This is a genomic window from Gordonia spumicola (genome assembly GCF_009932475.1).
In the GTDB taxonomy this organism is placed as follows: Bacteria; Actinomycetota; Actinomycetes; order Mycobacteriales; family Mycobacteriaceae; genus Gordonia; species Gordonia spumicola.
In genome coordinates, this window is the sequence record NZ_BJOV01000001.1 from 1 (window position 1) to 57,073 (window position 57,073).

General features: G+C 68.1%; 51 protein-coding genes and 3 pseudogenes (1 of these 54 cut by a window edge). 33 read left to right on the forward strand and 21 right to left on the reverse strand.

Annotation, left to right across the window (positions count from 1 at the left end):
• The first annotated feature begins 162 nt into the window (after positions 1-162).
• Together GYB83_RS00005 and GYB83_RS00010 are read left to right on the forward strand one after the other, a co-directional pair.
• Entirely contained in the window at positions 163-876 is a 714-nt protein-coding gene (locus GYB83_RS00005; protein WP_228461098.1) for a WD40 repeat domain-containing protein, read from the forward strand.
• Entirely contained in the window at positions 873-1,280 is a 408-nt protein-coding gene (locus GYB83_RS00010) for a MepB family protein (protein ID WP_161893540.1), read from the forward strand. Before GYB83_RS00005 ends, GYB83_RS00010 begins: the two co-directional genes overlap by 4 nt.
• Positions 1,281-1,754: 474 nt before the next feature.
• On the opposite strand, the pseudogene GYB83_RS24030 reads toward GYB83_RS00010, so the two are convergent.
• Positions 1,755-1,901: pseudogene (locus GYB83_RS24030) on the reverse strand (TetR family transcriptional regulator); the annotation flags it as partial.
• Positions 1,902-1,919: 18 nt separating this feature from the next.
• The gene (locus GYB83_RS00020) at positions 1,920-2,882 is read right to left on the reverse strand and encodes an alpha/beta hydrolase (protein WP_161893541.1); all 963 of its coding nucleotides are present in this window, start codon (positions 2,880-2,882) and stop codon (positions 1,920-1,922) included.
• Between the two features lie 114 nt (positions 2,883-2,996).
• Between GYB83_RS00020 and GYB83_RS00025 the strand changes: the two genes are divergently transcribed.
• From GYB83_RS00025 to GYB83_RS00075, 11 genes and pseudogenes are all read left to right on the forward strand, one after another.
• The gene (locus tag GYB83_RS00025) at positions 2,997-3,605 is read left to right on the forward strand and encodes a hypothetical protein (protein WP_161893542.1); all 609 of its coding nucleotides are present in this window, start codon (positions 2,997-2,999) and stop codon (positions 3,603-3,605) included.
• Positions 3,595-4,965, forward strand: coding sequence for a glutamine synthetase family protein (locus tag GYB83_RS00030; protein WP_228461099.1), 1,371 nt, complete (start codon positions 3,595-3,597; stop codon positions 4,963-4,965). The genes GYB83_RS00025 and GYB83_RS00030 overlap by 11 nt, the downstream gene beginning before the upstream one ends.
• 44 nt (positions 4,966-5,009) lie before the next feature.
• Positions 5,010-5,885: a phytanoyl-CoA dioxygenase family protein gene (locus GYB83_RS00035; protein WP_161893543.1), complete on the forward strand. Its 876-nt coding sequence runs from the start codon at positions 5,010-5,012 to the stop codon at positions 5,883-5,885.
• 56 nt (positions 5,886-5,941) lie between these two features.
• Positions 5,942-7,339: pseudogene (locus GYB83_RS00040) on the forward strand (aldehyde dehydrogenase family protein); the annotation flags it as partial.
• A 37-nt stretch (positions 7,340-7,376) separates the two neighbouring features.
• A complete protein-coding gene (locus tag GYB83_RS23455) occupies positions 7,377-8,480 on the forward strand; it encodes a zinc-binding dehydrogenase (protein ID WP_443093426.1) in 1,104 nt (367 codons plus the stop codon).
• Between the two features lie 86 nt (positions 8,481-8,566).
• Positions 8,567-9,228, forward strand: a pseudogene (locus GYB83_RS00050) (gamma-glutamyl-gamma-aminobutyrate hydrolase family protein).
• On the forward strand, positions 9,225-10,682 hold the full coding sequence (locus GYB83_RS00055; protein ID WP_161893545.1) for a class I adenylate-forming enzyme family protein: 1,458 nt from the start codon (positions 9,225-9,227) through the stop codon (positions 10,680-10,682). Before GYB83_RS00050 ends, GYB83_RS00055 begins: the two are co-directional and overlap by 4 nt.
• Positions 10,679-12,127: a flavin-containing monooxygenase gene (locus GYB83_RS00060; RefSeq protein WP_161893546.1), complete on the forward strand. Its 1,449-nt coding sequence runs from the start codon at positions 10,679-10,681 to the stop codon at positions 12,125-12,127. Before GYB83_RS00055 ends, GYB83_RS00060 begins: the two co-directional genes overlap by 4 nt.
• A 17-nt stretch (positions 12,128-12,144) precedes the next feature.
• Positions 12,145-13,299 carry a saccharopine dehydrogenase family protein gene (locus tag GYB83_RS00065; protein ID WP_161893547.1) on the forward strand — a complete coding sequence of 385 codons (1,155 nt, stop codon included), beginning with the start codon at positions 12,145-12,147 and terminating at the stop codon, positions 13,297-13,299.
• A 2-nt stretch (positions 13,300-13,301) separates the two neighbouring features.
• The gene (locus GYB83_RS00070; RefSeq protein ID WP_161893548.1) at positions 13,302-14,159 is read left to right on the forward strand and encodes an NAD(P)-binding domain-containing protein; all 858 of its coding nucleotides are present in this window, start codon (positions 13,302-13,304) and stop codon (positions 14,157-14,159) included.
• Positions 14,156-15,940, forward strand: coding sequence for an FAD-dependent oxidoreductase (locus GYB83_RS00075; RefSeq protein ID WP_228461100.1), 1,785 nt, complete (start codon positions 14,156-14,158; stop codon positions 15,938-15,940). The genes GYB83_RS00070 and GYB83_RS00075 overlap by 4 nt, the downstream gene beginning before the upstream one ends.
• A 92-nt stretch (positions 15,941-16,032) precedes the next feature.
• Here the strand turns inward: GYB83_RS00075 and GYB83_RS00080 are convergent, their stop codons facing one another.
• Both GYB83_RS00080 and GYB83_RS00085 read right to left on the reverse strand, forming a co-directional pair.
• Positions 16,033-16,509: a nitroreductase family deazaflavin-dependent oxidoreductase gene (locus GYB83_RS00080; protein ID WP_161893549.1), complete on the reverse strand. Its 477-nt coding sequence runs from the start codon at positions 16,507-16,509 to the stop codon at positions 16,033-16,035.
• A gap of 4 nt (positions 16,510-16,513) precedes the next feature.
• On the reverse strand, positions 16,514-17,677 hold the full coding sequence (locus GYB83_RS00085; protein WP_161893550.1) for a steroid 3-ketoacyl-CoA thiolase: 1,164 nt from the start codon (positions 17,675-17,677) through the stop codon (positions 16,514-16,516).
• A gap of 218 nt (positions 17,678-17,895) precedes the next feature.
• Between GYB83_RS00085 and GYB83_RS00090 the strand changes: the two genes are divergently transcribed.
• Both GYB83_RS00090 and GYB83_RS00095 read left to right on the forward strand, forming a co-directional pair.
• The gene (locus GYB83_RS00090; protein ID WP_186349693.1) at positions 17,896-19,122 is read left to right on the forward strand and encodes a cytochrome P450; all 1,227 of its coding nucleotides are present in this window, start codon (positions 17,896-17,898) and stop codon (positions 19,120-19,122) included.
• Positions 19,119-19,559, forward strand: a complete 441-nt coding sequence (locus tag GYB83_RS00095; RefSeq protein ID WP_161893552.1) for a nuclear transport factor 2 family protein — start codon at positions 19,119-19,121, stop codon at positions 19,557-19,559. The genes GYB83_RS00090 and GYB83_RS00095 overlap by 4 nt, the downstream gene beginning before the upstream one ends.
• 285 nt (positions 19,560-19,844) lie before the next feature.
• Here the strand turns inward: GYB83_RS00095 and GYB83_RS00100 are convergent, their stop codons facing one another.
• Positions 19,845-20,273, reverse strand: a complete 429-nt coding sequence (locus tag GYB83_RS00100) for a DoxX family protein (protein ID WP_161893553.1) — start codon at positions 20,271-20,273, stop codon at positions 19,845-19,847.
• A 58-nt stretch (positions 20,274-20,331) separates the two neighbouring features.
• Here GYB83_RS00100 and GYB83_RS00105 point away from each other — a divergent pair, with 58 nt between their 5' ends.
• Entirely contained in the window at positions 20,332-20,688 is a 357-nt protein-coding gene (locus GYB83_RS00105; RefSeq protein WP_308469403.1) for a winged helix-turn-helix transcriptional regulator, read from the forward strand.
• A 135-nt stretch (positions 20,689-20,823) separates the two neighbouring features.
• Here GYB83_RS00105 and GYB83_RS00110 read toward each other — a convergent pair whose 3' ends face one another.
• The 3 genes from GYB83_RS00110 to GYB83_RS00120 are packed head-to-tail and all read right to left on the reverse strand — an operon-like array spanning position 20,824 to position 24,043.
• Positions 20,824-21,999, reverse strand: coding sequence for a thiolase family protein (locus GYB83_RS00110; protein ID WP_161893555.1), 1,176 nt, complete (start codon positions 21,997-21,999; stop codon positions 20,824-20,826).
• Positions 21,999-23,039, reverse strand: coding sequence for a thiolase family protein (locus GYB83_RS00115; protein ID WP_161893556.1), 1,041 nt, complete (start codon positions 23,037-23,039; stop codon positions 21,999-22,001). The genes GYB83_RS00110 and GYB83_RS00115 overlap by 1 nt, the downstream gene beginning before the upstream one ends.
• Before the next feature lie 23 nt (positions 23,040-23,062).
• Positions 23,063-24,043, reverse strand: coding sequence for a Zn-ribbon domain-containing OB-fold protein (locus tag GYB83_RS00120; protein WP_161893881.1), 981 nt, complete (start codon positions 24,041-24,043; stop codon positions 23,063-23,065).
• Between the two features lie 95 nt (positions 24,044-24,138).
• Between GYB83_RS00120 and GYB83_RS00125 the strand changes: the two genes are divergently transcribed.
• The gene (locus tag GYB83_RS00125; protein WP_161893557.1) at positions 24,139-25,173 is read left to right on the forward strand and encodes an LLM class F420-dependent oxidoreductase; all 1,035 of its coding nucleotides are present in this window, start codon (positions 24,139-24,141) and stop codon (positions 25,171-25,173) included.
• 223 nt (positions 25,174-25,396) lie between these two features.
• On the opposite strand, the gene GYB83_RS00130 is transcribed toward GYB83_RS00125, so the two are convergent.
• From GYB83_RS00130 to GYB83_RS00145, 4 genes are all read right to left on the reverse strand, one after another.
• Positions 25,397-26,260, reverse strand: coding sequence for a class I SAM-dependent methyltransferase (locus GYB83_RS00130; RefSeq protein WP_161893558.1), 864 nt, complete (start codon positions 26,258-26,260; stop codon positions 25,397-25,399).
• Positions 26,261-26,270: 10 nt separating this feature from the next.
• Positions 26,271-26,738: a hypothetical protein gene (locus tag GYB83_RS00135; RefSeq protein WP_161893559.1), complete on the reverse strand. Its 468-nt coding sequence runs from the start codon at positions 26,736-26,738 to the stop codon at positions 26,271-26,273.
• A gap of 84 nt (positions 26,739-26,822) precedes the next feature.
• Positions 26,823-27,737 carry an RNase H family protein gene (locus GYB83_RS00140; RefSeq protein ID WP_161893560.1) on the reverse strand — a complete coding sequence of 305 codons (915 nt, stop codon included), beginning with the start codon at positions 27,735-27,737 and terminating at the stop codon, positions 26,823-26,825.
• A 68-nt stretch (positions 27,738-27,805) separates the two neighbouring features.
• Positions 27,806-28,606 carry a crotonase/enoyl-CoA hydratase family protein gene (locus GYB83_RS00145; protein WP_161893561.1) on the reverse strand — a complete coding sequence of 267 codons (801 nt, stop codon included), beginning with the start codon at positions 28,604-28,606 and terminating at the stop codon, positions 27,806-27,808.
• Positions 28,607-28,709: 103 nt separating this feature from the next.
• Here GYB83_RS00145 and GYB83_RS00150 point away from each other — a divergent pair, with 103 nt between their 5' ends.
• From GYB83_RS00150 to GYB83_RS00185, 8 genes are all read left to right on the forward strand, one after another.
• A complete protein-coding gene (locus tag GYB83_RS00150; protein ID WP_161893562.1) occupies positions 28,710-30,341 on the forward strand; it encodes an acyl-CoA synthetase in 1,632 nt (543 codons plus the stop codon).
• A gap of 23 nt (positions 30,342-30,364) precedes the next feature.
• A complete protein-coding gene (locus GYB83_RS00155) occupies positions 30,365-31,498 on the forward strand; it encodes an NAD(P)H-dependent flavin oxidoreductase (protein ID WP_161893563.1) in 1,134 nt (377 codons plus the stop codon).
• Between the two features lie 200 nt (positions 31,499-31,698).
• Positions 31,699-33,300, forward strand: coding sequence for an acyl-CoA carboxylase subunit beta (locus tag GYB83_RS00160; RefSeq protein WP_161893564.1), 1,602 nt, complete (start codon positions 31,699-31,701; stop codon positions 33,298-33,300).
• Between the two features lie 4 nt (positions 33,301-33,304).
• Complete coding sequence (locus GYB83_RS00165) at positions 33,305-35,293, forward strand: ATP-binding protein (protein WP_161893565.1); 1,989 nt, start codon at positions 33,305-33,307, stop codon at positions 35,291-35,293.
• The gene (locus GYB83_RS00170; RefSeq protein ID WP_161893566.1) at positions 35,290-36,960 is read left to right on the forward strand and encodes an AMP-dependent synthetase/ligase; all 1,671 of its coding nucleotides are present in this window, start codon (positions 35,290-35,292) and stop codon (positions 36,958-36,960) included. The genes GYB83_RS00165 and GYB83_RS00170 overlap by 4 nt, the downstream gene beginning before the upstream one ends.
• Positions 36,957-37,754 carry an enoyl-CoA hydratase/isomerase family protein gene (locus GYB83_RS00175; protein WP_161893567.1) on the forward strand — a complete coding sequence of 266 codons (798 nt, stop codon included), beginning with the start codon at positions 36,957-36,959 and terminating at the stop codon, positions 37,752-37,754. Before GYB83_RS00170 ends, GYB83_RS00175 begins: the two co-directional genes overlap by 4 nt.
• Positions 37,736-38,554, forward strand: coding sequence for an enoyl-CoA hydratase/isomerase family protein (locus GYB83_RS00180; RefSeq protein ID WP_161893568.1), 819 nt, complete (start codon positions 37,736-37,738; stop codon positions 38,552-38,554). The genes GYB83_RS00175 and GYB83_RS00180 overlap by 19 nt, the downstream gene beginning before the upstream one ends.
• 60 nt (positions 38,555-38,614) lie before the next feature.
• Positions 38,615-39,352, forward strand: coding sequence for a TetR/AcrR family transcriptional regulator (locus GYB83_RS00185; protein ID WP_161893569.1), 738 nt, complete (start codon positions 38,615-38,617; stop codon positions 39,350-39,352).
• Here the strand turns inward: GYB83_RS00185 and GYB83_RS00190 are convergent.
• From GYB83_RS00190 to mrf, 6 genes are all read right to left on the reverse strand, one after another.
• The gene (locus GYB83_RS00190; protein WP_161893570.1) at positions 39,342-41,066 is read right to left on the reverse strand and encodes an acyclic terpene utilization AtuA family protein; all 1,725 of its coding nucleotides are present in this window, start codon (positions 41,064-41,066) and stop codon (positions 39,342-39,344) included. The genes GYB83_RS00185 and GYB83_RS00190 overlap by 11 nt on opposite strands.
• Positions 41,063-41,890, reverse strand: coding sequence for an SDR family oxidoreductase (locus tag GYB83_RS00195; protein WP_161893571.1), 828 nt, complete (start codon positions 41,888-41,890; stop codon positions 41,063-41,065). The genes GYB83_RS00190 and GYB83_RS00195 overlap by 4 nt, the downstream gene beginning before the upstream one ends.
• Before the next feature lie 26 nt (positions 41,891-41,916).
• Positions 41,917-43,095: an acyl-CoA dehydrogenase family protein gene (locus tag GYB83_RS00200; RefSeq protein ID WP_161893572.1), complete on the reverse strand. Its 1,179-nt coding sequence runs from the start codon at positions 43,093-43,095 to the stop codon at positions 41,917-41,919.
• A 44-nt stretch (positions 43,096-43,139) separates the two neighbouring features.
• The gene (locus GYB83_RS00205; protein ID WP_161893573.1) at positions 43,140-43,943 is read right to left on the reverse strand and encodes a TIGR03084 family metal-binding protein; all 804 of its coding nucleotides are present in this window, start codon (positions 43,941-43,943) and stop codon (positions 43,140-43,142) included.
• Between the two features lie 179 nt (positions 43,944-44,122).
• Positions 44,123-44,368 carry a type B 50S ribosomal protein L31 gene (locus tag GYB83_RS00210; RefSeq protein WP_161893574.1) on the reverse strand — a complete coding sequence of 82 codons (246 nt, stop codon included), beginning with the start codon at positions 44,366-44,368 and terminating at the stop codon, positions 44,123-44,125.
• Positions 44,365-45,678: a ribosome hibernation factor-recruiting GTPase MRF gene (gene mrf, locus GYB83_RS00215; protein WP_161893575.1), complete on the reverse strand. Its 1,314-nt coding sequence runs from the start codon at positions 45,676-45,678 to the stop codon at positions 44,365-44,367. Before mrf ends, GYB83_RS00210 begins: the two co-directional genes overlap by 4 nt.
• 107 nt (positions 45,679-45,785) lie before the next feature.
• Between mrf and rpmB the strand changes: the two genes are divergently transcribed.
• The 5 genes from rpmB (at position 45,786) to GYB83_RS23775 (ending at position 51,259) form a co-directional block, all read left to right on the forward strand.
• The gene (rpmB, locus tag GYB83_RS00220) at positions 45,786-46,022 is read left to right on the forward strand and encodes a 50S ribosomal protein L28 (protein ID WP_161893576.1); all 237 of its coding nucleotides are present in this window, start codon (positions 45,786-45,788) and stop codon (positions 46,020-46,022) included.
• Complete coding sequence (gene rpmG, locus GYB83_RS00225) at positions 46,019-46,186, forward strand: 50S ribosomal protein L33 (protein WP_161893577.1); 168 nt, start codon at positions 46,019-46,021, stop codon at positions 46,184-46,186. Before rpmB ends, rpmG begins: the two co-directional genes overlap by 4 nt.
• A complete protein-coding gene (gene rpsN / locus GYB83_RS00230) occupies positions 46,186-46,491 on the forward strand; it encodes a 30S ribosomal protein S14 (RefSeq protein WP_161893578.1) in 306 nt (101 codons plus the stop codon). Before rpmG ends, rpsN begins: the two co-directional genes overlap by 1 nt.
• Positions 46,488-46,712 (forward strand): 30S ribosomal protein S18, encoded by a 225-nt coding sequence (rpsR, locus tag GYB83_RS00235; RefSeq protein ID WP_161893579.1) that lies wholly within the window; start codon positions 46,488-46,490, stop codon positions 46,710-46,712. The genes rpsN and rpsR overlap by 4 nt, the downstream gene beginning before the upstream one ends.
• A 164-nt stretch (positions 46,713-46,876) precedes the next feature.
• The gene (locus GYB83_RS23775) at positions 46,877-51,259 is read left to right on the forward strand and encodes a PE family protein (RefSeq protein ID WP_161893580.1); all 4,383 of its coding nucleotides are present in this window, start codon (positions 46,877-46,879) and stop codon (positions 51,257-51,259) included.
• A 54-nt stretch (positions 51,260-51,313) separates the two neighbouring features.
• Here GYB83_RS23775 and GYB83_RS00245 read toward each other — a convergent pair whose 3' ends face one another.
• The 3 genes from GYB83_RS00245 to GYB83_RS00255 are packed head-to-tail and all read right to left on the reverse strand — an operon-like array spanning position 51,314 to position 55,116.
• On the reverse strand, positions 51,314-52,813 hold the full coding sequence (locus GYB83_RS00245) for an AMP-binding protein (RefSeq protein ID WP_161893581.1): 1,500 nt from the start codon (positions 52,811-52,813) through the stop codon (positions 51,314-51,316).
• Positions 52,810-53,907, reverse strand: coding sequence for an acyl-CoA dehydrogenase family protein (locus GYB83_RS00250; RefSeq protein ID WP_161893582.1), 1,098 nt, complete (start codon positions 53,905-53,907; stop codon positions 52,810-52,812). Before GYB83_RS00250 ends, GYB83_RS00245 begins: the two co-directional genes overlap by 4 nt.
• Positions 53,908-53,931: 24 nt before the next feature.
• Positions 53,932-55,116 carry an acyl-CoA dehydrogenase family protein gene (locus GYB83_RS00255; protein ID WP_161893583.1) on the reverse strand — a complete coding sequence of 395 codons (1,185 nt, stop codon included), beginning with the start codon at positions 55,114-55,116 and terminating at the stop codon, positions 53,932-53,934.
• Positions 55,117-55,240: 124 nt separating this feature from the next.
• Between GYB83_RS00255 and GYB83_RS00260 the strand changes: the two genes are divergently transcribed.
• The 3 genes from GYB83_RS00260 to GYB83_RS00270 form a co-directional block, all read left to right on the forward strand.
• The gene (locus GYB83_RS00260) at positions 55,241-55,429 is read left to right on the forward strand and encodes a ferredoxin (RefSeq protein WP_161893584.1); all 189 of its coding nucleotides are present in this window, start codon (positions 55,241-55,243) and stop codon (positions 55,427-55,429) included.
• Positions 55,430-55,555: 126 nt separating this feature from the next.
• Entirely contained in the window at positions 55,556-56,446 is an 891-nt protein-coding gene (locus tag GYB83_RS00265; protein WP_161893585.1) for a 3-oxoacyl-ACP reductase, read from the forward strand.
• Between the two features lie 94 nt (positions 56,447-56,540).
• Positions 56,541-57,073, forward strand: the 5' portion of a protein-coding gene (locus tag GYB83_RS00270) for an MlaE family ABC transporter permease (protein WP_161893586.1). 232 nt of this gene lie beyond the right edge of the window; the window shows 533 of its 765 coding nt (coding positions 1-533); the start codon lies at positions 56,541-56,543; the stop codon falls past the right edge of the window.

Consider the following 57,073-nt stretch of genomic DNA (forward strand, 5'->3'; position numbering starts at 1 on the left):
GGCGATGGCGGTGCCGTCCGTGCCCGAGGCCGTCGCCGGCCCGATATGCGGCCGGTCGTCGGTCCGGGTGCTGATTCCGGCGCCGGTTCCCGTGGTGAGCTGGGCGGAGAACATCGGATACGACAGGGACGGTGACCTCTGGGTCTCGCGCACCTGCAGAACGTGATCGACAGGTACGACGCACACGGGCGACACGTCGGCGCGGTCCGGGTGCACGCTCCCGGCTCGGTCCGCCTCGGGCCGGACGGTCGCATGTACGCGACATCGGGCGACAATCCGATCAACATGGTTCCGGGACTGCCCCTGACCGGGCGCATCGTGTCGTTCGACCCGGCCGAGCGGAAGCCGGCGGTCACGACGATCGCTCGTGGGCTCGGCATGCCGAACGGGCTGGCGATCACCGCCGACGGCACGATGTACGTCGGTGACTCGAACCTCGGTGTCGTGAAGGTCCGCAAGAACGGAACGATCGACCGCGCCTGGACCGCCCGCGCGCCGAAGAATCTCGCACCGAACCGCGTCGTCAACGGCACCGGGATGAACGGTGTCGTCGTCAGCGGCGACACCGCCTACGTGGCGATGACGTCGAGCCTGTCCAGTCGGATCCTCCGGATTCCGCTGAGCGCGCCCGAACGGGTGGGAGTCGCCGCGGACCTGACGGCGCCGCTGCCGGGGAGCGTCGACGACCTCGCCCTGGTGGGCGATCGGGCGATCGCCGCTGCCACGGCCACCGGCCAGGTGATCGTCGTCGATCTGCGGACCGGCAGTCGGTGCACGGTGAACGCGGGTCGACCGTTGACGTCGGTCGCGGTAGCGCCCGACGGCCGTTCGCTGGTCGTGGCTTCGGAGGACGGCAGCGTCGCGGTCGTGAGATGAGCGACTGGTATCTCGGTGAGGATGCCGAGCTCACGCCCGATGCGACGAACCTCGACTACGACGGTCGGATCGCGCAGATCGGCGACCAGCGGTGGCGGGTGCGGACAGCGCGCGTGACGCCGACGAAACCGGGTGCGTTCGTCGCAGTGTGGCGGCGTGACGTCGACGGAGGGACGGAGCCGTTCGATTCGGCCGACGTCGCGGGCCTGCTCGTGTTCGTCGAGGGCGGCGTCTTCCGGTTCACGGCTGAACATCTCGCCGACATGGGGATCACCAGCTCCGATCGACATCCGGGCAAGCGCGGATTCCGCGTGTACCAGCCGGACCTCGTCGGACTGAATCCGCGGGCAGCGCGAACTCAGCGTGCTCAGGCGTCGGCGTTCGTCGTCAGGCCGGCGGGTTGACGCGACACTAGACGGTTCGGCAGGTCTACGGTGTGGCGCCCGCTCCGATGAGCGCGGCCTCGACGAACTGAATCGCAGTCGCGAGATCCTCGCGGATCGCCTCCTCCGACCGGTCACACCGAATCGGATGAGGATGCCGTCGAGCATCGAGACGATGATCCGGCCCGCACGTTCGTGAGTCACGGTGAGTTCGTCGGACCATTCGGCACGCTGAAGTGCCTCCTGGACGAGCACGTCCAGCTGCTGGGTGAGGTTCAGCGCTTGGTCGCGGCGACCTTCCGCGAGAGCCCAGTTCAGCAGCTGGAACTGAGCGGCGATGATGTCTGGATCGGCGATAGCCAATTCGACGTAGCGGGTGAGCAGTTCGCGGGCGGCGTCGGCGGGTCCGACCGCGGCCTCGATCGATTCGTCGACGATCTCGCTGGCGACGTCCCAGCAGTAGGCGAAGGTCGCCTCGAGCAGTTCCTTGCTGCCGAACGTGTAGTGCAGCGTTCCGATGTTGGCCCCGGCCTCGGCTCCGATCTTTCGAGTGGTGGCTTTGGCGACGCCTTCGCGACCGATGACCCGCGCGGCGACCTCGATGATCTGCCTGCGCCGCTCGGCTGCGGGGATGTGCGCCATGTCCACTCCTGGGGTCGACTATGGATCCAGTCTAGTGAACCGGCGAACGAAGGCCGCTGCGTCCTCGAGAGCCTCGCGAGCGGCGGGAACGGCGTCCACCTCGGTGATGAATCCGTGCAGCACGCCCGGCGTCGTCCGTAGTAGCGCGTCGGCGCCCGCGGCATTCACCATCTCGACGAAGCGTTCGTAGTCCGAGCGGAGTACGTCCACTTCGGCGCCGAGGACCAGCAGGGGAGGCAACGATCCCAGCTCCGCGGAGACTTCGGGGACCGCGCGCGGATCATCTCGAACCTCCGGGCCGGCATAGCTGTCCCAGAACCATTCCGCGTCCGACCTGCACAACACGGGTGCGAGCGCGAACGCCTCCCACGAAGCGCCGCGGAACGACGCCGATGTCGCGGGGTACGCCAACACGAGGCACCGGGGTAGCCCCCGACCCGCTTGTTGCAGCGACGTGCACACCGACAATGCGAGGGCGCCGCCCGCGCTGTCGCCGGCCAACGCCACTCGGTCGGGGTCTATCCCGAGCCGTTCATGGTCGGTGAGCATCCAGTCGTAGACGGCGAGACAGTCGTCCGCTGCCGCTGGGTAGACGTGCTCCGGCGCCCGCCGGTAGTCAACCGACACCACGACGCATCCGGTCGTCTCCGCGAGACGTCGACACAGGCTGTCGACACCGTCGAGAGTGCCGAGGACAAAGCCGCCGCCATGCATGTAGAGCAGCGCCGGAGCGGGTGTGTCGAGGACTTCGCGATAGCACCGGACAGGAACGCGAGTGCCGTCCTTCTCGACGATTGACTCGCTGGTCACGAGGCCTTTTGAGGTGGATTCAGGAACCCCTTTCGCGTCGAATACCGCCCTCATCATCGACGGTCCGTAGCGGTGGTACGGGGGCGGTGGCGCGTTCGTCAGCAGTGTCTCGGCGTACCCGCGCGACGGTTCGTCCAAGAGGCCCAGGATGGCCTCCACAGTCAGTGCCATGTCGCTTCCTTTCAGAGAATCTTTCGCCGACCCCTTGACGTGACGGCTCCCATAGTGTGAACCTAGTCACGTGAACTAATCAAGCGATTAGGTCAGGTGAGTAGGAGAAGTGAAATGTCAGAGAACACACAAGTCGCAGTCGTGGGCCCGCCCACGCCGATGGTGTTGTCGGTCGCGCGGCGGCTCCGCGACGGCATCGCCCGCGGCGAGATGCTTCCCGGCGCGGACGGTCCCCGATCGGTGGTGCTGCGCGCCGCTGGAGACGCTCAACGAGCGCACATCGCCTTCACCGACGACGCTGTCGTCGTCGGTGCCGTGGGCGACGCCGAACTCGTCTGGGAGGTGAACTGGTTCGACCCCGAACCCGCGGACAGTGATGCCGCCGGCGACTTCGGCAAGGTGGTGGGCCGGCTGCTCTCCGCACGGACCGTCGATTGGCGCACCGCTGCCGCCGACTTCTGGGCGCGTGCCGGAGCGTCTGACGGAATGCCAACCGGCCTCGTCGTCACCTGCGTCGACGAGGAAGCCGAGGCGGTTCTCGGCACCCCCACCACCGAAGGTTCCGGCGTCCTCGGAACCGCCGCCGCACTCGCGGCCTTCTTCGACGGCCGGTCGACGCTCGTCGGTGCACTCGAAGGCGGCGAGTTCGGTATGAACCTCTCTTTCCCTCATTTCTCCGCACTGTTCGGAGCCGACCTGAAGGTGGTGTGCGGTGAGCTCTGAAACCTCCGCGACCGACGAACTGACAGACGTCAGGAGCGTCCGCATCGAGATGACCAACCACGACGGCGCGCTGCTCGGCAAATCGCTGTCGCCCACGAAGTACCTGTCGGCCCGGGACAAGGGCTTCACCGTCGCCGACCTCGTCCTCGGCCTCGACCTGACCAACCACGCACAGTTGGGCTTCGGCTTCCCGGCCTGGCGCGAAGGTTTCATGCCCGACCTCTTCGCGCGGCCCGACCTCGAGACGCTCGTCGAGTGGAAGCCCGGACAGGCTTCGGTGATCTGCGACTTCTGGACCGCCGACGGCGATCCCGTCGAAGCCGATCCCCGCCAGGCCCTCAAGCGCATCGCCGCCGCGTACGCAGACCGCGGCTACACGGTCACTGCATCGGTCGAGATCGAGGCCACCGTTTTCCGCGAGTCGATCGACGAGGCACGGGCCAAGCAGTACCAGGACCTGACACCGCTCGGCGGAAACGCGGGCGCGGCCCTCATCCTCGCGAAGTCGCCCGACTTCACCGAATACGCCGAAGCCGTCGTCGCGCGTCTCGACGAACTCGGCATCCCGTGGGAGGCGTGGTCGGACGAAGCGGCCAGCGGCCAGATCGAGTTCAACCTCGCTCCCGACGACGCCGTCACCGCCGCCGACCTGTGGGCCCGCACCCGACAGGTGATGCGCGAGGTGGCCTACTCACTCGGCCGGTCGATCACCTTCATGTCGAAGTGGTCGACGGAATACGGACAGGGCTCGCACCTGAACGTGTCGGTTTGCGACGAGAACGGCAACGTCTTCTTCGACTCCGCGAATCCGCAGCAGCCGAGCGCGACGATGCTCCACTTCCTCGGCGGCGTCATGGGCTCGTTGAAGGCGTGTACGAGCTTCGCGCTCCCGACGATCACGTCGTATCGCAGGCTCATCGATCTGGAAGGCCCACCGACCACTCTGACCTGGGGTGTCGGCAACAAGTCGTGCGCGGTGCGGGCCGTCATGGCCGGCCCGGGCGCGACACGCCTGGAGTACCGCCTGCCCTCGGCCGACTCCAATACCTACCTAGCTCTCGCCACCTTCCTCGCCGCCGGACTCGCGGGTATCGACAGTAAGGCGATGCCTCCGCCGGCGTACGAGCTGATGGCCTGGGCAGCCCCCGACGAGGTCGCTCCGCGCGTCCCCGCCGACCTGTACTCGGCCGTCGCCGCTCTCGCCGACGACACCGTGCTTCGCGAATACCTCGGTGAGGAATTCGTCGACTACTGGGTCGGCACCCGCCGGTGGGAATGGCTCACGTTCCACACCGAGACGGATCGCAACGACGACCAGATCTCGGTCTGGGAGTCCAACCGCTACTTCGAGCTCGCCTGAGCCCGAGTCTCCACCAACCACATCCTCACGAAAGAAGCACTGTCATGACCACTCTTCGCGATGCCACAACCGCGGACGAAGCAATCACGATCCTCGCCGAGGACGGTGTCGTCCGCCTGCCGAACCTCTTGAGCGAGGAGCAGCTCGACCAGGTCCGCGCCGACATCCTGCCGGCGATGGACGCCACCCCGTCCGGCACCGACGAGTACTTCGCGGGTACCAGCACCCGCCGCCTCGGACGCATCTTCAAGCACACCCGCGCCCTGGACTCCACCGCGCTCAATCCGGTCTTCCAGGGTGCCGCGCAGCACTTCCTCTGCCCACCGAAAGGCATGTGGTACGGCCAGGATCGTGTCGACGAGACGCCGACGCTCCAGATCGGCGCCACCCAGTGCATCCAGATCCGCCCCGGTCAGGGCCTGCAGCCGTTGCATCGCGACGACAGCATCTTCTACACCGTTCACCCCGGACCCACCGATGCGATCGGCATGATGATGGCGGTCTCCGACTTCACCGAGGAGAACGGTGCGACCCGCGTGATCCCCGGTAGTCATCTGTGGGACGACGAGCGGATGCCGACGGTCGAGGAGACCATCCCCGCCGAGATGACTGCCGGTTCGGCGGTGATGTGGCTCGGCGGCACCTACCACGGCGGCGGCCAGAACCGGACCGTCGACTCCGACCGGACCGGTGTGATCTTCGGGATCTGCCGCGGTTACCTGCGGCAGGAGGAGAACCACTACCTGTCGATGACGCTCGACGAGGCCCGCGAGATCCCGGGGGAGATCCTCGGCCTCCTCGGGTACGCGGCGTCGAACCCGTACATGGGTTGGGTGGAATACAACGGTGAGATGGCGGATCCGGGGGTCGTCCTCGGCGACACCGCCGACGCGGGCCTGCGCGCGGGAGTGACGGCCTGATGTCCGACGCGACCACCTGGCGCGACCTCGCCGCCGCAATTCCGTCGTCGCACGGGATGTGGGGGCGGGGCGCGTGGGCCGAGGCTGCGGGCGGTCACACTCTCGCCCTGCACGACCCGTGGACCGACTCCGACTTCACCACCGTCCCGGCGGCCGCGTCGGACGACGTCGACCGGGTGGTCGCGGACGCCGGGGCGACATTCGCCGCCGGCTCCTGGTCTCGCGTCTCACCCGCCGAACGCGGCCGGGTGCTGATCGCGTGGGCCGGGCTCATCGAAGTCCACGCCGACGAACTGGCAGTCCTCGTCTCGAGGGAGATGGGCAAGCCGGTCCGCGACGCTCGCGACATCGAAGTGGCGAGCACCGCCAAGACACTCCGCTGGTACGGCGAGCTGGCAGACAAGCTCATGGACTCCTCGCCGCGCGGCCTGCCCGATGCACTCGCGCTCGTGACCAGGGAACCGGTCGGTGTCGTCGCGGCGATCACGCCGTGGAACTTCCCGCTCAGCCTGGCGATGCTCAAGATCGCTCCCGCACTCATGGCCGGCAACAGCGTGGTCCTCAAACCGGCGCTGCAGACGTCGGCCTCGTCGCTGCGCCTCGCCGAACTCAGTCGTGAGGCCGGACTTCCCGACGGTGTGCTCAGCGTCGTCACGGGTCGTGGTTCGACTGTCGGCACGGCGCTCGCCCGGCACAGCGCGGTGTCGTGTCTGACGTTCACCGGGTCCACCGAGGTCGGCCTCGGCCTGCTCGCCGACTCCGCGGCGTCGAACGGCAAGACGGTGTCGCTGGAACTCGGCGGGAAGTCTCCGAACATCGTCTTCGCCGACGCGCCGGACTTGGAGAAGGCGATCGACACCGCGGTGTGGGCGTTCACCTTCAACAGCGGCCAGATGTGCACGGCCGGGACCAGGCTGTACGTGGAGCGGGCCGTCTACGACGATGTCCTCGCCGGGATCTGCGACCGTGTCGCGCGACTGACCGTAGGCGACCCGCTCGACCCGGCGACAGACCTCGGTCCGTTGAGCAGTCGCAGCCAGTGCGCCACCGTCCTGGAGTACATCGACTCCGGATTGCGCGCCGGAGCAAGGCTCGCCGCCGGTTCGGCGGACGCACTCGATCCCGACAGGTCGACGGTCGCACCCGCTGTCTTCACCGATGTTCGTGCCGACATGCAGATCGTCCGTGAGGAGATCTTCGGCCCGGTGGTCGCCGTCGCGCCGTTCGACGACGAGGCGCAGGCACTGAGCATGGCGAACGAGACCGACTTCGGCCTCGCCGCATCGGTGTGGACGTCGGACGTCTCGCGCATCCACCGGATGTCGCGTGGCATCGAGGCAGGCAACGTCTGGGTCAACTCGTATGAGGAGGGCGTGCCGTCGACACCGTTCGGCGGTCGGAAGCTCTCCGGCAACGGCGCAGACAAGGGCGTGTACGCGCTCGACAAGTACACCCATCTCAAGCACACGTGGATCGCCCTCGGGAGGAATCATGCTGAACACGTCACCGCGGCGGTACCTGGCCGAGGCGCCCGGCCGACTCGTGACCCAGACCTTGGTGCTCGACGAGCCGGCTCCCGACGAAGTTGCTCGTCGACGTTCATTTCGCAGGCCTCTGTCGTTCGGACCTCCACGAGATCGAGGGGATCTGGCCCGCGACCTGCCCGACAGTGCTCGGCCACGAGGCATCCGTGTGGTGCGACGTGTCGGCGACCGGGTGCGTTCGCTGCGGCCCGGCGACCACGTCGTCACCTGTCTGAGTGCGTACTGCGGCGAGTGCCGCTTCTGCCTCGACGGTCGTCTCACCCTGTGCACCGGGCGGGGAAGCATGCGCGAGCGTCGGACGCCCGTGCTGACCGACGCCGATGGAAGGTCGGTGCATCCGACGGCGGGAATCGGTGCGTTCGCCACCGCGATGGTGGTGCACGAGAGGTCACTCGTCCGAGTTCCCGACAGCATGCCACTCGCGCCGGCCGCAGTCCTCGGCTGCGCCGTCGTCACCGGTATGAGTGCGGTGTTCCGCAGCGCCGAGGTGAAGCCGGGGTCGAGCGTCGCGGTACTCGGCTGTGGCGGGATCGGGATCGCGGCGATCCAGGGCGCCCGTCTCGCGGGCGCCGCGACGATCGTCGCCGTCGACACCGACCTCGCTCGTCTGGAAGCCGCTCGCGGTTTCGGGGCTACCGACGTGGTGGACGCTAAGTCGTCCGACGTGGTCGCCGAGGTCCGTGATCTCACCGGTGGTGTGGACTACTCCTTCGAAGCGATCGGCTATGCGACGACGGTCGAGCAGTCGTTCGCGATGCTCGGCCCCGGCGGCACCGCCACGGTGCTCGGTCTGGTGCCGGACTCGCAGCCGCTCACGATCGCGGCGTCCGAGCTCTTCGTCTCTGAGAAGCGACTGCAGGGCTCCTTCATGGGATCGAACAGATTCCCCACCGACATCCCCCGCTACGTCCGGTTCTACGAGCAGGGCCGCCTGAACCTCGACGACATGCTGTCGGCGTTCGTCGGCCTGGACGAGATCAATGAGGGATTCGACCGCATGCGCGACGGTGGGGTCACCCGCGTCGTCGTCGACGTCAGGAGAGACAGATGAAACCGCTCGTCGCCATCACCGGCCGTCGGATCTCCGGCACCGGCCTCGTCGGACTCGACCCGCGATGGGCGTCCGGACGCGCCGACATGTATTGGTCCGAGTTCGGTGTGAAGGTGTCGGCCGCGGGTGGACTCGCCGTCCAACTGCCGTACGAGAGCGTGGGAGACGAGATCGTCGAGCGGATCGACGCGCTCATCGTCACGGGCGGCCAGGACGTCGATCCGCAGGTGTGGGGAGGCCCGCCGTCCGAGTATGAGACCGACGGCGAGGTCCTCGCGATCGACCGGCGGCGCGACGACTACGAGATCGCGTTGGTCCGGGCCGCACTCGACCGCGGCATCCCGATCCTCGGCGTCTGCCGCGGTCACCAGGTGCTCAACGTCGCGCTCGGCGGAACGCTGATTCCCGACCTGCCGGACACCGGCGTCACCCATGCCTCGCTGGCGAGCATGCCCGACGTGCGCCCGGAGTTGGAGCATCCGGTCGACTTCGAACCGGGAGCCTCGCCGCACGCCTGTACGGCGAGCGGGCCGCCGTCAATTCGTGGCATCACCAGGCCGTGGCAGAGCTCGGCACCGGGCTGGTCGCTTCGGGCCGCGCCCCGGACGGTGTTGTGGAGTCCATCGAACTCCCTGGCCGTGATGTCCTCGGACTCCAGTGGCATCCGGAGGCGATCCTGGACGTCGACCCGTGCTTCGAGTGGGTCGTCGATCGAGCGCGGACCCTCCCGGTAGGAGGACTGTCATGAGCACTCTGATCGAAGCGGTGTGGGCCCGGGCCGATCTGACTCCCCGAGCCGGAGCGCTCGTGGACGGCGACACCGAACTCGGCTACGCGGACCTGCGTGAACAGGTGTCCCGCGCCGCGGGACTGCTGTCCGCGGAGGGCGTACGACCCGGCGATCGAATAGTCGTCATCGGGCACAACACCGTGGGCTGGGTGATCGCCTACCTCGCCGGACTGCGGCTGGGCGCGATCGTCTCGCCCGCGAACAACCGACTCAACGCCGACCAGTTCCGCGATCAGTGCGCGTTGCTCGACGCGGTGACCGTCCTGTTCGACGACGACCACCGAGAGCTGGCTGAGCACACGGTCCGCCCGAGGATGCGTGTGGAAGACCTCGCCGCCACCGGTCACCCGGCACTGGCAGACGACCATCCGTGGCCGAATGCCGCTGACGATGCGGTCGTCAGCTTCACATCCGGGACCACGGGGGTGCCGAAGGGCGCGGTCCTGTCGCATGCCGCGATCCTCGCAGGCGCGCGGTTGATCGCCGACAGTGCGGGCCTGACGGCGGACGACAGCACCCTGGTGCTTGTACCGCTCTTTCACAACACCGGTTTCAACGATCAGCTCGGGGCACTGCTGGTGTCCGGAGGCACGACCCACCTGTTGCGTCGCTACCGGACGACGGACGCGATCGATGAACTCCGTCGACGGCAGGCGACGTTCCTGACGGCTGTCCCCAGCATTCTGCGGCTCCTCATGGTCGCGCCCGACGCCGACGTCGTCTATGCGGGTGCACAGTCGGTCCTGTTCGGCGGCAGCCCGATGCCCGCGTCCTGGTCGGACGAACTGCTCGCCCGCTGGCCGCACCTCACCCTCCTGCATGGGTACGGCCTCACCGAGTTCACCTCGGGTGCGACGATCCTGCCCCCGGAGCTGATCTCGCAGAAGGGCGAATCGGTCGGCAGGCCGGCACCCGGGGTCGAGCTTCGGATCGTAGACGGCGAGGTGTGGGTGGCCGGACCCACACGGATGAGCAGGTACTGGGGTCAGCCCGGACTGACCTCGTCCAAGATCAGCGGCCGCTGGCTGCGGACCGGCGACCTCGGGCGGCTCGACGAGGACGGTCTGCTCTGGCTCACCGGTCGCGTCGACGACGTCATCAATCGAGGCGGCGAGAAGGTGCTGCCCGCACACGTCGAGTCGAAGGTCGCTGAGCTTCCGGCGATTGCCGAGGCCACGGTGTTCGCGATACCCGACACGATGCTGCAGCAGCGGGTCGGCGTCGCGGTGATCCTGCGGCCGGACACCGCACTGGACGTGGACGCCGCTCGTCGCCTGCTCGCCGACACCTTGCCCGACTACGCGGTCCCCGAGCACTGGCGCGTCTACGACGAATTGCCTCGCACCGCTTCGGGAAAAGCCGACCGCCGTGCGGTGGCCCGCGACTATCAGGAACAGGACGCACGACTATGACCAGCGACAACACACTAGATCTCGACGTGGTGATCGTCGGCGCCGGGATCTCCGGCATCGCAGCCGCGGTCGCACTCGGCCAGAACTGCCCGGACAAGTCATACGCGGTGCTGGAGGCCAGGGCGTCCATCGGCGGCACCTGGGATCTGTTTCGGTACCCGGGCATCAGGTCCGACAGTGACATGTACACCCTCGGCTATTCATTCCGGCCGTGGCTGCGGCCGGAGGCGATCGCTGCAGGCGGCGCCATCCGGGAGTATCTCGTCGACACCGCGGCAGAGTTCGGCGTGGACAAGCACATCCGGTTCTCGTCGCGGCTCACCGAGGCGTCCTGGAACAGCGAACTCAACCGGTGGACGCTTGTGGTCGACTCGCCCGTAGGCGAGGACGTCATCCGATGCAGGCACCTGTTCCTCGGGAGCGGGTACTACAGCTACCGCGGAGGATTCGAGCCGACGATCGATGGCGAGGACACATTCGACGGGCCGATGCTCCATGCCCAGAACTGGCCCGACGATTTGGACCACCGCGGCAAGCGGGTGGCTGTCATCGGGTCCGGGGCCACCGCGATCACCCTCGTCCCGAACCTGGCGCGCGACGCCGCGAACGTCACGATGGTCCAGCGGTCGCCCACCTACATCCACATCGAGACCGGCGACGACCCGGAGGCGGACGAACTGCGCCGCACCGTCGGCCCGGAGGAGACGTTCCGGCGCATCCGCCTGCGCAACCTTCGCAACCAGCAGGAGGTGTATGCGCAGGCCAAAGGCGACCCGGATGCGTTCAAGGCGACGCTGTTCGACGCCATTGACGCACAGATCGGCGAGGACGTGCGCAAGCAGCACTTCACTCCGACCTACGAGCCGTGGAACCAGCGGATATGCGTCGTCCCCGACTCGGATCTGTTCCACGCCGTCCGCGACGGCAGGGCGGACGTCGTGACCGGGTCGATCGACAGGATCACCCCGACCGGATTGACGATGGCCGACGGGACCCGCGTCGAGGCCGACATCATCGTCAAAGCGACTGGACTCGATGTGGTGCTCGGCGGGGAAGCCGAATTCGACGTCGACGGGTGGCCGGTGGAGATCGGACGAGAGTGGACGTACAAGGGCGCCGCGATCTCCGGCGTGCCCAACCTCGTGTACGCCTTCGGCTTCATCAACGCCTCGTGGACTCTCCGCATCGAGGCGCTGACCGACTACTGGTGTCGGGTCCTGATCCACATGGACGACATCGGCGCCGAGAAGATGGTCGCCGACCTCACCGACGGCGAGCAGCCCGCGCTGCCGTTCATCTCCGGTGTCGACTCCGGCTACCTGCGTCGTGCGGAGGGCCTGCTTCCGCGACAGGGCGATGCGGCGCCGTGGATCAATCCGCAGAACTACGCCGACACGCTCGATCTGTTCGCTTCGGTCGACGACGGCGTCCTCACATTCAGCTGACATACAAGGAGAAGAAGATGCGAGTAACAGTTGTCGGCGGAGCCGGCGCGATGGGTCGCAAAGCAGTGGAGACCCTGGCCGGATTCGACGACGTCGACCAGGTCCGGGTCCTCGACCGAGACATGGCGCCGCTGGCGGCCCTCGACCTCGGCGACGACCGTCGGAAGATCGAGGAGATCGTCGTCGACGCCCTGACGGACGATCTGGCTGCCTTGTTCGCCGGGTCGTCGGTGGTGGTCAGCGCGCTCGGCCCGTTCACGATCTTCGGCGAACGCGTCCTGAGCGCCGCGATCGAGGCAGGCGTCGACTACGTGGACATCAACGACGACTGGGAGCCGACGCTCGCCGCCCTGGAATGGCACGACCGCGCGAGGGCCGCAGGCGTCACCGCACTGATCGGAATGGGCGCCAGCCCAGGAGTGTCGAACGTGTTGGCGGTGCGGGCGGCCGACGAACTCGACACGGTGCACGCCCTCTACACCGGCTGGGTGGTCGCGGGCACCGAGAGCGAACCCGGCGGGCCACGTCCGGCCGCGGCGCTGCTGCATCTCGTCCACGAATGCACCGGGACCGTGCAGGTTCTCGAAGACGGGCGACCCGCCCTCGTCGCGCCACTGCAGCCGCTCACCCTGCGGTACCCGGGCATCGGCGAGATCGGCGTTCGGACCATCGGGCACCCCGAGACGGTGACCTTGCCTCGTCGGTTCCCGGACCTGCAGACCTGCTACAACGTGATGGCCGGACCGGCCTGGTGGTTCGACTCAGTCGCGCCGATCATGGCCGCCGTCGACGACGGAACGTTGTCGGCGCGGGAGGCCGCACTGAAAGTCGAGAACGGTGTCCAGCGCCCGGCCGACGCGCCGAAGACACTCCGTACCCCGAGTCTGTGGGCGCTCGCGGAGGGCGAGAAGGACGGTCAGCCGGCACGAGCGGCCGTCGGGACCACCCGCTGGTCGCCCGGCCGGATGGCCGGGGCCACCGCGATCCCAGCCGCGATGGCGGCCCGGATGATCCTGCGCGGCCAGATCGGCCGCCCCGGCGTCAACACGCCGGAGGAGATCGTCCCGTTCGAACTGCTCATGGAGGCCTTGTCGCCGCTCTATGACCAGCCCGACCCGTCGATCCCTCTCTACGAGGTAGCCGTGGACTCGACCGTCGAAATCGGGGCCTGACGATGGGTGCGCATGACGTGCTCGTCGTCGGCTGCGGTCTCATGGGGACCGCGCTCGCCCGCAGCCTCGCAGTGCAGGGTCACGCCGTCGCCGCGTGGAACCGGACGTCGGACAAGGCGGAGGCAGTCGGTGGCGGCGTCACCGCGGTCGCCGACCTTTCGGGGGCGGTTCGCCAGGCGCGGATCGTCCTGAGTTGCACGTCGACCTACGACACAACGCGAGACGTCCTCGCATCGGTCGTCGACTGGGGATCGGCGGCCCTGGTGAACGTCGGGACAGGCAGTCCCGACGAGGCGGAGGCCATGAGCGTATGGGCGAGGGAGCGCGGCATCGACTATCTCGACGGCGCGATCCTCTGCTATCCGCAGCACATCGGCACCTCAGACGCGCTGATCCTCTACTCGGGTTCGGTGCACGCGTGGTCCGAGCACTCCGCGGCCCTCGCGTCGCTCGGACCGTCGTCGCACGTGTCGGCCGACCCTCGCGGCGCGAGTGTCCTCGACGTGACGATGGCCGGAGGCTTCTACATCACCGCGCTCGCCGCATACGTCGAGGCGGCGTCGTACGCACTCGACCAGGGAATCGCTGTCGGCGACCTCCGCGGTGTGACCGACGCCGTGATCGGGCTGCTCGGGTCGGCGACAGACGATGTGGCGCATGCCGTGGAAACGGGGAGGCATGACACCGACCAGGCCACCGTCGCGGTCTTCGCCGCCGGAGCGCGACTGTGCCGGGACGCGATGCGGTCGGCGGGCCGTCGCGCCGACCTCTTGCACGCGGCGGCCGACCTGCTGACCTCTGCGGAGGACGCAGGACTGGGCGAGAGCGGGTTCTCGGCGATCGCGACGGTCGCGTCGTGACCGGCATCCTGGTGCCGGCCGCCGGGTTCGACCACTTCGGTGGATGGACCCTCGACTCCCAGTTCGATCTCGAGATGGGCGCGTCGTACCTGTTGGCCCACGGACTCGGCGCGCCGGTCGCTGACGCGACCACCCTGATCGACGTCGCGGCGGCGGGGTGCTATCGGGTGTGGGTGCGCGCCAAGGACTGGGTGCCGTCTCATCACCCGGGCCGGTTCGCCGTGACCATCGACGGGGTACGCCTGCCGATGGAGTTCGGGGCGAACGGGCTGGACTGGAGCTGGGCGGACGCAGGCGTCGTCGATCTCGCGGTCGGGGAGGTGTCGGTGACGCTCACCGACCTCACTGGGTTCGACGGCCGATGCGACGCGATCTACCTGACCACCGGAGACGATCTTCCTGTCGACGGTGCGGGCCCGGACGCCAGGACGTGGCGGCGACGTCTCCGTGGCCTGCCCGACGAGCCTGTCGACGGCGGCGAGTTCGACGTCGTCGTCGTGGGCGGCGGGATCACCGGCTGTGCGGCGGCGCTCGCCGCGGGCCGATCGGGATTGCGTGTCGCGCTCGTCCAGAATCGGCCTGTCCTCGGCGGCAACGCGAGCACCGAGATCGGTCTCACCCCGCGCGGCGAGACGGGACCGCTCGTCGACGAACTGGCCGCTCGATCGGGCGACGGGGAACTCGCCGCGATGAAAGTCCTCACCGCGGAGCGGACGATCTCGGTGTTCGTCGAGCAGCAGGTCTTCGACCTTCGCCGGGACTGCGACCGAATCACGTCGATCGACGCGAGAGCCGCACGTTCCGGAGTCGAGACCCGGTTTCGCGGGCGATTCTTCATCGATTGCACCGGCACCGCGAAACTCGGCCTCCTCGCAGGCGTGGAGACGATGTTCGGCGCGGAGAGTCGGAGCGAGTACAACGAACCGCTCGCGCCGGACCAGCGCGGGGAGTACCACCACGGCAACACATTGTTCTTCCGGACCCGCGACGCCGATGAACCCACGAGGTTCCCCGCCGTGCCGTGGGCGGTGACCGTCGCCAAGGACTATGCGAATCTCGGCGGCCAGCTCGAGCGTCCCGGGATCGACAACGCGCCCGGACCCGTCGCAGGTCACGCCCGTACCCCGGATCCGGACATCCGTCGTCGGATGCTTCAGCCGCTGACTCACTTCTGGGAGTACGGGCAGGACCTCGATCCCTACTCCGACTCTGAGCGGATCCGTGATCACCTGTTCCGTGCCGTGTACGGGACACTTGCGAACGTCAAACAGCTCGAACCGGAGACCTACGCGAACCTGACGTTCGACTGGGTGGCGCATGTCCCCGGTCAGGGCGAGTTCCGTCGATACCGGGGCGCGTACGTTGTGACCGAGAACGATATCCGCGACCATCGGCAGTTCGACGACGTCGTGGCCTGGAACTCCGGGGCATTCTGTCTGCACTATCCGGGACACGAGACATACGATTTCCGGCTCAAGGACTGGAAGTGGGACACCAGGGACGGTCTGCCATTCGAGATTCCGCTCCGCTGCCTATACCCCGACGGGGTCGACAATCTGCTCGCCGCGGGCAAGCACATCAGCGTCACCCACGTCGCCGGATCGGTCACCAAGTTCATGGGCAACGGCGCGCAGCACGCCGTTGCTGCGGCCGCCGCGGTGAAGGTCTGCCTGTGTCACGATGTCGCGCCCCGTGACCTCCGTGGTGATCTTCTCGCAGAAGTTCAAGGTCTCGTCACTGAACTCGGAGGTTCCGCCGAGCACGTCCCCGAAGCGGTCTGATACGCCGACGATCGGTCGAATCATCGAGGTCCGGCGGCATACTGTCACTGGACCTCGATGATGCGACCGATCGTCGGAAGTCGTCGCAGCGTTCAGGCGGGGGAGCAGACGACCACCGGGATCACGCGATCGGTCCAGGCCGCGTAGTTGTCGAAGTCGGCGTAGAGGTCGACGAGCAGCGGCCAGAGGCGGGCGCGTTCGGTGTCGTCGGCGGTGCGCGCGGTGTAGTCCAGGGTCTGTTTGCCGATCTGAATGGTGACGGCGGGGTCGGCGGTCACGTTGTAGTACCAGGCCGGGTTCTTGGGGAGCCCGCCCTGCGAGGCGACGACGACCACGTCGTCGCCGTCCCGGAGGTACAGCAGGGGGACGGTGCGGGCCTCGCCCGACTTGCGTCCGGTGCTCGTAAGCAGGCAGACCGGGGTCGGCTTCTTGAATGCCGACCCCACCCGCCAGGTGCCGCCGAGGCGCCCGCCGGACAGCTTGAACAGCCGCGTGTTGAGGCGCGACCCGATCTTGATGATGCGCCCGACGATCGGGGAGTCGAGCTGGTCCGGGCGGGGCTGCGTCATGACGTCAGATGCGCTCGATGATGGTGGCCGTCGAGAGCGCGCCGCCCGCGCACATGGTGACGAGCGCGTGCTGCTTGTCGGTGCGTTCCAGCTCGTGGAGGGCGGTGGTGATCAGTCGCGAACCGGTGCTGCCGACGGGATGGCCGAGGGCGATGGCTCCACCGTTGACGTTCACCTTGTCCATATCGGCGTTGTGGACCTGCGCCCAGCTGAGGACGACGGAGGCGAACGCCTCGTTGATCTCGACGACGTCGATGTCGTTCAGGCTCATGCCGGTCTTGGCGAGCACGCGCTCGGTGGACTGCACGGGGCCGTCGAGGTGGTAGTACGGCTCGGCGCCGACGAGCGCCTGGCTCTTGATCCGGGCGCGGGGACGCAGACCCAAGGACTTCGCCTTGTCCTCGTCCATGATCAGAACGGCGGCCGCGCCGTCGGAGATCTGTGACGAGGTGCCCGCGGTGTGGATTCCGCCGTCGATGACGGCCTTCAGGTTCCCGAGTGATTCGAGAGTGGTCTCACGCAGGCCCTGATCGCGGCTCACGTCGAGGATCTGGCCGGTGAGCTCGCCTTCCTTGGTGCGCTCGGGTGCCTTGAGGGTGAGCACCTCGCGGTCGAAGCGGCCCTCGTCCCATGCGCGCTTGGCATTCGCCTGCGACCGGACGCCGAGGGCGTCGACGTCGGCGCGGGTGATGCCGCGGCGCTTGGCGATGCGCTCGGCGGCGTCGAACTGGTTGGGCATGTCGATGTCCCACGACGACGGGCGGCGCGGACCGGCGTCGGTGCCGACGTTGGCGCCCAGCGGCACATGCGACATCGATTCGATTCCGCACGCGATGCCGACGTCGATGGCGCCCGAGGCGATGAGGCCGGCGATCATGTGGTTGGCCTGCTGGGCCGATCCGCACTGGCAGTCGATGGTGGTGGCGCCGGTCTGCCAGGGGAGTCCGGCGTGCAGCCACGCGGTGCGGGTCACATTGTTGCTCTGCTCGCCGACCTGCATCACGCAGCCGCCGACGACCTGCTCGACGAGCGCGGGGTCGATGCCCGCGCGCTCGATGACGCCGACCTGGGCGGCGCCGAGGATCTCTGCGGCGTGCAGGCCGGACAGCCAGCCGTTTCGCTTGGCGATCGGAGTGCGTGCTGCTTCGACGATGACGGGTACACCCATGACGGTCCTCTTCTCTGAACGACGATCTGAGTCAAAACTAGAACAAGTTCTTGTTCGCGTCTATCCAGTGTGGCAGAGTGTGACCTACAGCAAATTGTAACGGGTTCTCGTTGACATGGACGGGCCCGCGACCTTTGAAATGAGGTGATGACGTGACCCAGGCGCAGAGCGTTGACGCAGCGGGCTCGTCCCAGGAATCGGCGGGTAAGTGCCCGTTCATGCATCAGGAGGGGTGGGATTTCACCAACCCCGACATGTTGCAGCAGGGTCTGCCGGTCAAGGAGTTCGCAGAGCTCCGCAAGACCGCCCCGGTCTGGTGGAACGCACAGCTGCCAGGCAAGGGCGGCGGCTTCCACGACGGCGGCTACTGGGTCGTGTCCAAGCTCGACGACATCCGTGAGATCTCCAAGAACGCGGAAGACTGGTCGGCCAACGCCAACGGCGTCATCATGCGCTTCGACGACGAGATGCCCGCCGAGCAGATCGAGGTCACCAAGGCCCTCCTGATCAACCACGACCCGCCGGAGCACACCCGCCTGCGCAAGATCGTGTCGCGCGCCTTCACGCCCAAGGCCGTCCACGCCCTCGAAGAGAAGCTCGACGACGCGGCCCGCGAGATCGTCCGCAAGGCGGCCGAGGCGGGCAGCGGAGACTTCGTCGATCAGGTCGCCGTCGACCTGCCGCTGCTCGCGATCGCCGACCTCCTCGGTGTCCCAGAGGAAGACCGCGTCAAGCTGTTCGACTGGTCGAACGCCATGATGAACGGCGACGATCCCGACTTCGAGATCGACCCGCTCACCGCGAACATGGAGATCCTCGGCTACGGCTACAACATGGCCGAAGAGCGTCGCAAATGCCCGGCCGACGACATCGTCACCCAGCTCGTCGAGGCCGACATCGACGGTGCGGGCCTGACCGAAGCCGAATTCGGCTTCTTCTTCATCCTGCTCACCGTCGCAGGCAACGAGACCACGCGTAACGCCATCACCCACGGCATCAACGCCTTCCTGGACAACCCCGACCAGTGGGAACTGTTCAAGAAGGAGCGCCCCGCGACCGCCGTCGACGAGATCGTCCGCTGGGCGACCCCCGTCAACTGCTTCCAGCGCACCGCGATCCGCGACACCACCGTCGGCGGCGTCGAGATCAAGGCAGGCCAGCGCGTCGGTCTGTTCTACGGCTCGGCCAACTACGACGAAGACATCTTCGACGACCCGTACACGTTCAACATCCTGCGCGATCCCAACCCGCACGTCGGCTTCGGCGGCAACGGCACGCACTTCTGCATCGGCGCCAACCTGGCCCGCATGGAGATCAACCTGATGTTCAACGCGCTGGCCGACCTCGTGCCCGACATCACCAAGCTCGCGGAGCCCAACCGACTCCGCCACGGCTGGATCAACGGCATCAAGGAACTCCAGGTCGACTACGGAACGAAGTCTTGAGCGACGGCCCCGCCTACCTCGACATCGACCGCGAGAACCATCCCGCGGTCCTCGCCGGACGACGTTCGCGTGAGGCCGTCGAAGCCCGAGACAAGGAAGCCTGGCTCGCGAACTTCGCGGCCGACGGGTCCGTCGAGGACCCCGTCGGACCGTCGATGTTCGACGAAGAGGGTGTCGGTCATCGAGGCGTCGACGGTCTGTCCGCGTTCTGGGACAAGACCATCGGCACCACCGAGAAGCTCGAGTTCCTCTTCGACAAAGAGATCATCTGCGGCAACGAAGTGGCGTACATCGGCAAGATCGTCACCCACATCGCGGGTCACGTCTCCGAGGCCGAAGGCGTCTTCACCTACAAGGCCGACAGCAACGGCGACCTGGTCGCGCTGCGGGCCTTCTGGGAAGTGGAAGCGACCATGAAGTCGCTGCGTAAAGCCTGATTGATTGTTGTTGGGTAAGACGGGGCGGAGAAATTCATCCCTGCGCAGTCCTCGCCGGCTCGGCCAGCGCCTCGCGGGCTGCGGGGAGCGCAGGGATGAATTTCTCCGCCCCGTCTGAGTACGACAAACGCCGCCATCCGACTCCTTCGTGGGGGTCGGATGGCGGCGTTTTTGTTGCGCTGTTGGCGCTGTGCTTCCCCGGTTCCATGAGCGGTGTGGTGTTTCGCTCCGCCCCGCCCGTTCCTTGAGCGAGCGAAGCGAGTCGAAAGGTCTAGAGGGGAACCGCTACTTCTGGGACGGGGTGAAACGCTTGGCGACGTGGGCGTCGACGGAGAGGACGCCCTGGTGGGCGATCGCGACGGCGATGAGGCCCGCGATCAGCGCCAGCGGAAGCTCGTAGCCGCCGTCGGCCGACCAGAAGCCCGCATCGATGTGAGCGATGAAGATCGCGCCGATCATGTCGAAGATCAGCAGTAGGGCGAACAGCGGGACCGCGATGCCTGCGATGAGAGCGATGCCGCCGACGAACTCCAGGATCGCAGCCACCCACGCCGACAGTGTCGGGAACGGCGCGCCCATCATGTCGAAGTTGGTCGCGACGTTGTCCATGCCGTACACGAAGAACTTCTGGCAGCCGTGCGCCAGGAAGATGATGCCGAGGATGATGCGGGCGATCGTGGTCGACAGGCCCTGCGCGTGCTTCAGAGGATTCATGCCAGCGATTTCATCACTTACCTTTCGTAAGTTCAAGTCGAGGCGTACATTGATCGGCGTGTCCGAGCCCGAAGACCTGCCCTACGACGTGTTCGCCAAGGCGTGTCCGTCACGTCGCGTGTTCGAACACGTCACTGGAAAATGGGGCGCCCTCGTGCTCGGCCGTCTCACTCGCGAGCCGCAGCGCTTCGGCGAGCTCCGTGGGCAGGTGGACGGCATCAGCGACCGTCTCCTCACCCAGACGCTTCGCACGTTGACCGACGACGGCCTCGTCTCCCGCACCGTGCCGTCGGATGCGCCCGGTCACCCCGTCTATCGGCTCACCGACGCGGGCGCCGACGTCGCAGTCTCGGTCCGCACCCTCATCTCGTCGGTGGAGAACGCGATGACGCGCGTGTCCTACCCCGCCCCTTGAGCGAGGGTGTCTTACCCCGCCCCTTGAGCGAACGAAGCGAGTCGAAAGGTCTACGCGCGTAGGACCTTTCGACTCGCTGCGCTCGCTCAAGGAACGGGCTCGGCTCGCTCGCTCAAGGAGCGGGTGGGTGGAACGTCAGTGCCCCGGCTTGTCCGCGCCGACCACCCACATGGAGAAGTACTGCGAGCCGCCGCCGTAGGCGTGGCCGAACGCCTTGCGGGCGCCGTCCACCTGGTGGGCTCCGCCCTTGCCCATCACCTGGATGGCGGCCTCGGCGCAGCGGATCATGCCGGACGCGCCGATCGGATTGGACGAGAGGACGCCGCCCGAGGCGTTGACCGGCAGTTTTCCGCCGATCGCGGTCTCGCCGGCCTCGGTGAGCTTCCATCCCTCGTACTCGGGCATGAAGCCGAGGTTCTCCAGCCACATCGGCTCGAACCACGAGAACGGCACATAGATCTCGGCCGTGTCGATCTCGTCGAGCGGGTTGGTGATGCCCGCGGCCTTCCACAGGGCTGCGGACGCGTCGCGCCCGGCCTGCGGACTCACGACGTTGCGGTGCGCGTACGAGAGCGGTTCGGTCCGCATCGCGGTTGCGTGGATCCAGGCGACCGGGCGTCCCTCGGCGACCGCGTCGTCGGCGGACGCTTCGTCGCCGATCACCACCGCGCACGCGCCGTCGGACGACGGACACGTCTCGTCGAAGCGGATCGGGTCCCACAGCATCTGCGACGCGAGGACCGACTCGACGGTGATGTCGGGCTGCTGCAGGTGCGCCAGCGGGTTCAGCGAACCGTTGAGGCGGTCCTTGGCTGCGACCATCGCGCCGATGTGGCCGGGGGCCTTCGAGTTGTGGATGTACGAGCGGACGTGCGGCGCGAAGAATCCGCCGGCACCCGCGCCGACCGGCATGGTGAACGGCACCGGGATCGACAGCGCCCACATGGCGTTCGACTCCGACTGCTTCTCCCACGACACCGCCAGCACCTTGCGGTGCACGCCGCTGCTGATCAGCGACGTTCCGACGACGGCGGTCGACGCGCCGACCGAGCCCGCGGTGTGCACGCGGATCAGACGTTTGCCGACGGCCCCGATGGCCTCGGCCATCGCGAGTTCCGGCATCATCGACCCCTCGAACAGGTCGGGGGCCTTGCCGATGACGATCGCGTCGATGTCGTCGAGGCTCACCTGAGCGTCGACGAGGGCGCGGTCGATGGCCTCGCGGACCATGCCGGCCATCGTCACGTCCTGCCGCTTGGCGACGTACTTCGTCTGCCCCGTGCCGAGCACGGCGGCGCGATTGCGGCCCATCAGTTGTTACCGCCTTCCAGGGTGACGACCATGTTCTGTTGCAGCAGCGGACCGCTGGTGGCGTGGGCCAACGCGGTGCGGGCCTCGCCCGTGTGGATGGCGTGGGCCGCGTAGCCGATGCGCTGCAGTCCGGCCGAGAAGAGGGCGTGACCGTTCATCACGCCGCCGGACGGGTTGATGCGGGTGTTCTCGCCGAGGCCGATCTCGTTGCGGATGATCAGTTCCTGATGCGTGTACGGCGCATGGATCTCGGCGACGTCGACGTCGCGGCTGCGGTCGCCGAACGCGGTGTCGGCGGCGAGCTTCGTCGACGGGCTGCGGGTGAGGTCGCGTGCGCCGAAGTTCGGGGTGTCGATGCGGTGGTCCCAACCGGTGATCCACGCCGGGTTGTCGACGAGTTCGCGGGCCTTCTCCTCGCTGGCGAGGACGATGGCGGCCGCGGCGTCGGCGTACGGTGCGATGTCGCTGCCGCGCAGCGGTTCTCGCACGTACTCGGCCGTCAGCAGTTCGTTGACGTCGGCACCTGTCGTGCGTGCGGAGACGGCCGCCATGTCGGCTTCCGTCCACATGCCCGCCTCGATGCCCGCGCGGGCCTGGATGCCCGCGAGCGACGGCGCGTCCGGCCACAGGGGAGCCACGGTGTACGGGTCGGTCTGCAGGGCCAGGACCTGATCCATGTCGCCAGCGGACGACTTGCCGAAGCCGTATGCGAGGGCGAGGTCGACCTCGCCGGTCGCGATCTTGACCCACGCCTCATAGAGCGCCCACGCGGCGTCCATCTCGACGTGCGACTCGTTGATCGGGGGCACGGCGCCGATGGCGTCGATCGCCGAGATGAACGAGAACGCGCGGCCGGCGAGGTAGTCGGACGAGCCGCTGCACCAGAAGTCGATGTCAGTGCGGCTGATGCCGAGGTCGGCGTACAGCTTGTTGAAGCAGGGGATCAGCATCTCGACACCGTTGGTGGTGCCGAGGGTCTCCGGGACGTTGGCGCTGTGGGCGAAGCCCACGATCGCGATCCGCGGGAAGTCGGTGCTCATGTGTGTTTCTCTCCTCTCGCGGATCACAGGTGGTTTCGGTACGACTCGAAGTCGGCGTCGGGCTCGCCGGTCGGCGCGAAATGACTCACGTTGCGCGCCGTGTGGTCCCACTCCTCTTCCGGCCGCCAGACGGCCTTCACCCGCATGCCCATCCGGACTTCGGATGCGTCGACGTCGAGGACCAGGTGCAGGAACGGGATGTCGGAGCCGTCGAGCAGCACGTATGCGGCGACGTAGGGAGGCTTGATCTGTTGGCCGAGGAACGGGACGTTCACGATGCAGAAGGTGGTGATGGTGCCGGTGTGGGGGAGTTCCACGCGTTCGGTCGTCAACGACCCGTCGGCGGGGGAGACGACGCGCGGTGGGAAGTACACCTCGCCGGTCTCGACACGGCCGCCGATGAGTTTGCCTGCCTTGAGTCCTTCGAGGTACCACGACTCGGTCTCGGTGGCGGTGTGCTTGACGGCCATGCCGATCGGGGTGGTGATGACGACGTTGCCGTCGGCGTCGGCGATCGACACCTCGTCCGCCGGTGCCGCGGGCGTCGAGGTCTCGCCGAGGGCGAAGTGGGAGATGTCGTCGATGCGTCCGACGCGCACGTCCCGCCAGACGGCGTGCACGCGGGCTCCGGTGCTGAGTTCGTCGGACGACTCGGCGGCGACGGCGTGCAGCAGCGCGGTGTCGGCCCCGTCGAGCTTGATCAGCGCCCACGCGAACGGCTCGTCGAGCGGTTGGGTGGGAGTCGGCGTCGGCTGCCACGTCCAACCCTGGACCGTGCCGACCGTCGAGACCTCGACGAGGTCGGTGACGGGCGCGGCGGTGCCGGGATCGAACTCGACCGGCGGAACGGAGACGCGTCCGTCGGCGGTACGGCTGCCGAGGATGCGGCCTTCGCGCAGCGCGATCGCGAACGGCGACAGTACGGGGCCGAGCGACCTCGTGTAGTCGAAGGAGTTCTTCAGTTCGGCGGCCAGGATCACCGACTCTGGTTCGGGCACCGCCACTTCGGGGCTTGTGTGTTCTGCACTAGTGGTCACCTTCGAAGTAGAACACGTTCTAGTATTGCTGGCAAGGAAAGATCTGCGAAAGGTGCACGCGCGTGAAACTCGGTCTGCAACTCGGCTATTGGGGCGCCGGACCCATCCCTCAGGCGGCCGAACTCGTCGTCGCCGCGGAGGAGGCCGGCTTCGACTCGGTGTTCACCGCGGAGTCGTGGGGATCGGACGCCTACACGCCGCTGTCGTGGTGGGGTTCGCAGACGTCGCGGGTCCGTCTCGGCACGGCTGTCGCGCAGATGTCGGCCCGCCCGCCGACGTCGCTCGCGATGGCCGCGCTGACGCTCGACCATCTCTCTGGCGGCCGTCACATCATCGGGTTGGGCGTCTCCGGGCCGCAGGTGGTCGAGGGCTGGTATGGGCAGCCGTTCGCCAAGCCGCTCGCCCGCACGCGCGAGTATGTGCAGGTGGTGAGGGATGTCCTCGCACGTGAGGGCGCGGTCCGCAATGACGGCCCGCACTACCCGCTGCCACTAGCAGAAGGGGCGGGCGTCACTGGGCTCGGCAAGCCGCTCAATCCCATCACGCACCCGCTGCGCGCCGACATCCCGATCTGGTTGGGCGCCGAAGGTCCGAAGAACGTCGCGCAGACCGCCGAGATCGCCGACGGCTGGCTCGCCGTCTTCTACACCCCGCGGATCTCCGACATGTTCAACGGCTGGCTCGACGAGGGCTTCGCGAGGCCCGGTGCCCGTCGTACGCGCGAGACGTTCGAGATCGGCGCCAACGCGCAATGCGTCATCACAGACGACGTCGCCGCGGCTCTCGATCGCTACCGTCCGTCGGCCGCGCTCTACGTCGGCGGAATGGGTGCCAAGGAGAAGAACTTCCATGCCGACCTCTACCGACGCATGGGCTACGGCGACGTCGTCGACGAGGTGAGTCGCCTCTTCCTGTCGGGCAAGAAGGCCGAGGCGATCGCCGCAGTCCCCGACGAGATGGTCCGCGAGACGATGCTCGTCGGCACCCGCGACCAAGTCCGCGAACAGATCAAGGAATGGGAGGCGTCCGGAGTCACCACGCTCATGGTCACCGCCCGCGACACCGACACCATCCGCGAACTCGCAACGCTCGTCTGATCGACGACTGCGTCTAAGGTCCCCAGTTCGGGCTTGCCTGGGACAGATGCCTCAGTCAATCGTCAGAATCGGGGAACATTACGCGACGTAGTCGCGTGATGCCGGCTATCTCTCGCGCCTTGCGTGCTGTGGGACCACCCTCGCGTACGTGGGGAAGACCCCCAGAAGCCAGCTCAACGACCGGTTGCGACAAGGCTCAGAGAACTCGCCGACCCCGGGCCGGTCAACGCACGGCGACGACGATCCGGCCGCGGGCCATGGTGTCGGGGCGGTGGGGGACATAGTCGAGGTCGGAGGCTGCGTCGGCTTGCCCGACGTCGGAGGTGACGGAGAAGCCGTGGTCGGCGAGGATGTCGCGCATCCGATCGGGTGTCCATGCGGAGACGTGGCGTTCGGACGCCATCGGGTTGGGCCGGTTCGCGATGGCGAAGATCAGCTTCAAGCCGAGATTGAGCAGGCCGCCGACCCGGTGTCGTGTCGGATAGGTGGCGATCAGCGTCGAGCCGGGACAGGACGCGACGGCGATGTCGCGGAGCGTCGCACCCACTTGGGTGTCGGTGAGATAGGGGAGCACGCCCTCCCAGATCCACGTCGTCGGGCGATTCGGATCGTGGTCTGCCGCCGTGAGAGCGGCGCACAGGTCGTCGACGCCGAACTCGACGGGCACGAACGCCACGCGGGACGCCACCGGTTCCACGTCTGCGGTGCGTCTGCGTTTCTCCGCCTGCGACGCGGGCTGGTCGACCTCGAACACTGTCGCGTTCGACAGTTCGGCCATCCTCCAGGCGCGCGCGTCGAGCCCGGCGCCGAGCACCACCACTTGCGAATGGCCTGCGACGCGGACAGCGTCGTCGATGGTGACAGTCCTCGACACGAGGACGTCGACCGTCGACAGCAGGAACTCGTTGACGATCCGATCGCGCCAGTCGTCGATTCGACCGCCGCGCGCCGATTCGACGGGGCGACGTTCGTTCTCGTCCAGCAGCCGGACGGCGACGGGGTCGGCGAATCTGCCGACCGCGAGCCGACCGTCGGCGACGGCTCTGGCCTGGCAGACGAGGACAGCCGTCCGGCTGGCCCGTGTCACTCGATCACGGTCACGGGGCGACGACGGTCGAGGTGCAACTGCGCGCCGGAACGGCCCACACCGCATTCCGGTTGGTGGTGGTGAGCGTCAGCTTCACCTTGCCGGGGCCGAACGTCGACCGCTTCACGGTGAAGTTGTGCACGCCGGTGTTGGGCGGTCGGACGACGCTGTTGTCCACCAGCACGCCATGACGCCCGGTTGTCAGGTTCTTCCAATCCAGCCGCGCGTGAGACGAGTAGCCGACGAGCATCCACGCGCTCGAATAGGTGATCTGGAGATACGTGGTTCCCGCGTACTCCGACACGAACACACGGTTCGGCTGGTACGGCAGGTCGACGACGTTGGGACTGAGGTTGGTGCAGTCGCCGAGCGGGTACGACTTCGTGGCGGCGCCAGCGTCGCCTGCGGGAGCCGCGACGAGGGCCAGGACGCCGGCCGCGGCGACCGCTCCCGCTGCGAGTCGAGTTCGAATGGACATGAGGATGACCTCCTGCAGTGATCGGCTTATGTCCTGATTGTCGTCCGGCGGCACAGATTTGTTAGTCCGAATGGCGGATTTATGTCAGGACGCCGTCCGAACGGGCACCGAAGAGGTGAATGCGGCGGCGATCTCGGCGGTTCTCCGAGTCGCATCGGAGCTGGTCGCTTGTCCTTGTGCATGCTGCCTGGCGATCTTCGACAGGCTGTCCGCACCTTCGTTCAGCAACACGCCGCGGTGCCCCGCCACCCACCGGAACTCCAGGCGACCCTGGTCAGCGGTGATCTCACTGCGGAGGGCGCGGAGCATCGGCGACGCCGCGAGCAGCCAACCCGGCCCGGGTTCGGCGTTGCGCCAGGCGGCGAGGTCGTCGAGGGCCGGGCGGCAGTCGACGAGCAGGGCGAGGCGCCGGACCGGGTTCGCCTCCACCGCTGCGGCCACGGCCTCCAACTCGGCGACCATGACCCGGTGCCCGTGCAATCGGCCGCCGACGTCGACCCGGCCGCTCCAACCGAACTCGCCGGTCTCCGACAGCCATCCGGAGCCGATCGCCGCACCCTTCACCGATCCATCCGTCGCCACCGTGAGAGGTGCGATGGTCTGCGCCGTTCGCCGGAGCCACAGCCGCAGAGCGGACGAGACCAGATCGAGCGGACGGTGATCGTGCCGGTGGGCGGATTCGACCCGTACGCGGGGAAAGCACGCCTCGAGGTCGCGGGCGTGTCCCGTCTTCAGACGTGGCGGTCCGATGTCCACGACGAAGCGGATCGAGACCTCGGCGGCAATGGACCGGCGGACCGCGTGGACGGCGTCGATCGCCGCGACCCGGGGCCACCGGGTCGCGACCTCCGCCGACCACGTGCCGAGGCCCGATTTCGCGAGATATCGACAGTGAGCGTCGTCGGATCGCATGACGGCGAGGTGAACTGTGTGAACCGGGAGCAGTCGTGGCAGGACGATTCCCGGTGCCAGTGGACGTGCCGTCGGAATCGGTGTCATCGAAAACTCCCTCCACCACTCGTTTCGAGGTGTGGAGGGAGGTTATCGACGACCTACGACAATTCGCGTCACTCGCCGGTGAAGACCGGCTTCTCCCGGTTGGCGAAGGCGCGGGGTCCGATCTTCGCGTCGGCAGAGGCGAACACGGCGGCGCCGAGCTTCGCGTCGATCTTGAACGCCTCCTCTTCGTGCAGGCCCTCGGAGTCGCGGATCGTCTTGAGGATGGCCTGGACGGCGAGCGGGCCGTTGGCGGCGATCTGGTCGGCGATCTCGAGGGCCTTGTCGAGGGCGGTGCCGTCGGGCACCAGGTAGCCGACGAGGCCGTACTCCTTGGCCTCGGCCGCGGTGATGTGACGGCCGGTCAGGAGGATGTCGGCGGCGATCGTGTACGGGATCTGGCGGACGAGGCGCACGGCGCTGCCGCCGAGCGGGAACAGGCCCCACTTGGCTTCGGAGACGCCGAACTTGGCGCTCTCGGCGGCCACCCGTATGTCGGTGCCCTGCAGGATCTCGGTCCCGCCCGCGATGGCGGGGCCTTCGACGGCCGCGATCAGCGGCTTCGTGAGACGACGCCCCTTGAGGAGGGCGGGCAGACGTGTGAGGTCCCAACCGCCCTCGGCGAACTTGTCTCCGGGAGCCTTCTTGTTCATGTCCTTCAGATCGGCGCCCGCGCAGAAGTAGCCGCCCGCGCCGGTCAGGATCGCGACGCGGATCTCCGGGTCGGCGTCGACCTGGTCCCAGGCGTCCTCCATGATCCGCATCATCTCGCCCGACAGCGCGTTGCGCGCCTGCGGACGGTTCATCGTCACGATCAGGACGTGTCCGCGCTTCTCGACGAGGCATTCGGGGGCGGTGGTCTCTACGGTCATGGGTCCTCCGGCGTCTTCGGGGCGGCTCGACTTCGTGCGACGGGCGTGCGCCAGTGTCTCCGAAGTCCTTGCGGCGAACAATAACACGTTCTAGTTTTGACGAATGGCCTTCACGATTGCCGATCTGATCGAGCACGCCGTCGACCTGATGCCCGACCGCATCGCGCTCGAATCCGGCGACGAACAACGCACCTACGCGCAGATGGAGGCGCGGTCGAACGCGCTCGCCCACAAGCTCCGCGAACTCGGTGTCCGACCGGGCGACGCGGTGGGGCTGTACAGCCGAAACACGATCGAGTCCGTCGAGGCGATGATCGCGATCTTCAAGGCGCGCGCGGTGATGGTCAACGTCAACTACCGCTACGTGGAAGCCGAACTCGAGCACATCTTCGCCGACTCCGGCATGACGGTGCTGATCCACGAATCGCAGTACACCGACCGCGTGTGCAACGTGTTCTCGAATTCGACGTACGGCGTGACGGCCCGAATCGTGATCGACTCCGCTGGTCCAGCGACGGACGCGCAAGGAGACGAGGGAGACGTCGCCGTGATCGGCTACGAGGACGCGATCGAGTCGTCGTCCACCGAGCGCGACTTCGAAGAGCGCAGCAACGACGACCTGTACATGCTGTACACCGGCGGGACGACGGGCAAGCCGAAGGGCGTCGTCTGGCGGCAAGAGGACGTGTGGCGGGTGCTGGGCGGCGGCATCGACTGGTACTCGGGCCGCCCCGTCGAAGACGAGTGGGAGCATGCCAAGACTGGTGCCGCGGGTGGTCAGCTCGTGCGGTTCCCGATTCCGCCGTTCATCCACGGGGGAAGCCAGTGGGCCATCTTCCAGTCGTTGTTCGCGGGCGGCAAGGCCGTGGTCTACCCGGACTTCGACGGCGCGGCCGTGTGGGCCGCGGTCGAGAAGCACAAGGTGAACGTCGTCTTCGTGACCGGTGACGCGATGGCGCGGCCGATGATCGACGCGCTGGACGAGGGCGACTACGACACGTCGTCGGTGGTCTCCGTGGCATCGTCGGCGGCACTGTTCTCGCCGTCGGTGAAGGACCGCTACCTGGACGCGTTCCCCAACGCGGTGATCGTCGACGCCATCGGGTCGTCGGAGACGGGCTTCGGCGGCATGGGGATGGCGGTCAAGGGGCAGAGCCGCGTCGGCGCGCCGACTGTCAAAGCCGACCCGAACACCCACGTGCTCCGCGAGGACGGCACGCAGATCGAGCCGGGCAGCGACGAGGTGGGCCGCCTGGCCCGCACCGGGCACATTCCGCTGCGCTATCACGGCGACCCGGCGAAGAGCGCCGAGACGTTCGTCGAGTACGGCGGCACCCGGTACTCCCTGCCCGGCGACTTCGCGCGGATCGAGGCCGACGGCACCATCACCATGCTCGGCCGCGGATCGGTGTCGATCAACACCGGTGGCGAGAAGGTGTTCCCGGAAGAGGTCGAGGCCGCTCTGAAGGGGCACCCGGACGTGTTCGACGTGAGTGTCGTCGGGGTGCCGGACGACCGCTTCGGGCAGCGGGTGGCTGCCGTGATCCAGTTGCGCGGCGGCGACCGACCGTCCCTGACCAGCCTCAACGACGTCGTCCGCGCCGACCTCGCCGGCTACAAGACTCCCCGCAGCGTGTGGTTCGTCGACGAACTCAAGCGTTCGCCCGCGGGCAAGCCCGACTACCGGTGGGCGTCGAGCGTGACAGCCTCGCGCGCCGCCGACGAAGCACTGTAGAAACCGATAGGAAACCTCCCGACATGAAGACTCCCCTCACCGAGAAGTTCGGCATCGACTACCCGATCTTCGGGTTCACCCCGAGCGAGCACGTCGCGGCCGCCATCAGCCGCGCGGGCGGACTCGGCGTCCTCGGCTGCGTCCGGTTCAACGAGCCGGAGGAGCTCGACGCCGTACTCGAATGGATGCACGAGAACACCGACGGCAAGCCGTTCGGCGTCGACGTGGTGATGCCAGCCAAGATCCCGACCGAGGGATCGAAGGTCGACCTCGACTCGATGATCCCGCCGGAGCACCGCGCCTTCGTCGAACGGACGCTCGACGACCTCGGCGTCCCGCCGCTGCCGGACGGCGGCGACCGGATCAACACCGGCGTCCTCGGCTGGCTCCATTCGGTGGCCCGCTCGCACGTGGACGTCGCGATGGAGCACACCCGCAAGTACGGGCAGATCAAGCTGATCGCGAACGCGCTCGGCTCGCCGCCGGAGGACGTCATCGCGCTAGCCCACGAGAACGGCGTGCAGGTCGCTGCCCTCGCCGGGGCGAAGGAACACGCGCTCAGCCACGTGAACGCGGGCGTCGACATCGTGATCGCGCAGGGCTACGAGGGCGGCGGCCACACGGGCGAGGTCACGTCGATGATCCTGTGGCCCGAACTCGTGGACGCGCTCGGCGACACCGCACCGGTCTTGGCGGCGGGCGGCGTCGGCGACGGGCGGCAGATCGCCGCGGCCGTCGCGCTCGGCGCGCAGGGCGTCTGGATGGGCACCTACTGGCTGACCGCGGCCGAGTACAACCTCGGCGCGACCGGCGACGGGCCGTCCACCGTGCAGAAGGCGTTGCTCGCCGCGACGTCGCGCGACACCGTCCGTCGCCGCATTTACTCGGGCAAGCCCGCCCGCCTGCTCAAGACGAAGTGGACCGACGCGTGGGACGCGCCGGGCGCACCCGACGCTCTTCCCATGCCGTTGCAGAACCTGCTGGTCGGGGAGGCTCACGCGCGGATCTCGTTGGCCGACGATCCGGGTGTGGTGGCGATGCCCGCCGGTCAGATCGTCGGGCGCTGCAACGAGATCACGCCCGTTGAGGAGCTCATCGACGGGCTCGTCACCGAGTACAAGAACGCGGTAGCGCGGATGGGTGCGACGTTGGACTGACCTGGAGTCGATCACACCCGGAGGCCCCGGTTGTTGTGCGAGCCCGAATGGGCCGCGTGACAGCCGGGGCTTCTGCGTCTGGGTAGACGTCGGCCGATGCGGCTGGTGCAGTCTTCTTGCCGAAAGTGTTGCGCGCGTACCAGGATCTCATTATATTAACGAGTGCTAATTAATTTAAATGTCACTGACTGGAGGTGGTTATGTCTGTCCTGCAGACTGCGATCGACCCCACCGGCGAGGATTTCCTCGACCGATGCCGTGAGTATCTGGAGCGCATTGCCGAGATCGAGGCCGATCATGCACAAGCGGTCTCGGCCGGTGGGCCTCGGTACACGGAGCGACACCGCGAACGCGGCAAGCTCTTGGCGCGTGAGCGCATCGAACTGCTGCTCGACCGTGACGCCCCCTTCCTGGAGTTGTCGCCGCTGGCGGCATGGGGCACGCAGTTCCACGTCGGCGCGAGCCTTGTGACTGGGATCGGGGTCGTCGAAGGAGTCGAGTGCGCGATCCTCGCGCACGAGCCGACAGTCAAGGGCGGTACGGGCAATCCGTACACGGTGCGCAAGTTCTTGCGCCTGTTCGACATCGCGCGGGAGAACAACCTGCCGTTGATCTGCCTTGTCGAATCCGGCGGGGCGGATCTGCCGACGCAGAGCGAGATCTTCGTTCCCGGCGGCAGGCAGTTCCGGGACCTGACCCAGGCATCCGCGGCCGGGCGGCCGGTCATCTCACTGGTCTTCGGGAACTCGACGGCCGGAGGCGCCTACGTCCCTGGCATGTCCGACTACACGGTGATGGTCAAAGAAGGCGCCAAGGTATTCCTCGCCGGACCACCGCTGGTCAAGATGGCGACCGGTGAGGAGTCCGACGACGAGTCGCTCGGCGGCGCCGAGATGCATGCGCGCACCTCGGGGCTGGCCGACTACCTCGCCGTCGACGAGCTTGACGCGATTCGCATCGGCCGACAGATCGTGGCCCATCTCAATTGGCGTAAGCCCGGTCCGGGTCCGTCGATGCCCGACGATCCTCCGGTGCATGACATCAACGAGCTGCCCGGCATCGTGCCGATCGACATCAAGCAGCCGTTCGATCCGCTGGAGGTGATCAATCGCCTGGTCGACGGTTCGCGATTCGACGAGTTCAAGCCGCTCTACGGGACAAGTCTGGTCACCGGGTGGGCATCGATCGAGGGCCATCCGGTAGGGATTCTCGCCAACTCGCGCGGAATCCTCTTCAGTGAAGAGTCGCAGAAGGCGGCGCAGTTCATTCAACTGTGCAATCAGATCGACACTCCGCTGATCTTCCTGCAGAACGTCACCGGATTCATGGTCGGCAAGGAGTACGAGCAGAACGGCATCATCAAACACGGTGCGATGATGATCAACGCGGTGTCCAACTCCACGGTGCCGCACCTGACTGTGAACATGGGCGCGTCGTACGGCGCCGGAAACTACGGCATGTGCGGCCGGGCCTACGGACCCCGGTTCGTGTTCTCCTGGCCGAACTCCAAGACCGCAGTCATGGGCGGGCAGCAGCTTGTCGGCGTCATGTCGATCGTTGCACGACAGTCCGCGGCGGCCCGAGGCGTGGAGTTCGACGAGGCCGCAGACCAGGCGTTGCGCGAGCAGGTCGAGACCCAGATCGACACGGAGGCGATCGCTCAGTTCATGTCGGGAAAGGTCTTCGACGACGGAATCATCGATCCACGGGACACCCGCGTCGTTCTCGGCTACTGCCTCTCCATCGTCAACAACCAACCGATCGAGGGCGTCAAGAATGCCTTCGGCGTCTTCAGGATGTGACCGCATGATCAATCGTGTACTAGTCGCCAACCGCGGAGAGATAGCTCGCCGTGTCTTCCACACGTGCCGCCGCAACGGAATCGGCACCGTAGCGGTCGCTTCAACAGCCGACCGGCGAGCCAAGCACGCCGCGGACGCCGACATCGTCGTCGATCTCCCTGGATCGAGCGCCGCAGACACCTACTTGCGCGGCGACGCGATCATCGCTGCGGCTCATCGTGCGGGAGCCGACGCAGTCCATCCCGGCTACGGCTTTCTCTCCGAGAACGCAGCCTTCGCACGCGATGTCATCGACGCCGGGCTGACGTGGATCGGACCGCCGCCCGCTGCGATCGAGGCGATGGGTTCCAAGGTCGAGTCCAAGCGTTTGATGGCCGACGCCGGGGTGCCGGTGCTCGCCGAGCTCGCCCCGGAGTCGATCACAGACGATCACCTTCCGGTGCTGGTCAAAGCGTCGTCGGGCGGCGGCGGCCGTGGTATGCGGATTGTTGAGACCCTCGAGGAACTGCCGGCGGCGATCGCGGCTGCCCGGGCGGAGGCGGCCTCGGCGTTCGGAGATCCGACGGTGTTCTGCGAGCAGTACATCGCCGATGGTCGGCATATCGAGGTGCAGATCCTCGCGGATCGGCAGGGCAACGTGTGGCCGCTCGGTGAACGCGAATGCTCCATCCAACGCCGCCATCAGAAGGTGATCGAAGAGTCCCCGTCGCCGATGGTCGACGACGAGTTGCGCCGTTCCCTGTGTGCTGCGGCGGTGCTCGCCGCGAAAGCTGTCGACTACGTCGGCGCGGGCACCGTGGAGTTCCTCGCAGACAGACGAGGCAGATTCTTCTTCCTTGAGATGAACACCCGACTTCAGGTGGAGCATCCGGTCACCGAATGCGTCACGGGAATGGATCTCGTCGGGTGGCAACTGCGGATCGCCGAAGGGGCCGAACTGCCGACCACCGAGATACCCGAATTCACCGGGCACGCGATCGAGGCTCGACTGGTCTCGGAGGACCCGGCGGCCGACTGGCTTCCGACGAACGGGCCCATCCATCGGTTCGAGGTGACCCGCGACCACACTGAGTTCGGGATTCCGGAGCTTCCCGGCCTGCGCGTCGACAGCGGCTTCGGCGGCGGCGATGTCGTCAGCGTCCACTACGACGGCATGCTGGCGAAAGTGATCGCATGGGCGCCGACGCGGAAGGAGGCCGCCCGCCTGCTGTCGGAGGCCTTGGCGTCCAGCCGACTGCACGGACCGGTCACCAACCGCGATCTGCTGGTTCGGGTCCTGCGCCATCCTGAATTCCTGTCCGGCGACATCGACACGGGCTTCTTCGGCCGCGACTCCGCCGCCGACGTCTTCGCGCCGCTCGCTGATCCGAACACCGTCGGCTACGCAGCGATCGCCGCCGCACTCGCGGCCGCGGCCGAGCGCCGGGACAATGCTGTGACTGCTCCCAAGGCCCCCTCTGGCTGGCGCAACGTGCCGTCGATACCTCAACGATCGGTGTTCGCCGCCCGGAACGGCGATGCCATCACCGTTGACTATCGGAACTCGCGGGACGGGTTCGTGGTCGAAGCCGGTGACGGCAGCCCTGTGCCGACGGTATGTTCGGCCTCGGCCCGCCGGGTCGGCCTCGCCGTCGACGGGGTGCGCTATCAGTTCGACGTGGCCGCCACCGGCGACCGCGTCGACGTCGATTCGGTTCTCGGCGCGGTCACTCTGGCTGAAGTCCCTCGATTCCAGGACCCGGGCGCCGATGTCGCGGTCGGTTCCCTCGTCGCACCGATGCCTGCGACCGTCACGTCTGTCGTCGTCGCCGAAGGCGACAGCGTCACCGGGGGATCGGCGGTCGTCACGCTCGAGGCGATGAAGATGCAGCACACCGTTTCGGCTCCCCACGACGGCGTGGTCTCCGCCGTCAACGTGGCAGTGGGGCAACAGATCGAGGCCGGCCATGTTCTCATCGTGATCGATGACTCCTCCGAAGGAGACTCCGAATGACCACTGCAACGACAATTCCCGAGGCGTTCGCGCAGCATGTGACGCAGCGTCCGGACTCGACAGCGATCCGCGATGTCGGCGGCGATGGACTGACCTGGCGACAGTACGGCGCGGAAGTCGAGCGTATCGCGGGAGGTCTCGTCGGGCTGGGTCTGCGGCGTGGCGACACGATGGCGACGATGTTGACGAACCGCACCGAGCACGCCCTGGTCGAGATGGGCGCCAACCATGTCGGGATCACCACCTTCGCCATCTACAACACGAGTTCCCCGGAGCAGATCGAGTTTCTACTGACTAACTCAGGGGCGGCGATCGTCGTCACTGAGCGGCAGTTCGTCGACCGGATCCGTGCGTCGGGAGTCGACGTCCGGACACTCGTCCTCGAAGACGGCGACGTTGACGCCCTCACCCCGGACGCCGGCTTCGACTTCGAGGCCACGTGGAGGGCCGTCCGCCCGGATGACGTCCTCTGCCTGATCTACACCTCGGGCACCACCGGTCCGCCGAAGGGAGTCGAGCACTCGCACCACAACTTCATCGAGATGGCCAAATCGATCGTCGCACGCTTTCCGATCACGCCAGATGACCGGACCGTGTCGTACCTGCCGACCGCGCATCTCGCCGACCGCGGCGTCCTCTACTACACGAATACGATCTACGGCGGTCAGATCACGATGTGCCCCGATCCAGCTCGTCTCGGCGAGGCGATGGTGGAGGTCCGCCCGACGACATTCGCTGCGGTGCCTCGAGTGTGGGAGAAGCTCAAACTGGCGGTGGAGGCGGTCCTGCGCGGGAACCCCCAGATGCAGGCCGCATTCGACGCCGACGATCCCGCCGTCCTCGCCGCGGTCAGAGCCAAGCTCGGCTTCGACCAGCTCGTCTGGGCTCAGTCGGGATCGGCGACCCTCAATTCGGAGATCCTGTCGTTCTTCACCAAGATCGGCGTGCCGACAACGGATCTGTGGGGCATGTCCGAGATCGGGATCGCGACGGCCGCGCCGATCAGTGCAGCGAAGCCCGGTACGGTCGGCACCGCCATGCCGGGCTATGAGTTCAAGCTGGCGCCTGACGGGGAACTGCTGGTGCGGTCGGACTTCTTGATGCTCGGTTACCGGAAGTCGCCGGAGAAGACGGCCGAGGCGTTCGACGAGGACGGCTGGCTTCGTACCGGCGACATCTTCACCGTCGACGCCGAGGGCTACTACACGATCATCGACAAGAAGAAGGAGTTGATCATCAACTCCGGCGGCAAGAACATGTCGCCGGCGAATATCGAGAGGGCGGTGCGAGACGCCTCTCGGCTTGTCGGGCCGATGCTGGCGCACGGTGACGGTCGTTCCTACAACGTCGCCTTGATCACCGTGGAACCTGCCGTGGCGGAGGAGTTCGGGGTGACCGCGCGGGCGGAGGATCTATGGCGGGAACCCACAGTTGTCGATCTGGTGCGTAGGGCCGTCGCGGAGGGGAATGCCCGTCTGTCCCGAATCGAGCAGATCAAGAGATTCAAGATCGTGCCGACGGTCTGGGAGCCGGGGACCCCGGTGGTGACGCCGACGGGCAAGCTCAAGCGAAACGTGCTGCGCGCGCAGTACGCGCAAGATATCGATGAGCTCTACGCGGCCGAGCCGGCCTCCGACGTGTACGAGCCTCATGGGCGTGAAGCATGAGCGCGGTCGTGGTCGATGATGCCGACGGCGTCTTGACCGTGACGATCGACCGACCCGACCAGCGCAATGCCTTGTCACAGGAGGTCGTCGCCGCTCTGCACTCGGCGATCGATACGGCGCGATCGGAGTTTCCGCGAATCCGTGCACTGGTTCTGCGCGGAGCTGGCGGCGCCTTCTGCGCCGGTGGCGACCTCAAAGAGTTTCAATCCGTGTTTCAGGATTCGCCCGGGCGCCGAGCGGAGATCGCCCAGGCCAATCGTCGAGGGGGAGAACTGTTCGCGGGTTTGGCAGACCTTCCCTGCGTAGTGATCGCCGCCGTCGATGGCCCGGCGATCGGCGGGGGATTCGGCCTGGCGGCGGCAACGGACATCACGATTGCGACGCGGCGGTCGGTGTTCGCGATGTCGGAGACCAACCTGGGGCTGCTGCCCGCTCAGATCGCGCCGTTCGTGGCCGCGCGCATCGGTGTGCACCACGCCAGACGGCTAGCCGTCACGGCGAGCCGTTTCAAGGCCGACGAGGCGTATCGGATCGGGCTGGTCGACGACGTCGTCGACGACGCCGCTGCGCTCGGACACGCGGTCACAGAGTGCACCTCTCGGGTATTGAGATGCGCCCCGAATGCGAATGCAGCGATCAAGCGACTGCTCGCCGACCTGCCTGGTACGTCCCGTGATCACCTGCTCGATGGTGCGGCGGACGCGTTCGCCGAGGCGATGCTCGGGACCGAGGCGAGGGCTGGGATCCGTGCATTCCTGGACGGCACGGTTCCGCCGTGGACGGTGGCACGGTGACCGGCGTCGTGCGTCGGCCGGGACCAGTGAGACTGGAGGTCGACGGTGGCCTCGCAACGATCACGTTGAGCCGCCCCGACAAGGCCAATGCGATCGATGCCGAGGTCGCCGCCGGTCTCGTCGCGGCCGTCAGTGATTGCCGGGGTCAACAGATCGTCGTGCGAGCGATCCTGCTGCGCGGCGACGGTGATCACTTCTGCGCCGGTGGGCAGGTGGAGGACCTGCTCGTCGAGCCTACTGCCGCACAAGCGATGGTCACGACACTGACCAGAGATCTGAACGCGACGGTGCGAATGCTGGTCGAGGCCACTGTTCCGGTGGTTGTCGCGGTTCGGGGGTTCGCAGTCGGCGGCGGACTCGGTCTGGCATGCGCGGGCGACCTCGTGGTTGCAGGCACGTCGGCACGGTTCCTCTCCGGGTTCAGTCGGATCGGACTGGCGCCGGACTGTGGTGTGGGGTACACGCTGCCGCGGCTGATCGGACAGCGAGCGGCGACGGACATGGTGCTGACCAACAAGGTGGTCGACGCCGACGAGGCGATGCGTCTCGGGTTGGTCTCGCGGGTCGTGCCCGACGAGGAACTGGACTCGGTCGCAGCACAGCTTGCGCGCGGACTCGCCACGGGGCCCTCACTGGCCTTCGCCGAGTCCAAGCGGATGCTCCGCGACGACATGAGTTCACTGGCAGCGCACCTTGTCGACGAGGCCGCGGTGCTCAGGTTCCTCTGCCTGACGAGCGATGCCCAGAGGGGGATCCGCGCTCAGTTCGGTGCAGGCACACCGCTGTTTCGGGGCGAATGAGTCCCGCGATCCACCGAGGTCCCGCCGCGATCAGCGGCGGGACCTCGCCGTCGTCGGTCGATGATCACAGTCATCGGTCGCGCAGCGCGTCGTGTCGAGGAATGTGCATTCACTAAGCTGAGCGATGACACGCGCGCCGGGCGGCGACGCAGAATGAGGGGCACGGTGAGTGGGTCGGAGGCGAAGGCGACGACATCGACGGGTCGATCGCCGGGGCGTCCCAAAGCCTCGGAGGGATTGGACACGCGCGCCGAGTTGTTGAAAGTCGCGCGGGAACTTTTCGCAGCCCAAGGGTATGCGGGGACGTCAGTCTCCGAGATCGCTCCCCGGGCCGGGGTCAGCGTCCCGGTGCTCTATCAGCGCTTCGGCAATAAGGCGGGACTGTTCGTCGCAGTCGCGGAAGACGTCTACGAACTCGGCATCTCGCGGTTGACCGCTGCGATCGACGGCCTGGACGATTTCGATGAGGCGCTCACTGCCGCGCTGCGGGAGTTCGCGGGGTTGTACGCGATGGATCCGTCGTTCGCGGCCATGGTCGTCAACGTTCTCGTCGAGGCCGATCGCACCACGGAGCTGTCCGAATCGCTCAAGCCGCTGCTGCGCCAACTGCGCCAGTTCGCCGATCAGATCGCCGAGCTGGCGCCGTTCGCGGCGACGGAGGGGGTCGAACGACGAGATGTTTCGCGGGCACTCGTAGCGGTGTTCAGCGGGTTGATGGTCTCGTCGATGCAGATGCATCGCGCCACCGACTACGAACGTCTGGTGGACGCGATGCGTCTACTCGTGGTCAGTCGTTGATCGACGCCGGTATGCTCAGCCGGCGCGCGAGCAGCCATTCGGCCAGGCCTTTTGCCTGCGGGTCGAACCGCGCACCGTAGGCGACGCCTCGACCGAGGAGGCCCTTCACCACGAAGTTGACGGCGCGGAGGTTCGGCAGCAGCACGCGCTCGATCGGCAGGTCGGCGGTTTCGGGGAGCAACTCCCGGATCCGGTTCGGGGTGAGGGTGTTCACCATCCACGCCCACTGCGCGTCGGACCTGACCCACAGTCCGATGTTCGCGTCCGGCCCCTTGTCTCCGGACCGCCCGAGCACAACCGATCCGAGTTCGATCATGTGCGTTCGGCTCGGTGTCTGCAGGTCGGGGATCTCCGGCTCGGGCACGTCGTCGAGCACTCTGGTCGTCGGCGACGGAGGGATCGGAATCCGGCGGCCATCGTCCAGCACGGCCTCGTGCTGGACCTGGTCGGCATCGATGTATCCCGCAGTGAAGACTCCGTACGGAGAGGCATCACGCGGCGGATCGGCGAGGAAGAAGCCCGGGTAGCTCGCGAGCGCCATCTCGACTGCCGTTCCGGAGAACGCACGTCCGACAGTCTCCGGGGCCGCGTCACGGACCACGCAGGTCAGCGATGCCGATGCCAATTGTTCGGTGTCTGCATCGGGCTGGTCGCTGCGGACCAGGTGCCATTCGAGTTCGGTCGGCTGGACCTTGAGCCACGACTCCAGCTGGCGTCGGGTCAACGCGGCCTTCTCGGCGATGTTCCGACCGACGAGTAGGAACTGCACTTCGTTGCGAAAGCCGCCGAGCTCATTCAACGAGACCTTGAGTTGAGGTGGCGGCGCCTCTCCTCGGACATTCGTGATCTCCACCCGATCGGGGCCCTGGCTGTCCACGGTGATCGAGTCGAAACGTGCGGTCGCATCGGGCCCGGCGTAGCGTGCCGTCTGAATCTCGTACAGGAGTTGCGCGGTGACGGTGTCGACAGTCACGGCACCGCCGGTGCCTGGATGCTTCGTGATCACCGACGAGCCGTCGCGGCGAATCTCGGCGATCGGGAATCCGGGTCGGCTGAGGTCGGTGATCTCGGTGAACGCCGAGAAGTTTCCTCCGGTGGCCTGGGTGCTGCATTCGATGACATGGCCGGCGACCATCGCTCCGGCGATCGCGTCGAAGTCGTCCCGTGCCCACCCGAAGTGCGCCGCGGCCGGAGCGACCGCGAGGGAGGCGTCGGTGATACGGCCGGTGACGACGATGTCGGCACCGGCGCGTAGACACTCGACGACGCCCCACGCGCCCAGGTAGGCGTTGGCGGCAAGCGGCCGGCCCCAGCCGAGTTCCGGCGCGCGGCCGGTCAGGTCGTCCCCTTCGACGTGCGCGACCGTCGTCGGAACGCCGAGCTCATCGGCGAGGGTGCGGAGTTCGGCAGCGAGACCCGCGGGGTTCATGCCGCCTGCGTTCACGACTATCTGCACGTTCTTCGCGTACGCCGATGCCAGGGTGTGCCGCATCTGCGACAGGAACGTCTTCGCGTAGCCGCCTGCCGGATTCTTGGCGCGGTCCCGAGCAAGAATGAGCATCGTCAACTCGGCCAGATAGTCGCCGGTCAGGACGTCGAGATCGCCGCCGTCGAGCATGTCGCGGACGGCGCTGTGGCGGTCGCCGTAGAAGCCGGAGCAGTTGCCGACCCGAATGACGTCCGGATCCAGTGCCAGCGGTCGTGCGGTGGTCATCGCTGTCCCTCCTCGGCGTCGAGCCAGGCTCGGTGCAGCATGCCGAATCCGGCGAGTCCGAACCCGCCGTCGACGATCACCTGGCTTCCGGAGACGTATCCGGCGAGCGGGGAGGCCAGAATCGCGGCCATCACGCCGATGTCGGCGGTCGTCCCGAATCGGCCGAGGGGAACGGCCTGCCGCCACCTGTCGGAGCCGACTTCGGCGGAGAGTCGTTCCAGTCCTTCGGTACCCGCGATGGGTCCCGGTACCAGCGAGTTGGCGCGGATTCCGTACCGACCCCATTCCAAGGAGAGGTTCTTCATCAGGTTCTCGATACCCGCCTTCGCGGCACCGGCGTGTGCCTGATTGGACGTCGGCGAATACGCCTGACCAGCGGAGACGAACAGGATCGAGCCGGAGGTCTCGACGAGTTGGTCGAACGCTGCGCGGGCCGTGTTGAAGCTGCCCAACAGATCGATGTCGATGACCGTCTTGAAGCCGTTCGCGCTGATCGCGCTCGCGGGAGCGTTGAAGTTGCCTGCGGCGCCGGCGACCACTGCGGTGACGGGACCGAAGGCGCGCGCCGTCGTCTCCAAACCGGCGGCGAGCGCGTCGAAGTCGCGGACGTCGGCGACGGTGTACATGGCGTCGGCGCCGAGATCCCGTAGTCGCGTCACAGCGGCAGCCAACTTCGCCTCCTGGCGCCCGCAGATCGCGACTTTCGCCCCGGTTCGGGCGAACACCTCCGCGATGCCGAGATTGATGCCACTGCCGCCTCCGGTGATGAAGACGGTGCTGTCTCGATGCAGGGTCGGTGACAGTAGATCGAGCTGGTCAGTCATGTCTGCTCCTGTTCTCCACGATGCTTTCAGTACGATTTCGGCAGGCCGAGCAGATGCTCGGCAACGTAGTTGAGGACCATGTCGGCGCTCACCGGAGCGGTCCGCATGAGGCGGGCGATCCACCACATGTCGGAAACGCCTTGCTCGACGGCGAAGCCGTTCCCGCCGTGCGTTTGGATCGCTGCCTCCACGCTGTGGATCGCGGCCTCGGCTGCGGCGTACTTCGCGATGTTGGCGGCGGCGCCCACGTCGGTAGCACCGGCATCGAACAGTGCGGCCGCCTTGCCGGTCATCAGGCGGGCGAGTTCGAGGTCGACCTTGGCCTTCGCCAGCCGGTGAGCGACAGCCTGGTGTGCTCCGATAGGGGTCTTCCACACAGTCCGTTCGTTCGCGTAGGCCGAGGCCTTGTCCAGAGCCTGGCGAGCGACGCCGTTCTCGAGCGCCGCGACGATGATCCGCTCCGGGTTGAGGCCGTCGAAGACTGCCCGCATGCCGCCGCGTTCGCCGCCGATCAGCTGGTCGCGCGCGATGATGACATCATCGAAGAACACTTGCCACTGCTTGTCGGGTCCGATGTACGGCATCCGGATGGGTGTGCGGGTGACGCCCGGCGCGTCGACGTCGACGATGCAGAGGCAGGGGACGCCGAGTTCGCCGCTCTCGTCCCGGAATCGGGCGACCACCAAGATCGCGGCGGCGGACTCTACGCCGGAGATGAAAACCTTCTGACCAGACAGAACGTAGCCGTCACCTTCACGCCGCAGGGAGGTTCGCAGCTGGTGCGAATTGCTGCCTGCGTCGGGCTCGGTGATGGCGAATGCGAGTGGGCCGGTTCCGTCGGCGATGCCCGGCAACCAGCGTTCCTTCTGCTCGTCGGTGCCGTGGGTGCTGAGGACCGAACCGTTGATCGCCGAGGACACCACGAGCATGACCAGGTAGTTCCCAGTTGACGCGGCCTCCTCGGCAACGATGGTGAGACCTGCCATTCCCAGTCCTCCGCCCCACTGCTCGGGCAGATTGAGCCCGAGGAAACCGGCGTCGCCCAGTGCTCGCCAGAGTTCGGTGGGTGGTCGGCCTTCGTCGTGGCATCGGCGGGCGTAGTCGATGTCGAAGGATTCGCAGATGCGGCGGACGGCACTGCGAATCTCGGCTTCGGTGTCTGATTCGGTCAGTGGCAGGACCGGAGTGATGGTGGGGGCGGTCATGGTCTTCTCCTCGTAGGGTGGGGGCTCTCGACTTCGGATGGCACTCAGGTGCGGGTGTGGATGCGGGGACGACCTTGACCAGGTGGGCCCGCGAAGGCTTGGGCGATGTCGAGCCACGCATCGGCCCCCGGGCCGACTGCGGTGAGGGCGAGATCGTCGCGGTGTCGTCGTTGAGTGGCGAGCAGGCAGAAGTCGAGCGCGGGGCCGGTCACGCGCTCCGGAGCATCTGGATCTCCCCACGTCCACGATCCGTCGGGGGCGTCGAGCTCGACGAATACGGGGGCGAGGGATGCGGGATCGCGACCGTTGACGATGAATGCGAAGCGACGGGCGCGGACACCGATATGGGCGACGTGCCGCAGCCGGTCTGTTGCAGGCCGGGTGATGTGGAGAGCGTCGACGATGTCCTGTCCGTGGGCCCAGGTCTCCATGATGCGGGCCGAAGCCATCGAGGCCGCAGTCATCGGCGGGCCCAACCACGGAATCTTGCCGGCCGGGTCGGTGGTGCTCAGTGCCGCGGCGAGATGTGCGCGAGTGTCGCGCCATGCGGCGAGGAGTGCGGCCGGGCTGGTGGTCGCCAGAGTTTGCGCTCCGTCGTCGACCACTGCTGGAACGGCGCCGGGGTGAGAGGGGATGCTGTCGATCCATGAGGAGAACTCGTTGGGCCGCTCGATGGCGTCGATCGACTTCAGATCCGCCCAGTGCAGATGTGCGATCTGATGGGCGATGGTCCATCCCGGCGAGGGCGTGGGCATCTGCCAACGGTCGTCGCCCATGTCAGCGACGACGGTGTCCAGTTCTGCGGATTCTGTGATGAGGTCGGCGACGACCGTGGCAACGACGTTCAACAGCGCTCCTAAATTAATGAGGACTAATTTATATTAAAATAGCAGACGTTGCCACCGAAGTGGACCGACGTATGGGACGCGCCGGGCGCACCCGACGCGTCCCATGCTGTTGCGGAGCCTGCTTGTCGGGAAGGCTCGCGCGCGGATCTCGTTGGCCGACTGATCTCCGACCCGGGGTCTCAGGCCATGCCGTAGCGGCGCTTGAACCGCTCCACGCGCCCCTCGGTGTCCATCACGCGCTGCGCGCCGGTCCAGAACGGGTGCGAATCACTCGTCACGTCCACGGTGATCAGCGGATACGTCCGGCCGTCGGACCATTCGACGGTGCTCTCCGACGTCGCTGTCGACCGGGTCAGGAACTGGGTTCCGGTCGCGGCGTCGCGGAACACGACGGGGTGGTAGTCGGGGTGGATTCCGTTCTTCATTGGGAGTCTCCTTCGCTGTTGTCGGTGGTCGGGGCACCCGCTCCGGCCGGGCGGGCGGAGTCGCGGGACGCGCGGTCGTCGTCGCAGGGGTCGTGGTGGGCGTGCCCGAACGGTGAGGCGAGGGCGGCGAGAAACTCCGGGCCTCGGGCCGCTTCGGCGTCCGTCACGAGTGCGTCGCCGAGGGCGCGCCGCACGACGTCGGGGTCCGCGCGGTGGCACAGGACGACGATCGAGGAATGCCGGTCGCCGTGATCGGGGCGCCACCGCAGCGCGGCCAGTGCCCGGTGTTCGGGGTCGACCGCGGAATGGTCGTCGATGCAGGCGAGCCACGAGCCGACGTGTCGGATGTCGAGTACCTCGCCCGCGGACTCGAGCCACATCACATCGTCGGGGTCGGACGCGAGCCACAGCCGACCTCGGGCGGTGACGACGCCGTCGAGCAGCACGTCGAGTGCGTCGTGCAGTCGTTGCGGATGGAACGGCCGATCGGCCTCGAAGGAGATCAGCCGGACTCCGCAATCGGTGTCGAGGTCCGGACCGCCGGCGAGCAGCGCGTCGAACGGTCGAGTCGGGCGGCCGTGCGGCGACTCGGGTGCGGCGGTGTCGATCGCCGCCTGGACGACGGCACGGCTCAGAGGTTGGGCGCTGTTGAGCGTCCGCATGCCCGCGGCGGGCGCCAGGCGCAGGAGCACGGCATGGAGGCGAGCCAGATCGTAGGCCTGCTCGACGCCGTCCGCGTCGTCGACGATCAGGGCGTCGGCGAACCGCGCCTGGCCCACCGCGACCTGCGCGACCGTGCGTTCGTCCTCGACTGCGACGACCCCGGCTTCGCGGAGCGTGATGTCGCCGGTGGCGTCGTCGAGCCATGTCGGCGTGTGGATGCCGCACACCGTGGCCGAGATCGTGACGTCGAGGCCCGCGGGCCCCGGCGAGATGCCGGGCGCGTCGACGATCGTGTGCGCGATCTCGACGGCCAGTCGTTCCGGTTCGACAGCCGGGTCGAGGAGGAGCACGATCCGTTCCACCTCGGGGTCGCGGTGCAGCACGCGCAGCATCGGCAAGAGATGCAGGCGCAGGGTGCACGAGACGCAGCCGTGCTCGAGTTCGACGTCGTCCACTGTCAGCGTGTCGGTTCCGTCGGGCGCCATACGGTGCTCGATCCGGGTCACCCGGCCCGAGGCGACGTCGCGCAGATCGTGCGAGACGACTGTCGTGCCCGGCGTCAGCAGTGTGTAGGCGATCCTGGCGTTCGTGGTCCGGTGCAGGCCCGTCACGAGGGTGACGGGGGTCGGTCGCGGTGTGTCCGGCATCGGCTTCCTCCTCACAAGTTAATGAACACGATTTCCATTTAGTTCATTCCGACTGTAGCGTCGTCGGTATCGCTAATGCGAATCGTTGTCGATAAGAAGGAGTGGATGTGTCCGCCGAATGTCAGGTCACGGGCAAGGTCCCGGGGTTCGGGAAACAGGTGTCGCACTCGCATCACCGCACGTCACGGCAGTGGAGACCGAATCTGCAGACCAAGACGTACTGGGTTCCCTCGCTCGGGCGCCGCATCACGCTGCGAGTCAGCACCACCGGGATCAAGATCATCGACCGCGACGGCATCGACGCCGTGGTCGGCCGCATCGCGGCGCGGGGGAGGGGCCGATGAGTCGCGGCACCGACCTGCGCCCGATCGTGCGACTGACGTCCACGGCGGGCACCGGGTACACGTACGTCACCCGGAAGAATCGCCGGAACGACCCCGATCGCCTCACGCTGCGCAAGTACGACCCGATCGCCGACCGACACGTCGAGTTCAAGGAGAGCCGCTGATGGCGAAGAGATCGAAGATCGTGCGACAGGAACGGCGCCGCGCCACCGTCGAACGGTATGCGGCACGACGCGCCGAGCTGAAGTCGCTGATCGGAGCCTCGGACACCGCACCGGACGTGCGCGCGGCGGCACGCGCCGAACTCGCGCGTCAGCCCCGCGACGCCAGTGCCACCCGACTGCGCAACCGCGACGTCGTCGACGGCAGACCCCGTGGACACGTCGGCAAGGCCGGAGTCTCGCGCGTCCGCTTCCGCGAGATGGCGCACCGCGGCGAACTGCCCGGAATCAGGAAGGCGAGCTGGTGACGAAGACGAGAACGAGACGCACGCGGACAGCGGTCCGACGGAAGGCGGATCCCGGTCTCACCTTCGACTACAAGGACACCGAGACGCTGCGGCGGTTCCTCACCGACCGCGGTCGGATCCGGCGACGCGAGGTGACCGGACTGTCGCCGCAGCGGCAACGACAGCTCGCGACGGCGGTCCGCAACGCCCGCGAGATGGCATTGCTGCCGTTCGGGGGCTGATCGCGGGGTCGGCGCGTGCGGGCGTCGTCGGTCGAGCCGAAGCCTGTCGATCGGCGTAGTTTGTTCGGTCCAGAACGAACAGGTGAATCACGCGCTAACCGGGGACGCGGCCTGTCGCCGCAACTAGTCTTCCAGCACTACGAAATGCTGGAAGGCGGCGCGACATGTCCAGATCTTCGATTCGCAAGCTCGGGTTGACGAAGCGGGTCGCCGCGGCGTCGGGCATCGCGGCGGCGTTGTTCGCCGCGAGCCCGGTCGCGATGGCCGCCGCCGATCCGGTCACCGAGTCGACGGAGACGACACAGGCCCCCGACACACAGGCGACCGAGACCGCGGACGCGCCGACGACCGAGGCCGACCCGGTGGATGAGACGCCGTCGGCGGATCCGTCGCCGACAGACCCCTCGCCCGGCGAGAGTGCCGAGCAGACGCCCGCCGAGCAGAGTCCGTCCACCAGCGAGCCGAGCACGGAGACGACGCCCAGCATGGAGCCGTCGGCCGAGCCGACGCAGGTGATCACGTCGGACAAGCCGAAGGAAGAGTCGCAGGACCGGCCGGTGCGGACCGTCGTCGATCCGCCCGCCGCCGAGCAGACACAGGCTCCCGCGCCGGAGATGCAGCCGGCCGTCGCACCGGCTCCGGTCCAGGTGACCACTCCGCAGCCCACGGGGCTGACCGGTCTGTGGCAGGCCCTGGTCGACGGTCCGAACGGGTCGGGTCTGGTGCTGATGAACCAGTCGGCGCTGCTCCTGGTCGGCTTCGACCCGCGGCGGCGCGCGGACGATCAGACCGGCAGGCTCGCGGGTCTGCGGACGGCTCCGGAACCGCAGGTCGCAACGCTCGTCCACTACCAGACGGTGCCGACACAGTCGGGGCCGTTGCTGCTTCCGTACCTGGTGCAGAACTTCCTGTACGACCCCGTCCACGGGATCGGGCAGGCGTGGATTCAGTTCGCGGCGCCGTTGAACCAGGTGATCAACCTTCCGTTCCAGGCGATCGTCGGACGGGACTTGATCGGGAACGGCCGTGACGGATACACGGGTGGCAACCACTCGTTGTTGGGCGGTCTGCTCCCGAACGTGTTCGGCGACGCCGGTGACGGCGGCCTGTTGTTCGGCGACGGCGGCAAGGGCGCACCCGGCGCGACGGGCGGCGATGCGGGGATGATCGGCAACGGCGGCGTCGGCGGCGACGGTGGCGGAACGGGCGGAACGGGCGGTTGGCTCGCGGGTGTCGGCGGTCAGGGCGGTGTCGCGACGGTCGGCGACGGCGGACGTGGCGGCGACGCGATCGGCGCGTTGTTCGGGATCGGCGGCAAGGGCGGCACGGGCGCCGCGGCGTCGAACGGCGGCCAGGCCACCGACGGAGGCACCGGCGGAGACGCCCGCGGCTGGTTCGGGATCGGCAGCCTGATCGGCGCGGGCGGCGCCGGAGGCGACGGCGGCGTCGGCCTCGACGGTGTGAACGGCGCCGACGGCGCGGCCCCGGGAGCGAACGGCGGGGACGCAACGGACGGCGGCAGCGGCGGTCGAGGCGGGACGGGCGGCAACGCGGGCTGGCTGTTCAGCATCGGCGGCGACGGAGGACAGGGCGGCCAGGGCGGCACAGGTGGTCGTGGCGGCAACGGCGCCGCGGGCGTCCTGCAAGGCCAGGCAGGCGGCAACGGCGGTGCGGGCGGAGACGGCGGTACGGCAGCGGCAGGCGGAGCCGGCGGCAAGGGCAGTCTCCTCGGACGGAACGGGACCGGCAACATCGCGGGTCCGGGCGGTGTCGGCGGCGACGGCGGCACCGGCGGCACGGGTGCCGCGGGTTCGGCGGGCACCCTCGCCGACCCGACGGGCGGCGCGGGTGCGCGCGGCGGCGACGGCGGTGCGGCCGGCCGCGGCGGAGCCACCGCCGCAGGCGTGCCGCTCGCCGACGGTCGTGGTGGAACGGGTGGAAACGGCGGTGCGGGCGGCGCCGGATTCAGCGGCGGCGCGACCGCCGTCGCCGGTAACGGCGGCACGGGCGGCGATGGCGGCGACGGCGGTGCGGGCGTCACGTCGGCAGGCGGCGGTGACGGAGGCCGCGGCGGCGTCGGCGGGTCCGGCGGAAACGGCTCCGGTACGTACACCGTCGGCTCCGGGCCCAACCAGAACCAGGAGCCGCAGACCGGCGGGCACGGCGGCGTCGGCGGCTCGGGCGGCGTCGGATCGGGATCGGGCACGAGTGGTGCGGGCGGTGCGGGCGGCAAGGGCGGCGACGGCGCATCGGTTGTCCTCAACGTCGGCGGGACGGTCGGCACGTCCACCGCGGTCGGCGGAACGGGCGGCGCGGGTGGTGCGGGCAGTGCGGGCGGCGCCACGGCGGGTGTCGGTGGCGGCGGTGGCGGCGGTGGCGGCGGCGCACTCGTCTCGGCGTCGGACGGCGGAACCGTCGACGGCGGAGCGATCGGCGGTGCGGGCGGTAAGGGCGGCGACGCCTCGGCCGCGGCGACCGGTGGAACGGGCGGCACCGGCGGCAGGGGCATCATGCAGGCCGTCGGCGCGAACAGTTCGGCGACAGGCACCGCGAAGGGCGGCGACGGCGGCGACTCCGTCGGGCAGGGCGTCGGCGGCGACGGCGGCGAGGGCGGAGTGCTCTCGCTGGGTGCCGGCGGGGTCGCGACCGGCACGGCGACCGGCGGCGACGGTGGCTCCGGAACAGGCACGGGCAGCGTCGGCGGCACCGGCGGCGGAGCGTGGGTGCAGCCCGTCGACGGGGGCAGCGCGGTGGGTGACGCCACCGGCGGCGACGGCGGCGACGGCTCGAACGGAGGCAAGGGCGGGGCCGGAGGCTACGGACTGCTCATGGGCGTTGGCGCGACCAGCTCCGGGTCGGGCACGGCGACCGGCGGAAACGGCGGGGACGGAACCGCGGCGGGAGCGACGGGCGGCGCGGGCGGGTCGGGGCACATCTCCGGCATCAACGGTTCGGCGACGGGCACCGCACTCGGCGGTGACGGCGGCGTCGGACGCGGCGGCGACGGCGGCAAAGGCGAACAAGGCTGGATCACGGGTTGGGGCGGTACCGCCCTCGGCGGCACCTCGACGGGTGGCGACGGCGGCGACGGCGGCTTGAACGACGGCGTCAGCCGTGGTGGCAACGGTGGCAGCGGCGGACAGGCGCTCATCGGCGCGGACGGCGGCGGCACCGCGGGCGGCGGCATCGCGGGCGCGACCGCGACCGGCGGCAACGGCGGCGTCGGCGGCGACGCTGTCGGAACCGTTGCGGGCGGTGTCGGTGGCAACGGTGGCAAGGGCGAGATCTTCGCCTCGGGCGGCGGTGTGTCCGGCACCCACGCGGGCGGCGTCGTGACCGGCGGTGCCGGCGGCGACTCCATCGGTTCCGGGACCGGCGGCGCGGGCGGCCGGGGGTACGTGCTCGGCCAGAACGGCGGCGACGCGGTCAGCGTCGGCACCGGAGCGACCGGCGGTGACGGCGGTGACGGAGCCTCGGGCACGGGTGGTGCAGGCGGCGAGGGCCGGGTCACCGCGACCGCGGCAGGCGCCACCGCTTCTGGTCAGGCCGACGGCGGAAACGGGGGCGCCGGCAGCAACGGCGGCGTGGGCGGCAACGCGGGCTTCGGCGAGGTGAACGCGAACCAGTCCGGTGCGATCGCGGCCGATGCCACCGTGGTCGGCGGCGACGGTGGCGACGCCGACGGGGCAGGAAGCGTGGGTGGCACAGGATCTGCCGGGCGCGTCCTGGCGTGGGCGCAGGGAGCGCTGGCGACAGGCGAAGGCTACGGCGGCAACGGCGGTGACGCGACCAACGGCGGCAAGGGCGGCAACGGTGCACCCGACAACGGTGGGGTGTTCGCATTCACCACCGGAAGCACAGCGTCGGGAGTCGGTCGCGGCGGCAACGGCGGTGACGCGGACGGGGCGGGAAGTGTCGGCGGAAACGGTTCGGGCGGATCCGTCCAGGTCGGGTACAGCGGCGGCGGCGCGGCGGGCTCGGTCCACGGGACCGCGACCGGCGGCGACGGTGGCGACGCGACGTCGGGCGGCAAGGGCGGCAACGGAGGCATCGGGTCGCTGCTCGTCGGAAACACCGGATCCGTCGGCGGCAGAGTGGACGGCACGGCGGTCGGCGGCCGGGGCGGCGACGGATCGTCGGGTGGCAAGGGCGGCAACGGTCTGACCGGCCAAGTGTGGAGCGGCGCGTCGTACGCGGCCTCCTCGGGGACGGGCACCGGTGGCGACGGCGGCAGCGGTGTCGGTACCGGCAGTGTCGGCGGCAACGGTGCGAGCGGGGCCGTGTTCACGACCGTCGCCAACGCCACGGTCGACGGGACGGCCAACGGCGGCGACGGCGGCTCAGGGCTCGGCGCGGGTGGCAAGGGCGGAAACGGCGGCGGCGGCACAGTACGGGCGACCACCGCCAATGTTGCCGGGTCCACCGCGAACGGCGGATCCGGCGGTGACGGCACGGCCGCGCCCAACCTCGGCGGTGCGGGTCAAGCGGTGACCGTGACTTCGTCCGGCCAGACCGTCACGGGAACGGACGGGATCGACAAGCCCTGACGTCCTCACGCACCTCGGTCCGGCGCAGGGCCGGACCGAGGTCGCCGAGGGACCCTATCCGGCCCAGGTGGGATCGCCGAGCGATGCAGCGAGTGCCGAGCGGGCGGTCTTGAATGTGGCTGTCTCGGGGAGTGCATCGACGAGCCACACGCGGGTCGGCCGCTGCTTCGGGCCGAGGTCGGTCTGCGTCTCCAGGAATCCCTCGAAGTCGGCCCGTTCCAGCCGGTCGGCGACGAGGACCGCGCCGACGGCGTCGCCGATGTCGGTCGGTATCCCGACCACGACGCACTCGCTGATCGCCGGATGTCTGCGCAACACGGTCTCGATGGGACGCGTCCCGAGGTTCTCGCCGTCCACCCGCAGCCAGTCGCCGATACGGCCCGCGAAATGCACGAAACCCGCGTCGTCGACCCAGCCGAGGTCGCCCGTTCGGTACATGCCGCCGCGCATGCGGTCGGCGGTCGCGGCGTCGTCGTTGTAGTAGCCGTCGAACAGTCCCGGACCCGCGGTGTTGACGATCTCGCCGACGACTCCCGGCGCGACGGGTTCGAGCGTGTCGGGATCGACGATCGCGTTCGGGGCGAGCAGCGGCCCGAGGGCCCCGTCGGGCGTGTCGGGTGTGCGGGAGATCGAGACGCCGCCCTCCGTCGACCCGAACCCGTCGATCACGCGCGCGCCGAAACGCCTGGTGAACTCGGTGCGGTCGGCGGCCGACGCCTCATTGCCGTACATGATCCGCAGTGGGACGTCGGCGTCGTCGGCACGTTCGTCGGTCGCCAGGATGTAGTGCAGCGGCTTGCCGACGTAGTTGGCGTAGGTGACGCCGTAGCGCCGCACGTCGTCGCCGAATCCGCGCGCCGAGAACGACCGGCGGATCGCGATCGACGCACCGCCCGCCACGGCGACCGACCAGCCCGCGATCAGCGCGTTCGAGTGGAACATCGGCATCGCCAGGTACGCGACGTCGGACGGCCCCATGCCGAATCGGTCGGCCAGCATCATCCCGGCCGCCGCGAACTTGCGCTGACTGCAGCGGACGGCCTTCGGGTCGCCGGTGGTGCCGGAGGTGAAGATCAGCATCACCAGGTCGTCGGGGTCGGACTCCACGGGCTCGAGGCGATCGGGCGACGACCCGGCGACGAGAGCCGTCCACTCCGCCGACTCGACGTCGATCACCCGGACACCGTCCGGCGCGTCGAACAGGTCGTTCGTCGACGAATCGACGAGCACGATCTGACAATCGGCGCGGACCGCGTCGGCGACCAACGCGGCGCCCCGCCGCGTGGAGTTCAGGCCGACGAGCACAAAACCGCCGAGCCCGGCGGCGGCGAACAGCGCCGAGAACTCGACGGAATTGGGCAGGAGCACCCCGACGTGCGGGCGACGGTCCGCGTCGAGGAGCGACCGCAATGCGGCGCCCCGGCGACGAGCCTCGCGCAGGTGATCGCGCCACGAGACGAACTCGCCCTCGAACCACACGCCGCGGTCGTCGACGTCGGCGAGCGGCTCGAGGAGTTGGCCGATCGTCCGCTGATCGGTGATGCTCGCGGTCACCGCGCGGCCAGGGCCTCGCCGAGTTCGGCCAGCACCACGGGAGCCGAGCCGTATGTGAACTCGTTCTGCTTGGCGCGCAGGAAGAACCGGTGAACCGGATGCGAGGTGTCGAGACCGACGCCGCCGTGCACGTGCACGGTGGTGTGCGCGACCCGGTGCCCGGCTTCGGCGGTCCAGAACGCGGCCGTCGACACGGCGTCCGACACCTCCGCGGGCGCGGTGTCGCCCGCGAACGCGAACGCCGCCTGAGCCACCGTCAACGAGAGCGCCTGCACATCGATGTAGTCGTCGGCCAGACGCTGCGCGACGGCCTGGAACGAACCGATCTTCCGTCCGAACTGCTCGCGGTCGCGCGCATACTCGGCGGTCGCCTCCAGCGCCCCCGCGACCACTCCGGCCTGGTCGGCGGCCACACCGAGGCGCAGCAGGTCACGGGCGGTCGCCGCGGTGGTCGCGCCGCCGTCGAGGACCGTCGCCCGCGCACCGGTGAAGGTGACGGTGTGGACCGGCGTCAGTCCGGTCGCAGCGGTCTCGACGATCTCCACGCCGTCGCCCGCGGACACCATCGCGGCCACCGGGCCGTCCTCACCCGCCGCGATCACCAGGAACGCGTCGGCGGCCGCGGCGTAGGGCACGTTCACCTTGACACCCGACACCGTCGACCCGTCGAACGTCGTCGCGGGTGTCAGCAGATCGAAGGCGATGTCCTCCTCGACCGCCGCGGTGACGACGGCGTCGCCCGACGCGGCGTGGACCAGCAGGTCGGTGAGCGAGTCGGGGCCGTGCGCGTCCAACAGCGGGACGGCGGCGACGGCGTGCTGTGCGAACGGGACACGGGCGAGCGCACGGCCGAGCGCCGTCGCCACCGCGGTCGTCTCCAACGCGGTCAGATCGGCTCCGGCCTCGCCCGCCCTCGCCGACGACGCGGCAAGGCCGAGCAGCCCGGATGCGGCGATCTCCCGCCAGAGGTCACGGTCGATGGGGGCCTTGTCGGCCTCGAGTCGCGCGGTGCGCTCGGACGTGGCGAGGCGGGCGGTGATGTCGTTGGTGAGGCCGGTCAGATCGCCTGCCGCCTCGGTGGGAGTGAAGTCCATGAGGTTCTCCTGTGAATGGTCTGGTCAGCGCCGGGCCGGGGGCAGTTTGAGGGCGAGCATGCCGATGATGTCGCGCTGGATCTCGTTGGTGCCGCCGCCGAAGGTGAGGATCAGCGAGGTGCGCTGGAAGCGTTCGAGGCGGCCCTGCAGATGTGCGCCTGGCGTGCCCTGGCGGAGCGTCGCCGCCGGGCCGGCGATCTCCATCAGCAGGCGGTACGCCTCGGTCGCGAACTCGGTGCCGAAGACCTTCGTCGCCGACGCGTCGGCCGGTGACGGAGCGCCGCCGGACGCTGCGATCGACGCGATCTTCCAGTTCACGAGCTTGAGGAACTCGACCTTCGCGTGGACGCGCGCCAGATTGGCCTGAACCCACGGCACGTCGATGAGGCGTCCGCCGCCGTAGCTCTGCTCGCGGGCGAACGCGAGGGTCTCCTTCAGCGCGGTCTGGATGGGGGCCGCGCTGCACAGTGCCACCCGCTCGTTGTTGAGCTGGTTGGTCACCAACGACCAGCCGCCGCCCTCCTCGCCGATGAGTGCGCTCGTCGGGACACGGACGTCCTGGTAGTAGGTCGCGCTGGTGTCGACGCCCGACATGGTGTGGACCGGGGTGTACGAGAAGCCGTCGGCCGAGGTGGGCATGATGAGCATCGAGATGCCCTTGTGCTTGGTCGCCTCGGGGTCGGTCCGGCAGGCAAGCCACACGTAGTCGGCGTACGGGATGAGGCTGGTCCACATCTTCTGGCCGTTGATGACGTACTCGTCGCCGTCGCGGACCGCGGTCGTGCGCAGCGACGCCAAATCCGTGCCCGCTCCCGGCTCGGAGTAGCCGATCGAGAAGTGCAGGTCGCCCGCGGCGATCTTCGGCAGGAAGAAGTCCTTCTGCTCGGGAGTGCCGTAGTGCATGATCGTCGGCGCGACCGAGTTGATCGTCAGGAACGGCACGGGTGCGCCCGCGATCGCGGCCTCGTCGGTGAAGATCAGCTGATCCATCATCGACCTGTTCGCGCCGCCGAACTCGGTGGGCCAGCCGAGGGCGAGCCAGCCGTCGCGGCCCATCTGACGGACCACGTCGCGGTAGGCGTCGCCTTCGCCGAGTTCACCGTCTCCGCCGGTCAGAGCCGCGCGGCGGTCGGTGGTCATCAGTCCGGTGAAGTAGTCGCGCAGTTCGAGACGCAACTCCTCTTGCTCGGGTGTGTATGCGATCCGCATGTGGTGGTCTCCTGCGATCGTCCGGCGCGTGCTCGGCCGGTGTGCTTGGCTACTTCTGAAACACGTTCTAACGTGTAATCACCGAGTCCGTCAACCAGCGGGCGCGCGATGCGAGGAGGATGCAATGCGAATCAAGGCCGACTTCGATCTGTGTGAGTCGAACGCCGTCTGCGTCGGGATGGCACCCGACGTCTTCGAGCTAGACGACAACGACTACCTGGTGATTCTGTCCGAAGAGGTGGACGACGCCAGGGCGGAGGAGATGCGTCAGGTTGTCGCATCGTGCCCGCGTTCGGCGTTGTCGATCGAGTAATTCCGGGCCGGGTGGACGCGCACGTCTTTCGTCGACTCTCGACCACCGTGTTAGAACATGTTCTAGTATTTTCCTGGTTGTAGAGCTGGACGCCGCGTGTCGACGTCCGAAGAGAAGGAGTGCGCCGTGAGCGGTTCGCTGGAAGGCAAAGTCGCAGTCGTCACCGGTGCCGGAGCAGGCCTCGGGCGTGCCGAGGCGATCGGACTGGCCGCGGACGGCGCCACCGTCATCGTGAACGACCTCGAGAAGGCGCTCGCGAACAGCGACGTCGTCGACGTGATTGCGCAGGCCGGCGGCAAAGCCGTGCCAATCGCCGGAGACATCTCCGACGCCGCCACCGCACGCGAGATCATGCGTACCGCCACGGACGACCTCGGCGGACTCGACGTCGTCATGAGCAACGCGGGCATCACCCGCGACACGATGCTCTTCAACATGAGCGACGACGAGTGGGATCTGGTGGTGAACGTGCACCTGCGCGGCCACTTCCTCCTCAACCGCAACGCCGCAGCACACTGGCGCGCCGCGTCGAAGGCCGCGGGCGCACCCGTGTACGGGCGCCTCATCAACACCTCGTCCGAGGCCGGGCTCCTCGGACCCGCAGGTCAGGCGAACTACGCGGCGGCCAAGGCCGGCATCACGGCGCTGACCTTGTCGGCGTCGCGTGCGCTCTCGCGCTACGGCGTCACCGCCAACGCGATCTGCCCGCGCGCCCGCACGGCGATGACCGCGAACGTCTTCGGCGACGCCCCGGAGGGCTCGATCGATCCGCTCTCGCCCGAGCACGTCGTCACCCTGGTGCGTTACCTCGCGAGCCCCGCCGCGGCGGCCGTCTCCGGTCAGGTCTTCGTCGTCTACGGGCCGAAGGTCACGCTGATGGCCGCACCTCGCGTCGCGCAGGTCTTCGAAGCCGACGGTGACGACTGGACTGTGGACGCGTTGTCCGGTTCACTGTACGAGTACTTCTCATTGCCGACGAGCACTGGGACGTTCTCCGCGTCGGATCTGATGGACTGACGACGGATCGCATTACTGCAGGACGATGTCGATTAGTGGCACTGACGTGGACGGCGCGCGTGATAGGTTGCGTGCACGAGTGGGAGGAGGGGACTTGCTCTCGAAGCTTGCTGCCCCGATGAACGGTGTGGGGGATTTCGTCGCACTCGGAGTCGAATCGGCGCGAGAACTCTTCCGCCGCCCCTTCCAATGGCGTGAGACCGTCGAGCAGTCGTGGGCCATCGCCCGCGTCTCCCTCGTCCCGACCTTGCTCGTGGCGATCCCGTTCACGGTCCTTGTCAGTTTCACGCTGAACATCCTGCTCCGCGAGATCGGCGCGCAGGACCTGTCCGGCGCGGGCGCCGCGCTCGGCACGATCACGCAGATCGGCCCGATCGTCACGGTGCTCATCGTCGCGGGCGCCGGAGCCACGGCCATCTGCGCCGACCTCGGCGCGCGGACGATCCGCGAAGAGATCGACGCGCTCCGCGTTCTCGGCATCAACCCGATCCATCGCCTCGTCGTCCCGCGCGTCGTCGCCTCGACGGGCGTCGCGCTCCTTCTCAACAGTCTCGTGTGCACGATCGGCATCGCGGGTGGATTCGTCTTCTCCGTATATCTGCAGGACGTGAACCCCGGGGCGTTCAT

What these genes read in the sequence shown, in the direction of transcription:
- GYB83_RS00080 (WP_161893549.1), bottom strand. Translation starts at nt 16,509, where the DNA reads ATGACGCAGCCCCGCCCGGACCAGCTCGACTCCCCGATCGTCGGGCGC.
- GYB83_RS00025 (WP_161893542.1), top strand. Translation starts at nt 2,997, where the DNA reads ATGTCAGAGAACACACAAGTCGCAGTCGTGGGCCCGCCCACGCCGATG.
- GYB83_RS00010 (WP_161893540.1), top strand. Translation starts at nt 873, where the DNA reads ATGAGCGACTGGTATCTCGGTGAGGATGCCGAGCTCACGCCCGATGCG.
- rpsN (WP_161893578.1), top strand. Translation starts at nt 46,186, where the DNA reads ATGGCGAAGAGATCGAAGATCGTGCGACAGGAACGGCGCCGCGCCACC.
- GYB83_RS00160 (WP_161893564.1), top strand. Translation starts at nt 31,699, where the DNA reads ATGTCTGTCCTGCAGACTGCGATCGACCCCACCGGCGAGGATTTCCTC.
- GYB83_RS00135 (WP_161893559.1), bottom strand. Translation starts at nt 26,738, where the DNA reads ATGTCCATTCGAACTCGACTCGCAGCGGGAGCGGTCGCCGCGGCCGGC.
- GYB83_RS23775 (WP_161893580.1), top strand. Translation starts at nt 46,877, where the DNA reads ATGTCCAGATCTTCGATTCGCAAGCTCGGGTTGACGAAGCGGGTCGCC.
- GYB83_RS00100 (WP_161893553.1), bottom strand. Translation starts at nt 20,273, where the DNA reads ATGAATCCTCTGAAGCACGCGCAGGGCCTGTCGACCACGATCGCCCGC.
- GYB83_RS00020 (WP_161893541.1), bottom strand. Translation starts at nt 2,882, where the DNA reads ATGGCACTGACTGTGGAGGCCATCCTGGGCCTCTTGGACGAACCGTCG.
- GYB83_RS00175 (WP_161893567.1), top strand. Translation starts at nt 36,957, where the DNA reads ATGAGCGCGGTCGTGGTCGATGATGCCGACGGCGTCTTGACCGTGACG.
- GYB83_RS00195 (WP_161893571.1), bottom strand. Translation starts at nt 41,890, where the DNA reads ATGACTGACCAGCTCGATCTACTGTCACCGACCCTGCATCGAGACAGC.
- GYB83_RS00170 (WP_161893566.1), top strand. Translation starts at nt 35,290, where the DNA reads ATGACCACTGCAACGACAATTCCCGAGGCGTTCGCGCAGCATGTGACG.
- GYB83_RS00115 (WP_161893556.1), bottom strand. Translation starts at nt 23,039, where the DNA reads ATGAGCACCGACTTCCCGCGGATCGCGATCGTGGGCTTCGCCCACAGC.
- GYB83_RS00070 (WP_161893548.1), top strand. Translation starts at nt 13,302, where the DNA reads ATGGGTGCGCATGACGTGCTCGTCGTCGGCTGCGGTCTCATGGGGACC.
- GYB83_RS00035 (WP_161893543.1), top strand. Translation starts at nt 5,010, where the DNA reads ATGACCACTCTTCGCGATGCCACAACCGCGGACGAAGCAATCACGATC.
- GYB83_RS00145 (WP_161893561.1), bottom strand. Translation starts at nt 28,606, where the DNA reads ATGACCGTAGAGACCACCGCCCCCGAATGCCTCGTCGAGAAGCGCGGA.
- GYB83_RS00065 (WP_161893547.1), top strand. Translation starts at nt 12,145, where the DNA reads ATGCGAGTAACAGTTGTCGGCGGAGCCGGCGCGATGGGTCGCAAAGCA.
- GYB83_RS00255 (WP_161893583.1), bottom strand. Translation starts at nt 55,116, where the DNA reads ATGCGGATCGCATACACACCCGAGCAAGAGGAGTTGCGTCTCGAACTG.
- rpmG (WP_161893577.1), top strand. Translation starts at nt 46,019, where the DNA reads ATGAGTCGCGGCACCGACCTGCGCCCGATCGTGCGACTGACGTCCACG.
- GYB83_RS00165 (WP_161893565.1), top strand. Translation starts at nt 33,305, where the DNA reads ATGATCAATCGTGTACTAGTCGCCAACCGCGGAGAGATAGCTCGCCGT.
- GYB83_RS00110 (WP_161893555.1), bottom strand. Translation starts at nt 21,999, where the DNA reads ATGGGCCGCAATCGCGCCGCCGTGCTCGGCACGGGGCAGACGAAGTAC.
- GYB83_RS00210 (WP_161893574.1), bottom strand. Translation starts at nt 44,368, where the DNA reads ATGAAGAACGGAATCCACCCCGACTACCACCCCGTCGTGTTCCGCGAC.
- GYB83_RS00250 (WP_161893582.1), bottom strand. Translation starts at nt 53,907, where the DNA reads ATGGACTTCACTCCCACCGAGGCGGCAGGCGATCTGACCGGCCTCACC.
- GYB83_RS00060 (WP_161893546.1), top strand. Translation starts at nt 10,679, where the DNA reads ATGACCAGCGACAACACACTAGATCTCGACGTGGTGATCGTCGGCGCC.
- GYB83_RS23455 (WP_443093426.1), top strand. Translation starts at nt 7,377, where the DNA reads ATGCTGAACACGTCACCGCGGCGGTACCTGGCCGAGGCGCCCGGCCGA.
- GYB83_RS00140 (WP_161893560.1), bottom strand. Translation starts at nt 27,737, where the DNA reads ATGACACCGATTCCGACGGCACGTCCACTGGCACCGGGAATCGTCCTG.
- mrf (WP_161893575.1), bottom strand. Translation starts at nt 45,678, where the DNA reads ATGCCGGACACACCGCGACCGACCCCCGTCACCCTCGTGACGGGCCTG.
- GYB83_RS00090 (WP_186349693.1), top strand. Translation starts at nt 17,896, where the DNA reads ATGCATCAGGAGGGGTGGGATTTCACCAACCCCGACATGTTGCAGCAG.
- GYB83_RS00155 (WP_161893563.1), top strand. Translation starts at nt 30,365, where the DNA reads ATGAAGACTCCCCTCACCGAGAAGTTCGGCATCGACTACCCGATCTTC.
- GYB83_RS00185 (WP_161893569.1), top strand. Translation starts at nt 38,615, where the DNA reads ATGATCACAGTCATCGGTCGCGCAGCGCGTCGTGTCGAGGAATGTGCA.
- GYB83_RS00055 (WP_161893545.1), top strand. Translation starts at nt 9,225, where the DNA reads ATGAGCACTCTGATCGAAGCGGTGTGGGCCCGGGCCGATCTGACTCCC.
- GYB83_RS00150 (WP_161893562.1), top strand. Translation starts at nt 28,710, where the DNA reads ATGGCCTTCACGATTGCCGATCTGATCGAGCACGCCGTCGACCTGATG.
- GYB83_RS00190 (WP_161893570.1), bottom strand. Translation starts at nt 41,066, where the DNA reads ATGACCACCGCACGACCGCTGGCACTGGATCCGGACGTCATTCGGGTC.
- GYB83_RS00200 (WP_161893572.1), bottom strand. Translation starts at nt 43,095, where the DNA reads ATGACCGCCCCCACCATCACTCCGGTCCTGCCACTGACCGAATCAGAC.
- GYB83_RS00260 (WP_161893584.1), top strand. Translation starts at nt 55,241, where the DNA reads ATGCGAATCAAGGCCGACTTCGATCTGTGTGAGTCGAACGCCGTCTGC.
- GYB83_RS00085 (WP_161893550.1), bottom strand. Translation starts at nt 17,677, where the DNA reads ATGGGTGTACCCGTCATCGTCGAAGCAGCACGCACTCCGATCGCCAAG.